General features: G+C 57.2%; 47 protein-coding genes, 3 tRNA genes and 1 pseudogene. 48 read left to right on the plus strand and 3 right to left on the minus strand.

Annotation, left to right across the window (positions count from 1 at the left end):
• Positions 1-912 precede the first annotated feature (912 nt).
• The 35 genes from JMJ95_RS12005 (at position 913) to JMJ95_RS12175 (ending at position 35,643) form a co-directional block, all read left to right on the plus strand.
• Positions 913-988: transfer RNA gene (locus JMJ95_RS12005), tRNA-Lys, on the plus strand.
• A gap of 7 nt (positions 989-995) precedes the next feature.
• Positions 996-1,071 (plus strand) — tRNA-Glu (locus tag JMJ95_RS12010).
• Positions 1,072-1,083: 12 nt separating this feature from the next.
• Positions 1,084-1,159, plus strand: a tRNA-Thr gene (locus tag JMJ95_RS12015).
• A 196-nt stretch (positions 1,160-1,355) separates the two neighbouring features.
• Positions 1,356-2,006, plus strand: a complete 651-nt coding sequence (locus tag JMJ95_RS12020) for a histidine phosphatase family protein (RefSeq protein WP_290685645.1) — start codon at positions 1,356-1,358, stop codon at positions 2,004-2,006.
• A 60-nt stretch (positions 2,007-2,066) separates the two neighbouring features.
• Positions 2,067-2,753 carry a sigma-70 family RNA polymerase sigma factor gene (locus JMJ95_RS12025; RefSeq protein WP_290685648.1) on the plus strand — a complete coding sequence of 229 codons (687 nt, stop codon included), beginning with the start codon at positions 2,067-2,069 and terminating at the stop codon, positions 2,751-2,753.
• Positions 2,754-2,806: 53 nt separating this feature from the next.
• Complete coding sequence (locus JMJ95_RS12030) at positions 2,807-3,412, plus strand: hypothetical protein (RefSeq protein WP_290685650.1); 606 nt, start codon at positions 2,807-2,809, stop codon at positions 3,410-3,412.
• Between the two features lie 38 nt (positions 3,413-3,450).
• On the plus strand, positions 3,451-5,235 hold the full coding sequence (locus tag JMJ95_RS12035; RefSeq protein WP_290685653.1) for an outer membrane protein assembly factor: 1,785 nt from the start codon (positions 3,451-3,453) through the stop codon (positions 5,233-5,235).
• Positions 5,236-5,292: 57 nt separating this feature from the next.
• Entirely contained in the window at positions 5,293-6,531 is a 1,239-nt protein-coding gene (locus JMJ95_RS12040) for a hypothetical protein (RefSeq protein WP_290685656.1), read from the plus strand.
• 31 nt (positions 6,532-6,562) lie between these two features.
• A complete protein-coding gene (gene lpxD / locus JMJ95_RS12045) occupies positions 6,563-7,630 on the plus strand; it encodes a UDP-3-O-(3-hydroxymyristoyl)glucosamine N-acyltransferase (protein WP_290685657.1) in 1,068 nt (355 codons plus the stop codon).
• Positions 7,630-8,499 (plus strand): UDP-3-O-acyl-N-acetylglucosamine deacetylase, encoded by an 870-nt coding sequence (locus JMJ95_RS12050; RefSeq protein WP_290685660.1) that lies wholly within the window; start codon positions 7,630-7,632, stop codon positions 8,497-8,499. The genes lpxD and JMJ95_RS12050 overlap by 1 nt, the downstream gene beginning before the upstream one ends.
• A complete protein-coding gene (gene fabZ / locus JMJ95_RS12055; RefSeq protein WP_290685663.1) occupies positions 8,492-8,956 on the plus strand; it encodes a 3-hydroxyacyl-ACP dehydratase FabZ in 465 nt (154 codons plus the stop codon). The genes JMJ95_RS12050 and fabZ overlap by 8 nt, the downstream gene beginning before the upstream one ends.
• Positions 8,953-9,786, plus strand: a complete 834-nt coding sequence (gene lpxA / locus JMJ95_RS12060) for an acyl-ACP--UDP-N-acetylglucosamine O-acyltransferase (protein ID WP_290685666.1) — start codon at positions 8,953-8,955, stop codon at positions 9,784-9,786. Before fabZ ends, lpxA begins: the two co-directional genes overlap by 4 nt.
• Positions 9,761-10,234, plus strand: a complete 474-nt coding sequence (locus JMJ95_RS12065; RefSeq protein ID WP_290685668.1) for an HAD family hydrolase — start codon at positions 9,761-9,763, stop codon at positions 10,232-10,234. Before lpxA ends, JMJ95_RS12065 begins: the two co-directional genes overlap by 26 nt.
• Position 10,235: 1 nt before the next feature.
• Entirely contained in the window at positions 10,236-11,345 is a 1,110-nt protein-coding gene (locus JMJ95_RS12070) for an LptF/LptG family permease (protein WP_290685671.1), read from the plus strand.
• Positions 11,346-11,367: 22 nt separating this feature from the next.
• Entirely contained in the window at positions 11,368-12,210 is an 843-nt protein-coding gene (locus JMJ95_RS12075; RefSeq protein ID WP_290685673.1) for an LpxI family protein, read from the plus strand.
• Positions 12,207-13,355, plus strand: coding sequence for a lipid-A-disaccharide synthase (locus JMJ95_RS12080; protein WP_290685676.1), 1,149 nt, complete (start codon positions 12,207-12,209; stop codon positions 13,353-13,355). Before JMJ95_RS12075 ends, JMJ95_RS12080 begins: the two co-directional genes overlap by 4 nt.
• Entirely contained in the window at positions 13,352-14,452 is a 1,101-nt protein-coding gene (locus JMJ95_RS12085) for a cdisaccharide synthetase (RefSeq protein ID WP_290685678.1), read from the plus strand. Before JMJ95_RS12080 ends, JMJ95_RS12085 begins: the two co-directional genes overlap by 4 nt.
• A complete protein-coding gene (locus tag JMJ95_RS12090; RefSeq protein ID WP_290685680.1) occupies positions 14,449-16,227 on the plus strand; it encodes an ABC transporter ATP-binding protein in 1,779 nt (592 codons plus the stop codon). The genes JMJ95_RS12085 and JMJ95_RS12090 overlap by 4 nt, the downstream gene beginning before the upstream one ends.
• Positions 16,224-18,506 carry a tetraacyldisaccharide 4'-kinase gene (gene lpxK / locus JMJ95_RS12095; RefSeq protein ID WP_290685682.1) on the plus strand — a complete coding sequence of 761 codons (2,283 nt, stop codon included), beginning with the start codon at positions 16,224-16,226 and terminating at the stop codon, positions 18,504-18,506. The genes JMJ95_RS12090 and lpxK overlap by 4 nt, the downstream gene beginning before the upstream one ends.
• Before the next feature lie 309 nt (positions 18,507-18,815).
• A complete protein-coding gene (locus tag JMJ95_RS12100) occupies positions 18,816-18,986 on the plus strand; it encodes a hypothetical protein (protein WP_290685685.1) in 171 nt (56 codons plus the stop codon).
• A gap of 267 nt (positions 18,987-19,253) precedes the next feature.
• On the plus strand, positions 19,254-20,162 hold the full coding sequence (gene kdsA / locus JMJ95_RS12105; protein ID WP_290685687.1) for a 3-deoxy-8-phosphooctulonate synthase: 909 nt from the start codon (positions 19,254-19,256) through the stop codon (positions 20,160-20,162).
• A gap of 1 nt (position 20,163) precedes the next feature.
• Positions 20,164-21,219 (plus strand): KpsF/GutQ family sugar-phosphate isomerase, encoded by a 1,056-nt coding sequence (locus tag JMJ95_RS12110; RefSeq protein WP_290685690.1) that lies wholly within the window; start codon positions 20,164-20,166, stop codon positions 21,217-21,219.
• 46 nt (positions 21,220-21,265) lie between these two features.
• A complete protein-coding gene (locus JMJ95_RS12115) occupies positions 21,266-22,486 on the plus strand; it encodes a glycosyltransferase N-terminal domain-containing protein (protein WP_290685692.1) in 1,221 nt (406 codons plus the stop codon).
• Entirely contained in the window at positions 22,483-22,707 is a 225-nt protein-coding gene (locus JMJ95_RS12120) for a hypothetical protein (protein WP_290685694.1), read from the plus strand. Before JMJ95_RS12115 ends, JMJ95_RS12120 begins: the two co-directional genes overlap by 4 nt.
• A gap of 4 nt (positions 22,708-22,711) precedes the next feature.
• Positions 22,712-23,887, plus strand: a complete 1,176-nt coding sequence (locus JMJ95_RS12125) for an ELM1/GtrOC1 family putative glycosyltransferase (protein ID WP_290685696.1) — start codon at positions 22,712-22,714, stop codon at positions 23,885-23,887.
• 49 nt (positions 23,888-23,936) lie between these two features.
• The gene (locus tag JMJ95_RS12130) at positions 23,937-25,019 is read left to right on the plus strand and encodes a glycosyltransferase (protein ID WP_290685698.1); all 1,083 of its coding nucleotides are present in this window, start codon (positions 23,937-23,939) and stop codon (positions 25,017-25,019) included.
• Positions 25,020-25,318: 299 nt separating this feature from the next.
• On the plus strand, positions 25,319-26,827 hold the full coding sequence (locus JMJ95_RS12135; RefSeq protein ID WP_290685700.1) for an O-antigen ligase: 1,509 nt from the start codon (positions 25,319-25,321) through the stop codon (positions 26,825-26,827).
• Positions 26,787-27,818 carry a glycosyltransferase family 2 protein gene (locus JMJ95_RS12140; protein WP_290685702.1) on the plus strand — a complete coding sequence of 344 codons (1,032 nt, stop codon included), beginning with the start codon at positions 26,787-26,789 and terminating at the stop codon, positions 27,816-27,818. Before JMJ95_RS12135 ends, JMJ95_RS12140 begins: the two co-directional genes overlap by 41 nt.
• A gap of 218 nt (positions 27,819-28,036) precedes the next feature.
• The gene (locus JMJ95_RS12145) at positions 28,037-28,669 is read left to right on the plus strand and encodes a hypothetical protein (protein ID WP_290685704.1); all 633 of its coding nucleotides are present in this window, start codon (positions 28,037-28,039) and stop codon (positions 28,667-28,669) included.
• Between the two features lie 10 nt (positions 28,670-28,679).
• Positions 28,680-29,705 (plus strand): glycosyltransferase family 4 protein, encoded by a 1,026-nt coding sequence (locus JMJ95_RS12150; protein ID WP_290685705.1) that lies wholly within the window; start codon positions 28,680-28,682, stop codon positions 29,703-29,705.
• Complete coding sequence (locus JMJ95_RS12155) at positions 29,702-30,775, plus strand: glycosyltransferase (protein ID WP_290685706.1); 1,074 nt, start codon at positions 29,702-29,704, stop codon at positions 30,773-30,775. Before JMJ95_RS12150 ends, JMJ95_RS12155 begins: the two co-directional genes overlap by 4 nt.
• Before the next feature lie 470 nt (positions 30,776-31,245).
• On the plus strand, positions 31,246-32,778 hold the full coding sequence (locus JMJ95_RS12160) for a porin (RefSeq protein ID WP_290685707.1): 1,533 nt from the start codon (positions 31,246-31,248) through the stop codon (positions 32,776-32,778).
• 153 nt (positions 32,779-32,931) lie between these two features.
• Complete coding sequence (locus tag JMJ95_RS12165; protein ID WP_290685708.1) at positions 32,932-33,696, plus strand: hypothetical protein; 765 nt, start codon at positions 32,932-32,934, stop codon at positions 33,694-33,696.
• 128 nt (positions 33,697-33,824) lie between these two features.
• Positions 33,825-34,784 carry a 6-phosphofructokinase gene (gene pfkA / locus JMJ95_RS12170; RefSeq protein ID WP_290685737.1) on the plus strand — a complete coding sequence of 320 codons (960 nt, stop codon included), beginning with the start codon at positions 33,825-33,827 and terminating at the stop codon, positions 34,782-34,784.
• Between the two features lies 1 nt (position 34,785).
• Positions 34,786-35,643 carry a DUF4392 domain-containing protein gene (locus JMJ95_RS12175; RefSeq protein WP_290685710.1) on the plus strand — a complete coding sequence of 286 codons (858 nt, stop codon included), beginning with the start codon at positions 34,786-34,788 and terminating at the stop codon, positions 35,641-35,643.
• A 1,516-nt stretch (positions 35,644-37,159) separates the two neighbouring features.
• On the opposite strand, the gene araD is transcribed toward JMJ95_RS12175, so the two are convergent.
• Together araD and JMJ95_RS12185 are read right to left on the minus strand one after the other, a co-directional pair.
• Positions 37,160-37,873, minus strand: a complete 714-nt coding sequence (araD, locus tag JMJ95_RS12180) for an L-ribulose-5-phosphate 4-epimerase AraD (protein ID WP_290685712.1) — start codon at positions 37,871-37,873, stop codon at positions 37,160-37,162.
• Positions 37,874-37,897: 24 nt separating this feature from the next.
• Positions 37,898-39,439, minus strand: coding sequence for an FGGY-family carbohydrate kinase (locus JMJ95_RS12185; RefSeq protein ID WP_290685714.1), 1,542 nt, complete (start codon positions 39,437-39,439; stop codon positions 37,898-37,900).
• 354 nt (positions 39,440-39,793) lie between these two features.
• Between JMJ95_RS12185 and JMJ95_RS12190 the strand changes: the two genes are divergently transcribed.
• From JMJ95_RS12190 to JMJ95_RS12250, 13 genes and pseudogenes are all read left to right on the plus strand, one after another.
• The gene (locus JMJ95_RS12190) at positions 39,794-40,873 is read left to right on the plus strand and encodes a sugar-binding transcriptional regulator (RefSeq protein WP_290685715.1); all 1,080 of its coding nucleotides are present in this window, start codon (positions 39,794-39,796) and stop codon (positions 40,871-40,873) included.
• Positions 40,874-40,929: 56 nt separating this feature from the next.
• Complete coding sequence (locus JMJ95_RS12195; RefSeq protein ID WP_290685716.1) at positions 40,930-41,934, plus strand: dihydroxyacetone kinase subunit DhaK; 1,005 nt, start codon at positions 40,930-40,932, stop codon at positions 41,932-41,934.
• A gap of 3 nt (positions 41,935-41,937) precedes the next feature.
• Positions 41,938-42,594 (plus strand): dihydroxyacetone kinase subunit DhaL, encoded by a 657-nt coding sequence (dhaL, locus tag JMJ95_RS12200; protein WP_290685717.1) that lies wholly within the window; start codon positions 41,938-41,940, stop codon positions 42,592-42,594.
• Positions 42,595-42,619: 25 nt separating this feature from the next.
• Positions 42,620-43,084 (plus strand): ribose 5-phosphate isomerase B, encoded by a 465-nt coding sequence (rpiB, locus tag JMJ95_RS12205; protein ID WP_290685718.1) that lies wholly within the window; start codon positions 42,620-42,622, stop codon positions 43,082-43,084.
• A gap of 135 nt (positions 43,085-43,219) precedes the next feature.
• Positions 43,220-43,519 (plus strand): annotated as a pseudogene (locus JMJ95_RS12210) (hypothetical protein); the annotation flags it as partial.
• 410 nt (positions 43,520-43,929) lie between these two features.
• Positions 43,930-44,571, plus strand: a complete 642-nt coding sequence (locus JMJ95_RS12215; RefSeq protein WP_290685719.1) for a carbohydrate ABC transporter permease — start codon at positions 43,930-43,932, stop codon at positions 44,569-44,571.
• Between the two features lie 11 nt (positions 44,572-44,582).
• Positions 44,583-45,401, plus strand: a complete 819-nt coding sequence (locus tag JMJ95_RS12220; protein ID WP_290685720.1) for a carbohydrate ABC transporter permease — start codon at positions 44,583-44,585, stop codon at positions 45,399-45,401.
• A gap of 13 nt (positions 45,402-45,414) precedes the next feature.
• Positions 45,415-46,557 carry an ABC transporter ATP-binding protein gene (locus JMJ95_RS12225; protein ID WP_290685721.1) on the plus strand — a complete coding sequence of 381 codons (1,143 nt, stop codon included), beginning with the start codon at positions 45,415-45,417 and terminating at the stop codon, positions 46,555-46,557.
• Between the two features lie 2 nt (positions 46,558-46,559).
• A complete protein-coding gene (locus JMJ95_RS12230) occupies positions 46,560-47,669 on the plus strand; it encodes an ABC transporter ATP-binding protein (RefSeq protein ID WP_290685722.1) in 1,110 nt (369 codons plus the stop codon).
• Between the two features lie 53 nt (positions 47,670-47,722).
• Positions 47,723-48,799, plus strand: a complete 1,077-nt coding sequence (locus JMJ95_RS12235) for an alcohol dehydrogenase catalytic domain-containing protein (RefSeq protein ID WP_290685724.1) — start codon at positions 47,723-47,725, stop codon at positions 48,797-48,799.
• Positions 48,800-48,929: 130 nt separating this feature from the next.
• Positions 48,930-50,288 (plus strand): ABC transporter substrate-binding protein, encoded by a 1,359-nt coding sequence (locus JMJ95_RS12240; protein ID WP_290685727.1) that lies wholly within the window; start codon positions 48,930-48,932, stop codon positions 50,286-50,288.
• A 352-nt stretch (positions 50,289-50,640) separates the two neighbouring features.
• Positions 50,641-51,588, plus strand: a complete 948-nt coding sequence (locus JMJ95_RS12245) for a sugar phosphate isomerase/epimerase (protein WP_290685729.1) — start codon at positions 50,641-50,643, stop codon at positions 51,586-51,588.
• Positions 51,589-51,783: 195 nt separating this feature from the next.
• The gene (locus JMJ95_RS12250; RefSeq protein WP_290685732.1) at positions 51,784-52,002 is read left to right on the plus strand and encodes a glutamate cyclase domain-containing protein; all 219 of its coding nucleotides are present in this window, start codon (positions 51,784-51,786) and stop codon (positions 52,000-52,002) included.
• Here the strand turns inward: JMJ95_RS12250 and JMJ95_RS12255 are convergent.
• Positions 51,962-52,453, minus strand: coding sequence for an ECF transporter S component (locus JMJ95_RS12255; RefSeq protein WP_290685734.1), 492 nt, complete (start codon positions 52,451-52,453; stop codon positions 51,962-51,964). The two genes, JMJ95_RS12250 and JMJ95_RS12255, sit on opposite strands and share 41 nt — an antisense overlap.
• Between the last annotated feature and the right edge of the window lie 1,490 nt (positions 52,454-53,943).

The raw sequence follows: 53,943 nt of genomic DNA on the forward strand, positions 1-53,943 counted from the left end.
GGCTTCACGCCCGAAGGATCTCGCTCTTGCCTGCCGTTCTGAGGGGGGCTTCACGCCCGATCGCGCAGCATCCCCGAAGGGGGAGGATCTCCGGTTTGATTTCTTCGTCCCTCAAGACCGAGATTCTTCGGGCTTCGCCCTCAGAATGACAACAAGGGGCAGACCCTTCGGCCAAGAAGGCCGGCCTCAGGATGACAAACAAAAGCCCCCGGCGACGTTTTTTTTGTCGTCCTGACGGCGTACTTTTTGCCGGAAGGACCTCGGGCTTGTCCTTGCCTGTCATCCTGAGGGCGGCGTCACGCCCGATCGCGAAGCATCCCCGAAGGGGGAGGACCTCGGGCTTGATTTCTTCGTCCCTCAAGACCGAGATTCTTCGGGCTTCGCCCTCAGAATGACAACAAGGGCCAGATCCTTCGGCCAAGAAGGCCGCCCTCAGAATGACAAACAAAAGCCTCCGCGACGTTTTTTTTGTCGTCCTGACGGCGTACTTTTTGCCGGAAGGACCTCGGGTTTGATTTCTTCGTCCCTCAAGACCGAGATTCTTCGGGCTTCGCCCTCAGAATGACAACAAGGGGCAGACCCTTCGGCCAAGAAGGCCGGCCTCAGGATGACAAACAAAAGCCTCCGCGACGTTTTTTTTGTCGTCCTGACGGCGTACTTTTTGCCGGAAGGACCTCGGGCTTGATTTCTTCGTCCCTCAAGACCGAGATTCTTCGGGCTTCGCCCTCAGAATGACAGCGAGGGGAAAATCTTGGGGTTGATTTAGGGGGCGCCCGCCCCCGGATTTTTCGCTCTGCCCAGAAAGACAAACTTGATAAGAAAAGAAGACTATTTTTTAGAACAATCGGTTTTCCGGCTTGACGCCCTCTGATTTTTGTGTAAAATAATCACTTGCGCACGCCGGAAAGAGTCGAGCCGTTAGCTCAGCTGGCAGAGCACCGGACTTTTAATCCGGGTGTCGTGGGTTCGACTCCCACACGGCTCACCAGTTTTACGGTCCCATCGTCCAGTGGCCTAGGACACAGCCCTTTCAAGGCTGTGACACGGGTTCGAATCCCGTTGGGACCGCCATTTTTGTTACGCGCCGGTGTAGCTCAGTTGGCAGAGCAGCGCACTCGTAATGCGCAGGTCGGCAGTTCAAGTCTGCCCGCCGGCTCCAGTAATAGCAAGGGTTCCCGAGATGTGCGGGGGCCCTCTTTCTGTATGTCCCGGATTCCTCATAGCTTCCCGTTTCCCCGGTAAATACCCCCCGAATCACCGGCGCCTCCTCCGGCCGATTCCGGAAAGAACGTCTCCGATAAGCCCCTTTTCATGTTATCATCGTCGCATAAAAAATTCGCTCTGCGGAGGCTATTGTGCCCAGAAAAAGAATTCTCCTCGTGCGCCATGGAAAGACGGAATGGAACGGGTTCTCCCGTTTCCAGGGAAAAAGCGACGTCCCCCTCGATGACGAAGGAAAATGCCAGGCAGAGCTGCTGGCGGCAAGACTGGCGGGCTGGGAACCTGCCGCCGTATTTTCGAGTACCCTGTCGAGGGCCCGGGAGACGGCGGAAGTTCTCGTGTCCCGCAATCCCGGAGTTTCTCCCCTTCTCCGGGAGAACCTGGCCGAGAGTGGCTTCGGAACCTGGGAAGGCCGTTCGATCCACGAGATAGAGTCCGCCGACCCCGAGTCCTTCCGCCGGTGGATGGACTCTCCCTTCGAAAATCCCCCTCCAGGAGGCGAATCCTTTGCTTCCGTGGAATTCCGGGTGAGGTCGGCTCTGGACGAAATCCTGTCAACTGATGGGGAAAGGATAGTGGTCGTGAGCCACGGAGGAATCCTCCGGGCCATGCTGGTCCTTCTGCTGGACCTCCCTCTTCGGACGGTCTGGAGAATGAAAATCGCCAACTGCTCGCTCACGGGCATCGACGTGGGAAAGAGAGGTGCTTCCCTCGCCTTTCTGAACGACGACCTGCACACGAGGATGTCCGGGGAGGGGACGGAAATACCGCTTCTTCCCGTTTAGACTTCTCTTCCTGTTGCTGATACAATTGACCGTGTTGCGAAACAAAGGAGGCGCAGGGCCATGCCCGACCGGGAGCAGGATGTGAATACCGGGGAACTCCATGTCTTCCCTGGAAAACAGGAGGTAGAAAGTCGTGTCCTTCCGGGACGAAGGGAGTCCCGGGGTCAGTCCGGCAATGAAAGAAGCCTTTCCCCCGAAAGGGAAGAAGAATTGTGGCGAAGGCTCTCCGCCTTGGGCGACGAGGATGCCAGGGACGAGATCATCATAGCCTACAGACCCCTTGTCTTCTGGCTGGCCCGGAAATTCCGCGTTCGGCCGTCCTCCTACCAGGATCTCATCCAGGAGGGAATGGTGGCGCTGATCCGCGCTGTGGACAAGTTCGAGCCCGAGCGCCATCTCCGGTTCACCACCTACGCCTTCTACCGGATCAAGGGACAGATGGTGAATTTTCTCCAGAGGAGCGAGCTCAAGGCCCCCATTCCTGTGGACGACGACTATCTCATGCCTGAGGATTCCTTCGCCCCGGATTCCTTCGAAACCCTCATCGCCGTTTCAGAGGAAATGCACCGTCTTCCCGCCAGGGAGGAAGACGTGGTGCAGGCGCTCCTCGTGGAAGGCCGGGACGCGAAGGATGTCGCCAGGAAGCGGGGCATCGACATCAGCCATGTCTATCGGCTCAAGCGGAACGGGGTGGCGAAGCTGCGCAAGCGGCTCAGCCCGGAGGGAGACACCACAAACAGGGCCTGAAACGGGATAAAGATAATGCGGCACAGACTCTTATCTCCCGGAGGGACTGCAACATGGAAAAAAAGATCGCCCGAATAGTCCGGTGGCTCGACAGATGTTCCAAGGCTTGTTCTGCAAAGTCATGGCAGAGCGCTCTTCTTGACATGGAATGCGCCAAGGCCGAACTTGACGAAGCCAGGAGCGAGCTTTGGGCCAGGGCGGAGGGAAGTTCCCAGGCATCTCCCGTGATCCGGAAAGTTGGGCGGATCAGCCTTGCAGCCGCGCTGGGCCTCTTTCTTGTCCTCTCGGTTGCCGGCCCCCTCTCGGTCCAGACAGCCCGGGAAACGGTGTCCGTTGCGTCAGGCCCCTCTCTCGAGTGGGTCTCCACCGATGAAAAAGCTCTTCTGTCCGCCCTTCGGCGGAGCCTGAGCGACGCTAATATGGCCCGTCTTTCCACGGAACAGGGGGAAGAACCTCCGGCCCGTGAGTCAGTGGCTTCGCCTGCTGTACGACCGGCTGACAACAGGAGGAATCTGTCCGTCCGCCAGGGAAGGAAAAATGGAAACCTGCAGATTGACTCCTCTTCCGGCAGGGAATTTGATACAATAATAAATCTGGTGCAGATAGGGCAAAAGGCGCTTCGGGAAAGAGAGTCCGCGATTCGTTTCGATGCCCCGTAACGAAGATTTTTCTCAATTTCCGGAAGGAGAGATCGTGTGTGAATGTAGATCTTAAAAAACCGTGGCGGGTCCTGGTGTTCCTCTTTGCGGTGCTCATGTTGCCGAATGCAGCCGGCTTTGCCGCCGAACCCCTTGTTTCTTCCCTCGCCGTGGAGGGAAACAACCACGTGGTGGCGGAGCATATTCTCGGGGTCGTGGCTACCCGGGTCGGGGAACCCCTCAGCAGAGAGCAGCTTCAGTCGGACGTGGAGGCCATTTACAATCTCGGTTTTTTCTCTTTCGTGGACATCAACCTTCAGAACATAGCCGGAGGAGTCGGTGTAACCTATATCGTGAAGGAGAACCCGGTGGTCGAACAGATCACCTTTTCCGGCAACAACATCTATAAGGACGAGGAGCTCATGAAGGTCGTCTTCACCATGCCCGGCACGGTGTTCAACAGAGTCTTCTTCCGGAACGACCTTGACCGGATCCAGGAAAAATACCACAAGGACGGCTACGTCATGGTCAAGATCGCCGACGTTGTTGTGGAAGGCGGCCTTATCGACGTGAAGATTGTGGAGCCGAAAGTAGGCAACATCATAATCCAGGGGAACAAAAAGACGAAGACCAAGGTCATTGCCCGGGAGATCAAGCTGAAGAAGGGCGATCCGTTCAACGCGACCATACTGCGCCATTCTTTGAATAAACTCCAAAACAAGGGGTTTTTCGAGGATGTCAATGTGGGTTTCGAACCGGGAGATGATCCGGAACATGAAACGGATATCATTGTCACCGTCGTGGAGCAGAAGACAGGAAGCATTGGAATTTCGATGGGCCACGGTACTTCCAGCGGCTGGTCCGGAGGCATAACCTACACCGATACCAACTGGCGGGGACTGGGGCATATAGCTGAAACGGGTTTTGAGCTCGGAGACAATGAACAGTACTGGATATCCTACACGGAACCTTATATGGATGCTGATACCTATGGCTGGAAGGTCGGGATTTACAAACGGAAATGGGAAGACAAGTATTACTATTACGATAACGTAAAACGACTGGAATACAATGATGATGTCCAGGGGATCTATTTCGGCGCGGGAAAAAAATTCAGGAGGGACGACCGGTTCAGCTGGTATCTGACGTTTGACTGGCGGGACGCTGATTTCACGAATGTTCAACCGGTTCTTCCGGAATACAAGGACTACGAAAAGAACCTTTTAAAGGGCAGGGTTTTTTCCCTCACCGGGACGCTTACAAGAAACAATTCCGATCCATACCTTAGTTACCCCAAGGGCGACATTATCGATCTCAACGTCGAGCATGCCCTGGAGGCCCTCGGGGGAGATTATGGCTATACGAAGTACTGGCTGCAGGCCAGGTATTATACCCCCTTCAAGGGGTTGGGGGACCTTATTGACACCCAGTTCGGTTCAGAAGACAACCCGGCTATTTTTGCGGCAAGGATGCGGATAGGCTTCTCATCCGGACTCATGCCCACGTCTTCTCTGTATTCCCTGGGGGGCTCCAATACAATCCGAGGGTACGACAGCGGCACTTTTGAAGGAACCGAGATGTTCCTTGGCAATGCTGAATTGCGCATACCGGTCGATAAAGCTTTCGGTGTGGTGGTATTTTATGATACGGGAAATGCCTGGACCGACGAGGAAAACAGACCCTACGGATCTTCCGCCGAGAGCGGGAGCTTCAGCCTCTCCGATCTGCACAGTTCATGGGGATTCGGCGTTCGGGTCAAGACTCCTTTGGGCAACGTTCGAGTCGACTACGCCACTGGGGACTATGAATCCCAAACCCATTTCGGCTTCGGGGATATGTTCTAGTGGAGCGGGGGACGGAGCACGGTGTCCCCGGCGGGGGAATCATTGGGAGGCAGGATAATGATATTGCGGGCTGTGGCGGTGCTGGTCCTCGCCGCAGCCCTCCTTTTCCCGGATCCGGGCGGAGCGGCTGTCGTCATTGAAGGAGCGCCCCTCTGGCTCAGGAAAAGGATGGAGCGGAGTGCCGCCACAGTCTGGGCGGAAATCCGGCAGGACGGTTCTTCCTCGGCAAGTGACGGCCTTCGCCTGCTTTCACTGGTGGCGGAGAGGGTTTTCGCCGGGTATTCGGTGGTGGATTCCTTTTACCGCGGAGAAGATGCCGTCTTGCGGCTCAGGCCCGTGGAAAGAACAGCATCCTGGCGGGTGGAGATCTTCCAGCCCCAGCTCGCTTCACCCGTAGGGGGGTGGTTCCGGGAGGATGTTTCCGGACTCGGAGAAAAGATCAGAACCCACTTGGGTGATCTTCCTGTGGATGCCCTTTCCTGGGCGGACACCCCCCTCAAAGAGCTCATCGATACGCTCTGTTCCCCCCGCCTCCCCGGCTGGAGCGCCTCGCTGCTCGTGAGGCTCGAACAGGAGGGGCCCATCCTCAGGGTATCGTTTATTCCCCGGCCCCCCTTTGTCCTGGCGGTGGTTCCCAGGGTCTCGTCAGACACCCTTCCGGTGATGCTCCGGTCCGACCTGAACGAAAACATCCTGCGGACCCTTTCGCCGGTGGTGGGGCTGCCCATCGAATGGGTCTCCGCCCACAGTGAAAAGGTAGAAGAGATGGCCGCCGAATCGCTCCGGCAGACGAATATCGTGGGGAACACCCGGTCCGTTGTGGACGTGTCCTTCAAGCCCGCCCAGATTGCGACGGCCGACGCCTTTGTGGACAGCCCCAAGTATTCCGTCCGCGCATGGGTGGCCGCCTATGCCGGATCCGATACGAAATACCCGGAAATCGGCCTCCACGCGGGAAGAAAATTTCTTCCCGTATCGGGATGGGACATGGAGTTGTACGGCGAATGGATTCTGACCGCCAATGATTTTACCCTCGAAAGCCGCTGGGGGATTCGCTGGAGTCCCTGGAAAAATGTCCTTGCCGGGGTCGAACAGGCATATCCAGGCAACGTCACCTGGTACCGCCTCTGGATTGAAGGGGGTGTGCGGGCCCCCTACCTCTGGTGGCGGGTCAGCGAGGACGGGGATCACCACGCTGGGGCGGGGTACCGGTTGAACCGGAGGATTTCACTGGAAATTTACTACGACGGCCGCGACGATGACAAGATCAGCATCAGGGCGCTGAGCGACCTCTGAACGCTGCCGGCGCAAAACGGAGAGAGAGAATATGAACAGTGAAAGAAAACAACTGGGTGAAATTGCCCGGATACTCAGAGGAACGGTCGTCGGCGACCCCGCTGCTGAAGTAAACCGGCCGGCCTCGCCGAGCGGAGCTCTCGCCGGGGATATCTGCGCTGTGTGGGATGTCCGGGACCTGGAAAAAATCAAGGCCGGGGTTCACCTCGTTGCTTCCCCTGATGCCTTTGCCTCCCGGCCCGGACTGTCCGGAATTTCGGTGAACGACCCTCGGGCAGCCTTTCCGGCCCTACTTTCCCTTTTCGCGCCCGTCAGAAAGGGCGGGGGAATCCATCCGTCTGCGGTGGTTTCTCATCTGGCCACCGTCTCTCCCGACGCATGGATCGGGCCTCTCTGCGTGGTGGAAGACGGCGCCGTGATCGGGGAAGGAGTCCGGCTCAGGGCCAATGTCTTCGTGGGCGAGGAATGTGTCCTCGGTTCGGGAACGGTGGTCGAACCCGGAGCGGTCCTCCTCGAAAAAGTCCGTACCGGAAAGAATTGCCTCATCCACGGGGGTGCGGTCCTGGGGTGCGACGGTTTCGGTATTGTCCCAGCGGAGGAGGGGAACGGCCCCGTCAAAATTCCCCAACTCGGCGGCGTGGTTCTCGGCGACGAGGTGGAGATCGGAGCCTGCACCACCGTGGACCGGGGAACCCTGGACGACACGATCGTGGGCAGTTTCACCAAAGTGGATGACCATGCCCATATCGCCCACAATGTGGTTATCGGAAAAAACTGCATTATGGTGGCCATGACGGGCATCGCCGGAAGCGCCGTCCTCGAGGACAACGTCATCATGGCGGCCAGAAGCGGTGTGAATGACCATACGCGGATCGGCAGGGGGGCTACCGTGGCCGCAAACGCCGGTGCCGTCAAGGATGTGCCTCCCGGAAAGGTGGTGTCCGGGTTCCCTGCCAGGGACCACTGGGAGAACTTCCGGGTCCAGGCGGCCCAGCAGCGTCTGCCGGAGTTGCTCCTCCGGGTCCGGAAGCTCGAGCAGGCGGTGTTTTCTCAGGAGGAATGCCGCCCGGGAAAAAAACGGAACGGAGACGGGCAGTAATGGAGTACCGTCTGCTCACCAGGGAGATTGTTTTTTCCGGAAAGGGACTCCACACGGGAGAAGACTGCCGCGCGACCTTGTCGCCCGGCCGTTCCGGGGAAGGGGTGACGGTGGGCCGGGGGGGGGAAGCTTTCCCTCTCGCCGGTTGCACTTTCTCCGGTACAGGGCGGGGGACGGAAGTCTTCCTTCCCGGCGGCCAGTCCGTCAAGACCCCGGAGCATCTTTTTGCCGCCCTCTACGGCCTCGGCATCTGGTCTGTCCGCATTTCGGCGGAAGGACCGGAGGTTCCCGCCCTGGACGGCTGTTCCGCCGCCTTCGCGGAGGCCCTCCTGGCAGGATCACGGCCGGTAGCGGAAGGGGAAGAACAGCCGGAACCTTTTGCCCTTTCCACCCCCATCGCCGTCGAAGATTCGGCCCGCAACGCCCTGGTGTTCGCCTTCCCTTCCGGCGAGCTGTCCCTTTCTTACGTCATTACCTACGAAGGCACTCCCATAGGGACCCAGGCGGCAGACTTCCGACTTTCTCCGGGAAGCTTCGGTGCCTTTCTTGCCCCTTCCCGCACCTTCGCCCTCGCATCGGAAGTACAGTCCCTTCTCGACCGGGGGCTGGCGAAAGGGGGAAGCCCGGAAAACGCCGTGGTGGTGGGAGAAACATCCGTTTCCGCCGCCGGAGGGCTTCGGTTCCCCGATGAATTCGTCCGCCACAAGATTCTCGACCTCCTGGGCGATCTCTACCTTCTCGGCTGCCCTCTCCGGGCCCGGGTGGTCGCCCTGCGGGCCGGTCACGCCCTGCACTGCCGCCTCGCAGAGAACCTGTTGTTTCTGTCCTGTTCCAGACATTTCCCAAAAAAGGAGACGAACCATGTTTGACATCCAGAAAATCATGAAGTGTCTTCCCCACAGGTACCCTTTTCTTCTCGTGGACAGGGTGCTTGAAATTGACGAGCAGCACGCCGTGGGCATCAAAAACGTCACCATTAACGAGCCCTTCTTCCAGGGGCATTTCCCCTCCGAGCCGGTCATGCCCGGTGTCCTCGTCCTTGAGGCCATGGGACAGGTGGCGGCCATGATGATATCCACCCTGCCCGGAAGCGAAAACCTCATCACTTTCCTCACCGGGGTGGAGAAGGCAAAGTTCAGGAAGCCGGTGAAACCGGGCGACCAGCTCGTCACCACCGCGGAGATGATAAAACGCAGGGGGAAGATGGGCAAGGTCCGTACCGTGGGCCGCATCGACGGGGCCGTGGCCGCCGAAGCGGAGTTCAGCTTCGTGGCCGCTGAAACCCTGGACGCTCCTGCCGGGAAGGAGGAGACCGAAAAAGCATGATCTCAATCCATCCCACGGCTCTCGTTTCCCCGGGGGCCGAACTCGGACCGGACGTGACGATCGGCCCGTACTGCATCGTCAAGGACCATGTGAAAATCGGGAGCGGCACGGTGCTCTCCTCATTCGTCACCCTCCTCGACTTCGTGGAGATCGGCGACAACTGCCGCATCGCCCAGAACGCCGTTCTCGGCGGCGAACCCCAGGATCACGGCTTCAAGGGAGAGGAATCCTGGGTCAGAATAGGCCGGGATGTCATCATCCGGGAAAACGTCACCATCCACAGGTCCACCGGTGAAGGCACTGTTACCGCTGTAGGCGACGGCTGCTTCATCATGGAGGGCGTCCATCTCGGACACAACGTGGTCATCGGGAAGAACGTCACCATGGCCAACAAGGTCGGCATGGCGGGGTTCTCCTCAGCGGGCGACGGGGCGGTTCTGGGCGGCATGGCCGGAGTCCACCAGTTCGTCCGGGTGGGGAAGCTGTGCATGATCGGCGGCCTGTCCAAGATCGTGAAGGATATCCCCCCCTTTCTCATGGCGGACGGACATCCAGCGGGCATTTTCAGCCTCAACAAGGTGGGGATGCGCCGGGCGGGGTATGACGGTCCGGCGAGGGCGGCGGTAAAATCCTTCTACGACAGACTGTTCCACAGCGGCCTTCCTTTTCGCAAATCTCTGGAACAACTGGCCGCGTCGGAGGAAGGCATGAGCGATACCGCCCGTGAGATAATCGATTTCTGCGCAGGGTCGAAACGGGGAGTTTCCCTGTGGCGCCGGCGTCACAGTGTGAGAGAGGACCGCCATGACGATCAGGCTCCTGGCGCTTGATGTGGACGGAACTCTCACCGACGGCGGCGTCTACATGGACGGCGAAGGGGCCGAGTTCAAGCGGTTCGACATCCGGGACGGCATGGGGATCGCCCGTCTCAGAAAAGCCGGTGTGGAGATCGCCCTGATCAGCGGAAGGCATTCGGAGGCCACGGAGCAGCGGGCCCGGGATCTCGGCATCACCCGGCTCTGCAACGGCGTGGCCGACAAGATGGCCGTCCTGTCGGCCATCGTGGAGGAATTAGGGATCACATTTGCCGAGACGGCCTTTATGGGGGATGACGTGAACGACGTGGAATGCCTCCGGGCGGCCGGTCTGGCTGTGGTTCCGGCGGACGGCGTGCCCGAGGCCAGGGCCGCCGCGGATTACGTGACTTTTTCCCCGGCGGGGAGAGGGGCGGTCCGTGAGGCCGCCGAACTCATCCTCGCCGGAAACGGAGGGCAGTGACGTGGCGGGAAAAGGCAGAACCTTCGGGCTTCTCGACAGGTACATTCTGAAGGAGCTTTCAGGCTCCTTTCTTTTCGGCGTCACGGCCTTCACCATGGTCTTCGTGGCGGGCGACCTGCTCTTCCAGGCGGCGAACCTCATGATCGAACAGGGGGTCTCCCTTTCGCTGGTGACGCGGCTCTTTGTCTACCGTCTCCCCGAGGTCGTGGCCATGACCCTTCCCATGGCGAGCCTCCTGTCGTCCCTGCTCACCTTCAGCCGCCTGTCCACGAACAGCGAGCTGGTGGCCCTGAAAGCGGCGGGCATCCCCTTCCACCGCATTCTCCGTCCCGTCTTCATCGCCTCCATCCTGGTGGGGATCGTGGCCCTCGTGGGCAACGAAACCCTGGTCCCCTTCTCCAACAGGGCCGCTGAAAACCTCATGAAGTTCGAGGTCATGCGGGAGAAGCCCTCCATGCTCAAGGAAAAGGTCTTCCTCCGGGAGGAAAGCGGGGGCGTGCTCCGCCGGGTGATCTACCTTGACCAGCTCAAGGCCAGGGAGGGCACCATGAAGGACGTGATCATCCAGGAGTTCGAGGGGGGACGCCTCAGCCGCATCTCCCTGGCCGACAACGGAATATGGGGCGACGGAGAATGGTGGCTCCGGGACGGACAGGTCTTCGAAGTCACCCCGGAAGGCAGGGTCAACCCCCTTCTCCGGTTCGAGCGGCAGAAGCTCCAGCTGAACCTGACCCCGGCCCAGGTGGAAAAGGCTTCCAGAAAGCCCTCGGAGATGAGCTCCGTGGAACTTCTGGCCCAGATTGCCCTTCTGTCGAAGGAAGGGCGGAACCTGGCTCCCCTCAAGGTGATGTTCCATCTCCGCCTTGCCCTTCCCTGGGCAAGCGTTGTGCTTGCCGTGCTCGGCGCCAGCCTCGGCGTCCGCTCAAGCAGGGCGGGGCCGGGGATCGGATTCGGTCTCAGCGTCCTCATCGTCTTCGCCTATTACGTCACCATGTCCTTCAGCCGTGCCCTGGGCGAGGCGGGATACCTCTTCCCGGCCATAGCCGCCTGGATTCCCAACGTGGTCTTTCTCCTCGTGGGAGGATACTTCGCCCGCCGGGCAAACGGCTGACATGCTGAAAGGGTTGATTTTTATGAAAAACATGTCAGGCTCCGCCGCCCTCATCGCCGGAGAAGGCGTCCTTCCTGAAGAAACCGCCCGGCAGATGGTCGGAGCCGGGATGGACGTCACAGTCTATTCCTTCACGGGCGGAGCGGAGGACCGGTTCCCCTTCCTTCCGAAGGACCGGGTGCTTTCCCTGCTCTCCCTCCCCGGATGTGAAGGGAAGCTGAGTCTTCAGGCCCTCCTCGCCGACCTCAGGACCAGGGGTATACTGTCCGTCTGCATGGCGGGGCTCATCCCCAAGACCATCATGTACGGCGACGGCACGGCGGATTCTTCCCTCCTCGGGATGCTCTCGCCCGGCACAAACGACGATCACAGCCTCCTGGGCCGCATTGTGGCGGCCTTCGAGAGCTTCGGTCTCCAGGTCCTCCCCTACGCGGGGTTTGTAGGTGAGAGCCTGGCGGCGGAAGGATTTCTCGCGGGCCGGGAACCCTCTGACAATGAACGGGAGGATGTGAGCTGCGGAAAGCGGATTCTTTCCGTCACCCTTCCCCTCTCCTTCGGCCAGTCTGTGGTGGTGGCCCGGGGCGCCGTGGTCGCCGTGGAAGCCATGGAAGGCACCGACGAAATGATCCGCCGGGCGGGGAAACTGCTTTCAGGAGCGCCGGGCGTTGTGGTAAAGATGATGCGCCCCGACCAGGACATCCGGTTCGATCTCCCCACGGTGGGGACGGGAACCCTCCGGGCCATGTCGGCTGCGGGGCTGACTTGCCTCGCCGTGGAGGCGGGACGGGCCATCATCCTGGACCGGCCCGGGTTCGCCTCCCTCGCGGAGAGTCTCTCCATCGCCGTGGAGGGCATTACCCCGTGACGCAGGGCGGGAGGGGCATCTTTTTCAGCTGCGGCGAGGTCTCCGGAGACGGGTACGCCGCCGCCGTGCTGGACGCCTTGCGGAGGAGGGGATTTACGGGGTCCCTCTTCGGCATGGGCGGCCCCCTCGCTGCCGGTGCTGGAACGGAGATTGTCTCCGACTCCAGGGCCCTTCATCTCATGGGCGTCGCGGACGTCCTTCCCGCCATTCCCCGTCTTCTGCGGCTGAAGAAAAGCCTCGTCGACCTTGTGATCTCCCGTCGGCCCGGAGCCGTGCTCCTCATCGACAGCCCGGACTTTCACCTTCCCCTCGCCGCCTCGCTCCGCAGGAGCGGATGGCGGGGACCCATCGTCTACGCCGTGCCTCCCACGGTGTGGGCCTGGCGTTCCGGGAGGGTGAAGAACCTCCGCAGGGACACGGACCTCTGCCTTCCCCTGTTCCGGTTCGAGCACGAGTATCTTCTCCGGGCCGGGGTCAATTCGGCATGGATAGGGCACCCCCTCGTGGATGAATTTTCAGGGCCCCTCCCGAAGGAATCCGACCCGAAGCGGATCGCTCTCCTCCCGGGGAGCAGGCGGTCCGAAGTTTTCCGACTCCTGCCGCCCCTGGTGGAATGCGCTTCTTTTTTGAAGGACAGGGGGTACCGTCCGGTGTTCTCCATCGCTCCGGGAATGCCCGAAGATATCAGAAAGCGCCTGCGGGACGAACTGAAGGGCCATGAAACCTGGGAAGGCCCCGGGCGGGAACTCCTGGCGTCGAGCGCTGCCGCGGCGGGGGCGAGCGGCACCGTCGCGGTGGAGGCCATGATGCTCGGCAAATTCATGGCCGTTCTCTACAGGGGAGGCTTTCTCTCCTGGCTCGCCTGGAAGGCCCTGGTGAAGACGCCCCGCATTTCCATCCCCAACCTCCTTGCCGGAGAGGAACTGTACCCGGAGTTCATTCAGGGCAGGGCCACGGGCAGGAATGCCTTCTCGGCTCTCATGGGCTTCCTGGAGGACGAGCGGGTCGCGGAACAAGTCCGGGCGGGCCTCTCGTCGGCCCGAAGCGCCATGGGGCTCCCCGGGGCCGTGGATTTCTGGGCGGAGCGCCTTGAAGCCCTATTTTCGGCTCAAGCAGGAATCCCAGGGAAAGGCGTGGGCGCATGAAGTCCGTCCTTCTCCTCGCCAACGGCCCGGGAGAGCTCTGGGGATGGGTCCGTCCCGTGGCGGCGGAACTGAAGCGCCGTTCCCGGAATGTAACCCTCCTTCTTCTTCCCTGCCAATTTGCCTCCGGCGAGGAGCGAAGAGTGGCGGAAAACCTAGCTCCTGACGAACTCCGGGGACCTTCAGGTCTCGCGGGAACGCTGAGGGACGCCCTTGTTCTGGGGCGCACCGCCGAGGCCGTCCTCCAGCTCGGGGGTGACCCGGCCTGGGGCCGGATCGCCGCCTGGGCTGGACGGGCCCCTCTTTTGTGCTATGCTTACGGCAGAAAAAACGGCCTTTCCTCCTTCGACAGGGTCTTCACAGCCTATCCTCCTATGGCGGAACTCATGGGAGAAGGTGTACAGGTAGTCGGGGACCTGGTCAGGGATTCGCTCGCCCTCGACGGGCAGGATTTCTCCGGGGACGATGCGGCGCCGGCGGTCCTGTTTTTCCCAGGGAGCCGGGCCGCCATCCGGGAGTTTTCCTTCCCCTTTCTCAGGGAAATGCTGCCTTTCCTGAAGAACCGGGCCCCGGGATGGCGTTTCAGCGTCGTCCTCTCTCCGTTTTCCACCCAAGGAGAGGAGGAGGCGTGGCGCTCTGCGGGCTTTTATTCCGCCAGGGGCGCTGAAGCATTCAGGGGAGCGGAGTTTGCCGTCACCCAGCCGGGGACCAATACTCTGGAACTCATGTACCGGAGAATTCCCTTCTGCGTGCTTGTGCCCTTCACCTCTCTGCGGAAAATTCCCCTTCCGGGGCTTCCCGGTCTGTTCGCCTCCCTCCCGGGGATCGGGCCGAGTCTTCGGGAAACGGTTCTCAGGCGCAGGAGGAAAAAAATGGAACTTCTGGCCTGGCCGAACCGACTCGCGGGAAGAATGCTGGCGGAAGAATTTATCGGGGACTATTCCCCCGAAACGGCGGCGGAGTTCGTGATCTCGTGGCTCCGGGACCGGTCCAGGAGGGACGGGCTCCGGGACGCCCTCGGGGAAGTGGCCGCATCGGCTCCTCCCGGCGCCGCCGCTGCCGTCGCCGACGAAATAGAAAGGATGGCTGTCAGGGAATGAGCCTGAAGACTACCCAACAAGGCGGCGAAAGCCGGGGAAAGAAATCGGTCTACCTTCGGCTCCTTGCCTGCGCCCGCCCCTACCGAAAACGGTTTTTCCTCGCGGTAGGGTGCATGTTCCTCGCGTCGGCCTGCAACGTGGTCCCTCCCTGGCTGCTCAAAAACGTGGTGGACGATGTCCTCATCGCCCGGAATACGACCATACTCAACACCCTTCCTTTCCTCCTGGTGGCCCTCTTCGCCGGGAAGGGCATCGCCTCCTACGGCCACCAGTACCTGATGAACTGGGTGGGGCAGAACGTGGTCATGGATCTTCGCCTGCGGCTTTACGACCACATCCAGAGAATGTCCCTCCGGTATCTCTACGGGAACCGCCTCGGTGAGATCATGTCCCGCATCACCAACGACGTGACCATCCTCCAGAACCTGGTCACCTCCGTGCTGATCAATCTTGTCGTCCAGTCGGTCTCCTTCCTCGGCATGGTGGGCTTTCTGCTGTACATCAACTGGAAACTCACCCTCATCACTTTCGCCATACTGCCCCCCACCGTGCTGATCCTCGACCGGGCGTCGAAGAAGCTCCGGGTCGTGGGACACACCATCCAGAGCGAGCTCGCGGGGCTCTCCGCGGTGGTGCAGGAGGCCTTTTCGGCGGTGCGGATCGTCCGCTCCTTCGCCACGGAGGACCTTGAGCTATCCCGCTTCCGCAGGAGCAACCGGGAGAACTTCAGGGCGGTGATGCACGGCGTCCAGGTGCAGGCAGCCCTGGCAGCAACCATCGAGCTGGCCCTCATCACCGCCCTGGCCCTCATCCTCTGGCTCGGCGGAAGGCAAGTCGTCGGGGGCGGCCAGACCCCCGGAGAGCTCATCGCCTTCCTTGGGTACCTTGCGTTCCTGGTTCAGCCCATCCGGGCCTTCACCTCCGTGATCGGCTCCATGCAGCTCGGCCTCGCGGCGGCCGAGCGCATCTTCGGCCTTCTGGACATTCCCGGGGAGGTGGAGTCCCCGGCGAACCCGGTCCCCCTGGGGGTGCTGGAAGGGCGCATTGCCTTCCGGAACGTCACCTTCTCCTACACCGAAGGGCAGCCGGTCCTCAGGGACATTTCCCTTGAAATCGCCCCCGGAGAAAAAGTGGCCCTGGTGGGACCCACTGGTTCGGGCAAGTCTACTCTCGCCGACCTCATCCCCCGGTTCTACGACCCCGACAGCGGAACAGTCCTTGTGGACGGCGCGGACCTCAGGAGGGTGAACCTCCGGGAGCTGAGAAAGCAGATCGGGATCGTTCCCCAGGAGTCCCTCCTGATGAAGGGGACCATCGCCTTCAACATCTCCTACGGCCTGCCGGAACTTTCTCCGGAGCAGATACGGGAAGCCGCGGACATCGCGGGCATCCTTTCCTTCATCGAATCCCTCCCTGAAGGGTTCGAAACGGAGGTTGGGGAGCGGGGCGTCACCCTGAGCGGAGGGCAGAGGCAGCGTATCGCCATCGCCCGGGCGGTGGTGCGCAACCCGAGGATCCTCATCCTCGACGAGGCCACATCCTCCCTGGACCTCGAGGTGGAGCGGCAGGTCCAGGAGGCCATGAACCGGGCCATGAAGGGACGGACCTCCCTCGTCATCGCCCATCGTCTTTCCACAGTACGGAATGCCGACCGGATCGTGGTCCTTGACGGCGGGCGCATTGTAGAGCAGGGGCGGCACGAGGATCTTCTTGCCTTTGGTGGAATGTACAGCAGGCTCCACAACCTCCAGTTCGACCGGGGAACGGGAAAATGAGCCTCCTCAAGAGCTACCTTTCCTTCGCCCGGGGAGAAACGGCCCTCTCCCCCTGGGGAATCACCTACCCCTTCGGGGTTGTGGCCAGGGCCGTGGTATCCCTCCGGAACTTCGGCTACGACCACGGCCTCGTTCCTCCCGTGGAACCTCCCCTTCCTGTGGTCAGCGTGGGGAACATCACCCTGGGCGGGACAAACAAGACTCCCTTCGTGGAAATGCTCTGCCGCATGTTCCTCGAGGCGGGTATCCCCGTGGGGATTGTCAGCAGGGGGTACGGCGGCACAACCAAGGATCCGGTGGTGCTCTCCTCGATCACCCTCCGGGAAAGCGACGGCTTCTGTGCGGAAGACATCGCCGCCCTCCGGGGGCTCGTGGGGGACGAACCGTTGCTGCTGGCCTCCCGGCTGCGGGGCGTCCCCGTGGCGGTGTCCAAGGACCGGCTCCGTGACATTGAAGCCCTCTCGGACAGGAATGTGAAGCTCATAGTCGCCGACGACGCCTTCCAGCACCGGCGGATGGCCAGGGACGTGGATATCGCCCTGGTGGACGCCTGCTGCCCCTTCGGGAACGGGTGGGTGGCCCCCGCCGGCATTCTTCGGGAACCTCCCGCGGAGCTGTCCAGGGCATCCCTGGTGGTGATCACCAAGGCGGACCAGGTACCGGTCGAAAAGCTGCGCACCCTGACGGACGAGATCCGGCGCTTCGTGCCGGAAGAGAAGATTTTCTATTCCCGGCTCTCGGTTCCCACCTGGAGGCGGTGGAACGGGTGCTGGAGTGCGGAGTGCTGCGAAGCCCCCCGCACCGTCCTTGCCTTTTCCGCCATCGGAAGCCCGGAGAGTTTTCGGAGATCCCTGGAGCAGCAGGGAATAACCATCGTCAGGGAACACCGGTTCAAGGACCACCACCGGTACGGCCGGGAAGACATGGAGATGCTCGAAAAAGCCTTCGCCGGGTGCGGGGCGGAAGCCATGACCTGCACCGAGAAGGATATCTACAACCTCCCCACTGACTGGAGACCCTCCCGGGACATCCTCGTCCCCCTCATCTCCACGGAGCTCGACGACGAACCCCGCTTCCGGAAGGCTCTCGCGGGAGCCCTCCGGCCCAGGATCGTGGTGGCGTCCAACGGCTACGGCGAAGACTCCATGGGAGCCCTCCTGGCGAGAAAGTTCAGAGAACGGTTTCCCGTTGCGGCCGTCTCCTCCTTTCCCATCGTGGGCAAGGGGGAGCATTACCTCAGGGAAGGCATTCCAGTGGACTCGGTCCCCGAGGATTCTCCCAGCGGCGGGGTCATCAAGTATCGCCTGTCCGACCTTTGGAGAGACCTCCGGTCGGGCCTTCTCCGCTCCATCGCCAGGCAGATGGGGGCGTGGAAGCGGCTCCGGGGGGCCATCCGCACTCCCGTCTGCGTGGGGGATGTCTACCTCCTGCTCCACGCCCTGTGGGGCCAGGGGCAGCTCCCCGTCCTGGTGGCCACGGCCAAAACGGTTTACCTCAGCGGTCACTGGCGGCTCGAACGGTTCATCATCAAGCACAGAAGCCGCATCGCCTGGACCCGGGACAGGGACACCGCCGAGGAACTTCTCCGGTCCGGCGCCACTGCCCGGTTCGACGGCAATCCCATAATGGACCTGACCTGTGATAATACTATCGAGAAGGTGGCATGGGGCGAAAAGGACGGTTTTCGGGTTCTCCTCCTGCCCGGCAGTCGCAGCAGGGCCTACCAGGACGTCCGGCTCCTTCTCGACGCCGTGGAGCTGCTGAGCGAACGCGTTTCCTGCTCATACCTCATGGTCATCGCCCCCACCCTCGACATGGAGGAACTGCTGGCATCCTGCCGGGGCTGGACCTCCTTCGAAGAGGACGGACGGAAAGGAATACGGAAAGGAAAGGCAACCATCTCCCTCTTCTTCGGTCCCCTTCCCGCCGTCACGGAGGGAGCCCACCTGCTCATCGGCCTGGGCGGCACGGCGAACCAGGTCTGTGCCGGTATGGGTGTACCCGTGGTGTCCATAGAGGAGAAGGGGAAGTTTGTGCAGAAAAAACTGCTCGGAGAATCGGAGCTCCTCGTCCCGCCCACGGCCCGGGACCTTGCCGGCGGCGCGGAGAAAATACTCGCCGATGAGGAACTCCGCCTCCGGATGGCCAGAGAGGGACGGGAGCGCCTCGGCGGTCCCGGCGCCCTCGACATGGTGGTGGAACACACCGCGTCCGCCATGGGATGGGAACTCCGGTGCGAAGTGTATTCGACGCTGTCGGAGCGCTGGGGCAGCGTATGATTTTGTCAACCGGAAGCGTTTTTTTTCTGTCCGCCATGGGATGGGAACTCCGGTGCGAAGTGTATTCGATGCTGTCGGAGTGCTGGGGCAGCGTATGATTTTGTCAACCGGAAGCGTTTTTTTTCTGTCATCCTGAGGAGCGCAGCGACGAAGGATCTGCCCTTGATTCTGACCTGCCTCAAGGGATCTCGATACTGGTCCGCCCTGAATCAAAAAACCAGATCCCTCGTCGCATAAAACCGCTCCTCGGGATGACAAGCAAAGTCGAACAAACAAAGGATGAGTACTAACACTAGGAGATGATTCCAGATGAGCGATAAAGAACAAAAAGCGGCCTTCACCCCGGTCCGGGTGGCAGACCTTTCCGGCGAGGGACGCTGGGATTTTGTCAACCGGAAGCGTTTTTTTCTGTCCGCCATGGGATGGGAACTCCGGTGCGAAGTGTATTCGACGCTGTCGGAGCGCTGGGGCAGCGTATGATTTAGTCAACCGGAAGCGTTTTTTTTCTGTCATCCTGAGGAGCGCAGCGACGAAGGATCTGCCCTTGATTCTGACCTGCCTCAAGGGATCTCGATACTGGTCCGCCCTGAATCAAAAAACCAGATCCCTCGTCGCATAAAACCGCTCCTCGGGATGACAAGCAAAGTCGAACAAGCAAAGTCGAACAAACAAAGTCGAACAAACAAAGTCGAACAAACAAAGTCGAACAAACAAAGGATGAGTACTAACACTAGGAGATGATTCCAGATGAGCGATAAAGAACAAAAAGCGGCCTTCACCCCGGTCCGGGTGGCAGACCTTTCCGGCGAGGGACGCTGGGATTTTGTCATAGGGGAGGGGAGCCTCGCCCTGATCGCAGGCCCCTGCGCCCTGGAAACCCCCGAACTGGGACTGGAGATCGCCGAGACGGTGCGGGACCTCTGCAGGCCCCTGGGAATCAACTACATCTTCAAGGCCTCCTTCGACAAGGCCAACCGCACGTCCCTGAAAGGATTCCGGGGCCCCGGCCTGGAAGAGGGACTCATCCACCTGGCCCGCATCGGCCGGAAGGCCGGCGTTCCGGTGCTCACAGACATTCATGAATCATGGCAGGCCGATTCAGCCGCCCGTTCCGTGGACATCCTCCAGATACCGGCCTTTCTCTGCCGCCAGACGGACCTTCTCCTTGCCGCAGCCCGGACCGGCAGGCCCCTCAACGTGAAGAAGGCCCAGTTTCTCGCCCCCTGGGACATGAAGCATGTCCTGGAGAAATGCCGGGAGGGCGGAGCTCCTTCAGTGATGCTCTGCGAGCGGGGGACCACCATGGGGTACGGCCAGCTGGTGGTGGACATGCGGTCCCTGCCGGTCATGCGCTCCTTCGGTTGCCCCGTGGTCTTCGACGGCACCCACAGCGTCCAGATGCCGGGAGCCGCGGGCAGCGCAAGCGGCGGCGACCGCCGCTTCATCCTTCCCCTTGCCAGGGCCGCCGTCGCCGCCGGGGTGGACGCCCTTTTCCTGGAAACCCACCCCCGCCCGGAAAAAGCCCTCAGCGACGGCCCCAATCTCGTTCCCCTCAGGAAGATGAAGTTCCTCCTGGAGCAGCTTGCCGAGCTCCACTCCCTGGTGAGGGACAGACTCGGCATGCCGTCCCTGGAGTGGGCCGGGGAGGATCGATGACATGATCTGCCTTCCCTGGGAGCGGGAGGGGCGATGCCTCTCCGATGAACAGCTCCTTGAGGCCGGAAAGGGAATCCTTCGGTCCGAGGCGGCCGAGATCCAGCGGGCGGCGGACAGGATGGACATGGAGCTTGTCCGGGCCGCCAGGATCATCCACTCCTGCAGGGGGCGCCTCGTGGTGGCCGGTATGGGCAAGTCGGGGATCATCGGCAGGAAAATCGCCGCGACCCTCGCTTCCCTGGGTACGCCCTCCTTTTTCCTCCACGCGGCTGAAGGTTCCCACGGCGACCTGGGGATGGTCTGCCGGGACGACGCCGCCCTCATCCTGAGCAACAGCGGGACCACGGCGGAGGTGCTCTCCATCCTGCCCCACTTCCGGAGGCTCGGAGCGCCCATCATCGCCATAACGGGAGGGCTGAAATCGCCCCTGGCCCAGAACGCCGACGTGGTCCTCGACTCCTCGGTGGTCTCCGAGGCCGGCATCCCGGCGGAGGTCACCCCTGCTGACGGCACGGGACAGGACGAGGACGCCCTGAACCTGGCCCCCCTCTGCAGCACCACCCTCCAACTCGCCATAGGGGACGCCCTCGCGGGGATGGTGACGGAACTCCGGGGCCTTCGCCCGGAGGATTTCGCCCTTTTCCACCCGGGGGGAGCCCTGGGCCGGCGGTTGCTGACACGGACCCGGGACGTGATGGCCACGGGGGAGAAGCTTCCCATAGTGGGGCTTTCCGTGAAGGTGAGCGACGCCCTCTTCGAGATGACCAGCAAGGGATACGGGGCCACCATCATCGTGGATGACCGGGGGGACCTGGCGGGAATCTTCACCGACGGCGACCTCCGGCGGCTCATCGCCCGGAAGGGCGTGGAATGCCTCTCCGAAGAGGTGTCGGGAGTCATGATCGCCAACCCCCTGGTGATCGCCCCGGACAAGCTTGCCGCGGAAGCGGTCCGGATCATGGAACAGCGGGAGATCTCCGCCATCATCGTGGTGGAGGGGAAGCGACCCGTGGGCATCCTCCACCTCCACGATCTTCTCAAGGCGGGGGTGGCCTGACCTGAATCTCCTGCTGTACCGGGCCCTCGTCTCGGCGGTCTACCCGGTGGTCTACCCCTGGCTGGCGAAGAAATACGCCCCTGGCCTGAACGAGCGGCGGGCCCTTTATCCCGGGGAGAAGGCAGGCGGGTTTCCTGAACGGCCTCTCTGGATCCATGCTGTTTCGGTGGGGGAGGTGCAGTCCGCCTGGCCTCTTCTCGATCTGCTCGCTCGGGAGAATCCGGGAGAGCAGATCCTCCTCTCCACCACTACCGCCACGGGGCGGGAAACGGCCTTCCGCCTTGCTGACGGGCTTTTCGGAGAACACATCTACTACCCCTGGGATGTCCCTCGGATCGTCCGCCGGTCCCTCGACCGGATCCGCCCGAAAGGGTATATTGTGATGGAGACGGAAATCTGGCCCGCCATGCTCATGGAGCTGAAGAACCGCTCCATACCTGCCTTCCTGGCCAACGGACGCTTCTCCGAGAGGACGGCCCGGAATGTCCGGAAGCGTCCCTCTTTCTGGAGGCATGTCTACAATCTCTTTTCCCTGCTGCTGGTGCGCTCCGCCGCCGACCGGGATTTCCTGGCGGATCTGGGGGTTCCGGGAGAAAAGGTCCGGGTCACCGGCGACTGCAAGGTGGATGCCCTGCTGCTCCGGAAACGGGCGGCGGATCTTACCCGGATCCGGAAAATTGTGGCGGGACAAGGCCCCGTCTTCGTGGCGGGAAGCACACACCAGGGAGAGGAATCGATCGTCCTCGCCGCCTTCCGGCACGTACGGGCGCGGATCCCTGAAGCCCGGCTGGTCATTGCCCCCCGCCATCCGGAGAGAAGCGGGGACGTGCTGGAGGCGGCCTCACGGACGGCGGAAGCCGCCCTTCTGTCAGAAGCCGAACGGCCCGGCGGGGCATCATGGGACATCCTCGTGATCGACCGGATCGGCGTGCTCTTCGACCTCTACGGTGTGTCCGACGGCGCCTTCATCGGCGGCAGCCTGGTGGACAAGGGCGGGCAGAACATCATGGAACCCGCCGTTTTCGGGATACCCTTTTCCCACGGCCCCTACATGCGGGATTTCGTGGAAGCGGCAGGGGAGCTGGAAAAACTGGGGGCGGCAACCCTCGTCAGGACAGAGGCGGAAATGGCCGCCCACTGGGAGCGGTGCCTGGACCGCAATGAACGGGAAAAGGCGCGCCTCGCCTCCGGTGCCTACTTTCAGGCTGCGGGGGGAGCCGCGAGGGTCACTCTCGAAGAAATCCGCAGGGAGATGACAAAGAAATGACCATCAATGAACAACTTCTGAATGAATACTACGGGTCCTTCGGTGAACGCTCCAGAGCGGCCCTGGACGAAAGGGCGGAATCCCCTGAGCGGCTCCCGATCCTGGAGCCCGGCTGCCCCATGACGGCGGCGGTCGCCCGGGTGAAGGGCGGACAGAGCGTGGACACGCCCGATGACCTGGAGAACGTGCGGGCAATCTTCCGGGAGATGGAAAAGGAGTGATACCGTGACGGCCTGTCCCTCCCTGGTCTTTCTTCTGAGCGATGGCATCCGGGGTCACCTCTTCCAGGGAAGGGGCGTCGCCGGGTGGCTCTCCCGCTTCACCGGGGCCGACGTGGTTGAAATGGACGTTCCCCGTCCCACAGGGTGGGAGCGGATCAGCCTCTTTCAATGGAAGGCCCGGTTTCTTCCCTCCATGGACGGCGCCGGGGCTGCCCGCTGGATTGAAGAAGCCGGCGCGGGGCACCTGCTTGACAGTGCGAAGCACGAGCTGACCGCAAAGAAATGCGGCGGAAACACAGCCCTCTTTCTCTCCGCGGGGAGCGGCGCCGCCCCCTTCACCCTCGCCCTCGCCAGGGCGACAGGGCAGAAATGCTGCACCATCATGACCCCGTCGGTGCTGGGGACGGCTCCCTTCGATTTTGCCGTTGTTCCCGAGCACGACCATCCGGAAAAAAGGAACAACGTTCTTTCCACCCTCGGGGCGCCGAACGCCATATTCCCCGACGAACTCGAGCTGAAAGGGTGGGAGCTTGCCCAGAAATACCCCCCCGGAGAAACGGACGGGCAGGAGAACCGGTGGGGTGTGCTCGTGGGGGGCGATGACGCAAACTACCGGGTTTCGCCTGAATGGGTGCGCCGGACTATAGGGCCGATTCTCGAAGTTGGCAGAACAGCGGGCGCCGACATCTACATCACCACCTCCAGGCGGACCAGCCCGGAGGCCGAGGAGGAACTGCTCAGACTGACGGAAGGCCATCCCTCGGTAAGGATGGTCCTTCTCGCGTCAAAGGACCCCTTCAATCCCGTTCCCGGCATGCTCGGACTCTGCCCCCGCATATTCGTCACCGAGGACTCCGTTTCCATGGTCTCCGAGGCAGTTACCGCAGGCAGGGAGGTTTTCCTCCTCAGGACCGGACGGCAGAGCCGTGCCGGGACGGCCCTTCAGGAGGCGACGGCCTTCCTGGTAAGAAAAAGACTCCTTCCGGGAAGCTGCCTCTGGGGAATACCCCGGTTCGACGCCCTTTTCTCCGGTCTTGCCTCCAGGGGATTTCTGAAAGAAGCCCCCTATGATAAACTGTATACGTCAACGGGGACATCCGTGTCCCTCCACCCGGATGGTCCGGTCCTCAACGAGGCGAAGCGTGCTGCGGAGTGGATTGTGGAGAAATGGGGAGTTTAGCGGCAAAAGGAATTGCGTTTTCGAATTCCAGCCGAAGGGGATGTGCTGTGTGAAGGTTCTTTTTTGCTCTGATTCCATGATAGTCGATGGTGTGACGTCCTTTGTATTTCACCTTTCCACTGCATTGAAAGAAGCCGGACACGATGTTGCCGTGCTGGGCCGATGGGCAGGAAAAGGCTACCAGCCCCGACTCCGCGAAAGAGGCGTTACAGTTATTCAGTGTCTTTCTCCTACTGTCGGTAACTTTTGGTTTGATAGGAAAGCAAAAGAATTTTCACCTGACGTTATAGTGACCGATTCAAGACGTTCCTTTCCCTTGGCTGCAAGACTGAAACAAATCACCGGCGCGAAGGTGTTGACGTTTTTTCTTGATAGGCTCCAGAAGACTGACCGCAAGGGAAGGGATCTTGATTCACTGATCCGCTTCAGTGACGCGTGGTTGTGTGCGGAACCGCCGTTACTCGAAGAACTGAACCGGATAAAGACGCCGTTTCCCAAATTTCTTTTTCAGAGACCTCTCAAGGGGCTCATCACGCCAACCCCCCTTCCGGGAAAGGACCCTTTCCGGGTGCTGTGTTTCGGCCGGATCAGCGGATACAAATCAGCAGGGGCCTGGTCTATTCTGAAAGAGGCGACCCGACTCAAAAAAAACATTCCTTCCCTCGAAATAGCATTTGTCGGCGGGGGATGGAGAACGGTCAAGTTCAGGCTTGCCGCCTTGAGAGCAAACCTCGCGATGAAGGAATCGTTTATCAGAGTACTGGGAACTCAGACAAATCCCGATAAGTGGTTCAATTGGGCGTCCCTCGTCTGTGCGGGTTCGACATCGGCCATAGAAGCGGTGCTGGCTCACAGGCCTGTGGTGGCCTTATCGGCATTCTGGATCGGAGAGATTACCCCGGATACATTGGACAAGGCATTTGACTTCTATTTCGCCGAACGCGGCGGAGCTTTTTTGGTGAGGGATCACCCTGAGGTAGTTGTTCAGGAAATATTGAACATATATGAAAAATGGGACCAGGAAAATGTTGAAAAATCTGTAACATCGGTCAGAAAAAAGGTCGAGCCCCGTTTCGAAAGGAAGACGGCGGCAGGAGAGTTTCAACGAATCGTGGACGTACTTTCCGGATAGGCCTAAGTGACCTGTCCGGAAAAAAATATATGAAAATTTTGCGCGTAATGCCGGAAATGCATGAAGGCGGAGCAGAGAGGCATGTCCTTTGGTTATCGAATGAACTGTCGGCCATGGGGCAGGATGGGGTTGCCGTTTCTGCAGGAGGAAAACTTGAAGCTGATGTGCACGATGTTCAAACTGTCAATCCGCCGGTACACACCTAAATCCTCATTCCGCTTTGGTTTTAGCTGTACAGGTCGCTCGTATCGCAAAAAACAAAGAATCGAAACGATTCATGCTCGCTCGAAGGTTTCCCCATGGATTGGCTGGTGGACCTCACTTTTCCCGGAGATTCCCCGGGTTGCGACATACCGCGGATTGTACGGCAGGAAAGCAGGGTCCCATCCTTACTCGAAGGCGCATCCGCTTATAGTGTACGCCAAGAGTGCGGGATTATTTCTCTCCTATTCAGAGAGTCTTGTGTGGTCGTGGTTCTTGACGGGTTGTCCGAAACGCCTTTATCCTGGCAGACTTCTGGTTCGGAGGATTGCATGGTAATGTATTTAAATCCACTGTGTAAATGGGGATGGAGATCCATTTCCCTTGTCGAATTCGGTTTTCTCTGGTCCGTTTTCTTTGCATTCTGGGGACCTGTCCCCAGGTATTTCGGCTGGCTGATAGCGATCATCGGCCTGTTGGCGGAATTTATCAGGAAGAAAAAAGCTGTGTCTTCGCTCGATAGAAAGGTGCAAATTCTGCTTTTGTTTATACTCGTGTGGGGTTTTTTCCCGAGTTTTTTCAGGCTCCCTGATCTGTATTCATTTATAAAAGGGTACTCGTTGGTTTTGGAATTTGCATTTTCTTTATGGATCGCCGCAAGGCTCTATTCCGAAGAAATGATCAAAAGATTTTGGAGTGTATTCTTGCTGACGGCTGTTATATCGTCTATTTATTCTCTTTTTCTTTTTTTCTCTAAAAATCATTTTGCCGGAATTTACAGCAATATCTTAAGTCTGGGACTGCACGGAGTAGTCATACTCCCCTTTGTGCTCTCCCGGGCTTTTAGCAATGGGACGAATTGTTTTTTTTGGATATTGTCTGCCGGAGTTTTCGTGTTAATAGCCATTAGTTCCAGTTCAGGAGCGTGGACGACAAGCGTTTTTTGTCTGTTTTTTCTCTGCGTTCTGGGCGGAAAAAGCTACCTGAAGAAAATTTTGCTTCTGCTTTTTCTGTTTATTGCCTTGTTTGGCGGAATGGTGGGGATTCTTGAGAAAACAAATCCCGCGTTAAAAAAACAACTTGTTACATACATGACGCGAGAATACAGCCAGCTAACGTCTTTTCATGATTTTGGAAAGTTCACTACAAATAGAGCGTTTATTTGGAAAGGTTCTCTGAATCTTATAAAAAAATACCCGATTTCAGGGTGGGGATGGGGAGCTTTTTCCGAGCCATTTGCGCAGGTGAACAAAAGTTGGTGGAACGAAAAACAAACAGGAATGAAAGTTGATCGCATTTACGACTCCCACAATATGTATCTTAATCTTGCAACTTACGCGGGAATTCCGTCGCTGGTAGCGGTGGTATTAATTTTTATTTTTGCGGCATACAAATCTTTTCTGTATTCAAGAATGTGCTTCGAAAACCGCTGGTTCTGGATTGCGGTATGTGTTTCTGTTCCTTCGATCCTTTTTTTGGGTTTTGGGGGAGATATTTTTTCAATCCGTTATAAATTTGCCTGTGTTTTCTGGTATTTATTGGGATTTGCCTGTAAAGCGGCTGGAAATGAGACAACACAAGGAATATGCTCTGAAACTGAAACATGAAGAGACGGCAAAACCTGCCGGGCTTTGGGGGCCTCCGAGGCCCAATCATGATAAAAACGGGACATGGATACACAAAGCTACCTTCTGTCCTTGCGGGTATTTTCAGAGAATCAAGCCGCCCATCATCGAATTTGTGGCATCAGCATGCTTTTGGGAAAGCACACCGGAAAGTGAAGGTGATTCTATGATTCCCCTGTCGGTATATTTCGTTACCTTAAATGAAGAGAAACGGCTGTCCCTTGCCCTCGAGAAGGCCGCTCTTGTCGCTGATGAGATTGTGGTCGTGGACTCGGGCAGTGTTGATGGAACGGAATCAGTGGCAAGAAAATATGGAGCTGTTTTTATTTTTCATCCGTGGGAATCCATAGGTCACCAGGTAAGTTTTGCTGAAAAGTGTTGCTCGAACCGGTGGGTGCTGCGCCTTGACGCGGATGAAGTGCTCTCCGATGAACTTGTCGAGGAGATCAAAAGGGTAAAGGAGGAGCCTCGATACCACGGCTACAAAGTGAGGATTGGAAACATGTTTCCCGGCAGGAGCGCTCCGATTCGCTGGGTGAAGCATTACCGGTGGGTCCGGCTCTACAATCGTGACGCCATGGAAATGAGCGGTAGGTTAGGCCATGATGACGTTGTCTTCAAGATCAAAAACCCCAGAATAAAAACTCTTCACGGCTTTGTGCACCATTTCTCCTATTTTGGCCTGAACAACCTTTTCCGGAAACGCCTCCGGGCATCGGACATGCAGCTCAAGAGAGCGATAGAGGAGCGGAAAAGTTATTCTCCATGGAGGATGGTCGGAGCCTTGCCTCTCAATGTTCTTAAAGTTTTTATTCTCGACCGCTTCTTTCTTTACGGGTTTTGGGGGTTTATCTTCGCGGTAAGCGTCGGACATCATCGTTTCCTGAAATTTGCCAAGTTCTATGAGTATGATTGCCTGTCAAAACATGGATATCTTGGACTTGAAGATACCCTGACTGACTGGGAAAAATGATCTTTGCCCGGTCAAGCTGATGAAATGAAAAATGTATAATACAGCAATAGTACGTATTTCCAATTGCGGAAGGAATGTACTGAAAGCAAAATTCTCTTCGCCTTGTGCTTATTGGCTGAAAAGCAGAGTGGATTGTGGAACGGCGGAGCGGTGCATGAACCGGAATTTCCCTTTCCCGGCCTTCGATTTGATAACCTGAAGGAAAAGAGCTGATGCCGATGAACGTTCTTTTTTGTTCCGACGCCCTCATTGCGGATGGGGCGGCATCCTTTGTTTTTCATCTCTCTGCGGCTCTTGCCCGGTCGGGGACGGATGCTGCCGTCCTGGGCGGATGGGCCGGAAAGGGACTCCAGTCGCGGCTGCGGAAGGATGGCGTCAGGGTCAATCAGCGCCTTTTCCCCACGGTCGGGAACGTTTGGTATGACCGTAAGGCCGGGGAGTTTGCCCCTGACGCCATCCTCACCGGTTCGCGGCGTTCTTTCCCTCCCGCCGCCCGATCGAAGGCTGTCGCAGGAGCGAAGGTCCTCACCTTTCTTCCTGACAGCCTGGAAAAAACCGACCGCGGGGGACCGGACGCGGATTCTCCGATCCGCTGCAGCGATGCGTGGCGTGCCGCGGAACCTCCGCTGCCGGAGGGAAGTGGGACGGTTGTGGTGAGAGAACATCCTGAATTGATTCCAAGGGAAACCCTGAACGTCTGTGAAAACCGGGACCATGCGAAAATGGAAGAGTCGGGGGCTTTTCTCAGGTGGGGAATCGAACCCCGTTTCGAACGGGAGAATGCCCCGGACGAATTTCGCAGCATCGTAAACGAGCTCGGTGTACAGCCTTTCCGGGGATCCGGGGCGTGAAACTGACCCCATGAATATTATCCACATTCTTCCGGAAATGGACGAGGGCGGTGTTGAACGGCATGTCCTGTGGCTGGCGAACGAACTGGCGGCCCTGGGGCATAATGTCACCGTCGTTTCTGCGGGAGGAAAGCTGGAAGCCCAGTTGAAAGGCGTTAAAATCGTCCATCTGCCGGTGCACCGGAAAAACCCCCTGACGGCACTGTATTCTTCGGTCAGAGTCGCCCGGATCGCGAAAAGTGAAAAGGCGGAGGTCATTCATGCCCATTCAAGAGTGCCGGCATGGATAGCTTACTGGGCTGCGAGGATGGCCGGAATTCCTTTTGTAGTCACTGCTCACGGCGTATTCAGCAACAAGACGGCATGGATTTATCGTCCCTACAGGAAGGCCGGCAGGGTGATCTGTGTCAGTTCAGCCGTGAAAAAAACCATGGAGTCATTTTTCGGCAATAATACGACAGTTATCCTCAACGGAATGCCGGAAACGAATTTTTCCTGGAAGGGGCCTGCGGACGGAATAACCCGTTTTCTCTTTATCGGTCGCCTTACGTCTTTGAAGGGGATTCAGGACTTGGTGGAAGTTCTTCCCGGACTTGACGGTGACTGGATTTTTGACGTAGTGGGAGACGGTCCGCTTTTTAGTTCACTGTCGGCAAGAATTAAAGAACTTGGGCTGAGTGAACGGGTTTTCCTCCATGGTTTCCGGGATGATACGGATCGCCGGCTTTCGGAGTGCTCTTGCCTCCTGTTTCCCTCCTACACCGAAGGGATGCCCCTGACACTGGCCAGGGCGGTCCAGATGGGAGTGCCGGTACTTGCCTCATCCATCCCCCCCGTCATCGAGATGGCTGAAACCGAAGAAGGACTATTGCCGCCGGGAGAAAAAGATGTTTGGAGGCGGACGTTGCAGGGATTTATGGAAGGAAATTCTGTCCTTTCCCGTTTCTCCCCGGAGAAAATCCCGACGGTAAAAAAAATGACTGACGGAGTTGAGGCAGTATATGCGGAAGTCTGCGCGGAGGGAGAGAAAAAATGAGAATCCTCCATTATGTGAATGAAGCCAATCTTGCGTGGGGGCGTCCGTGGGTCCAGCTTCTTCTTAGCCTGGAGGAAATGGGATTGAGGAATGTCGTACTCTGTCCTCCCGGGGGGACTCTCGCCCGGCTGCTCGAAGAGTACTCGGTTCCCCATATCTATTCAGGAGCTTTGGTTCCGTGGTTTCCTCCCTTCTGCAAAGGAGTGGGGAATGCCATTGAAAAAATCCGTCCCGATGTGCTCCACACCCGGCTTTCTTCCGCAGCCTTCATTGGCGGTTATTGGGGAAGCCGGCTCGGAATCCCTGTTGTTTCCACAATCGATAAGTATCCCCGGAAAAAATACTACTATATGAATTCTGGTGTTATTGTCGGATGTTCCGCTGCCGTATCAGCGCACATGGAAAAAATTGGTTTCCCCGCGGACCGGATTGTCACAATCCGCAATCCGGTGGATAGCGACTTCTACCAGCGCTCCTCGGAAGAAAGAAGCAGGATCCGAAACACTGCAGGCGTTTCGGAAGACGACGTTGTGTTTTTGGGGCTTGGGCGATTCGTGGACTGGAAGGCTTTTGACATCCTCATCCAGGCGTGCGCAAGGATTCCGAAAACTGCAAAGTGGCGGTTATGGCTTGTGGGAGACGGGCCGGAACACAAAAAATTGAAACGGCTTGTAGATGAGTACGCTTTGGAGGACCGAACCTTATTCTGGGGGTATGTCTCTGATGTTCGCCCGTTTCTCTGGGGTGCCGATTTTTTTGTACAACCTTCGAACAAACCGGAGGGATTCAGTCTCGCCCTCCTCGAAGCCATGGCCGCAGGGCTCCCCGCAGCCGCGACGAAAATTGGCGGTACTCTGGATATTTTAGATGGAGGCGGAGTGTTTCCTTGTGAGCCGGATGATGTTGAAGAGCTGCGCGCTATTCTCGAAACCTTTCTCTCGCTTTCAAAAGAAGAACGGGATGCTCTGGGGCGCGATTCCTTGAAATCATCATCCCGTTTTTCCGTGCAGGTAATTGCAAAACAGTATTCGGAGTTGTACCGTGCGTGCTTTGCCCTGCCCCCGATTTGATGGACAGTATAAAGAGACGATATACTGGAGATCGGAGAGGTAGTGTCATGAGCTTTTCAGTGCGTCCTTCCCCCGGGGCAGGCTGTTCACGCGTCACCTCCCCTCCCCTCGGTCGAGGACGCGTCGGGCGCTCAGTAATTATACGTAAAAATAGTTCTTAGGTCCTATTTGCAGAAAGGCGGTCCTCGTCTACAATGCATCAAGAAACGGTGTATTGGCGTACTTTGACAATATAACCTTGGATTCATCAGCTTCTATGCTTCCGTGCAGAAATCCCGACGGCGTGAAAGGAGGTGCAAACCCCCAGGCCAACAAGGACGAGCGGAAGCTGAAGGCGGAAAACTGTTTTACGAAGCGAAAGGGGAATGGGAAAAGGAAACGAGGAAACTTCGTCCCGAACCCCCCCGAAGCGGAGAAAAACGGAAATCCGCGAAAATAAAAAACACACAAACCAAGGGGGTTAACACACAATGAAAAAGATTCTTGCGCTTGTTGCAGTAATCGCGCTTGTGGCCTTCGCCGCTCCTGCGTTCGCCGCCGCCAACCCGTTCATGGATGTTCCCATGAACCACTGGGCCTACGACGCAATCGGCCAGCTTGCCGCCCGGGGCGTGCTTTCCGGCTATCCCGACGGCACCTACAAGGGCAACCAGCCCATGACCCGCTACGAAGTCGCTTCCGCGGTCGCCCGCGCTCTGGCAGTCGTCGACATGACCAAGGCCAGCAAGCAGGATGTCGAAATGCTGAAGAAGCTCGTCGTCGAATTCAAGGACGAACTTGACGCTCTCGGCGTGAAGGTCGACAAGCTTGACAGCAGGGTTGCCGTTCTTGAGGAAGGCGTCGGCGGCTGGAAGCTGACCGGAGAATTCCGCTTCGACTCCAGGACCACTGACAATGACAACAGTACTCTCTATGGTGTCAATAACAAGTGGGACCAGAATACTACCCGTGTCCGGCTTCACTTCTATAAGCAGATTTCCGACGGTGTGAGCTTCTACGGGCGGTTCCATGGCGCAGGCGGTGATTCTCCGAAATGGACCAGGGCTTATGTCGACGTCGACCTTCCCTGGGAGATGCACCTTCGTGCAGGCCGCCAGTCCATCGACTGGGAAGATGCGCTCTACTGGGTTCCTTTCGGAACCTGGCAGACCGACGGTCTCCTCACGGACCGCGATGGTCTTGAGGCGTTCTACCTGACGAAGAATTTCTCCATGGGGCAGTTCGGGCTGTATGCTTCCAGGAAAGACAGTGCTGAAGAGGTAACTAATCCTGCTGATAAGGATTATACGGGTATTAAGGAGCACTGGGAGTACGCCGCCCGCTTTGTCTTCAACTTCAACGAACAGTTCAGCCTGATGGCCGGGTACCAGATGATCGATTTCGAAAACGAGGAACCTGGTAATACTAAAGATAATGATTTTGCAACCTGGTATGTGGAGCCGCAGGTCAAGTTCAGCGAAAACTTCATACTGAAGGGTGCGTATTACTCTCAGGATACCGAGCATTTCGGGGATAAGGTAGTTGGTGCCTCTGACGATCCGAGCGCCTGGAGGGCGATTTTCGAGGTGAAGCAGGAAGCTCTTAAATTCACCTCTCTCTGGCTGGAGTACAACCAAGTTGATGCCGGTTTCGTGACGCCGAACAAGGAAACGTATAAGTTCATAGCAAACGTTTATGATTATGCTCCTCTGTATAGGAACTACGGTTACGGCGATTTCATGCAGATTCAGAACGATGCCGATATCTGGAGGATCGGCGCTTTTCAGAAGTGGAGCGACAAGTGGGATACCTTCCTTCACTATGCCAAGTTCGACATCGACGGAATGTCACCGCGTACTAATGGGGGCAGCCTTGTGGACAACGATGCGGACAACTATTCCATCGGTTTCAACTACCACTACACTCCCGCGGTCACCTTCTCGCTTGCCTATGACAAGTTCGACAGCGATATCGAGAAGTATGACGACGATATGATCCATTTCCGGACCAGAGTGGTGTTCTAGGAAATACCCGAAATACAAAAAGCGGACCTCAGGGTCCGCTTTTTTTGTCCCTGAAAATAGGCAGGATCACCGATTGGGAAGGCATCTTTTTCTGGTATACTTCTCTCGGTGAGATGTACCATTTGACGCGATTGTGCGGGGGGTATCGATGATATGAAGAAAATGATCCTTTGTATTCTTTTCGTATTTCTGCTGTCGGGCGCGGCAGAGTGGGCTGAGGCCGCCGCAGACAAGCGGCTGGAATCCGTAATGTCGCGGTGGACGAGGAAAGAGTTCTACGCTGAAAAGGATACTCAGGGCGGTCTGGAGATCGAGATCACCCTGTATTCCGCCGAATACGTGGAAGCGCTCATTGAGGCGGAGGCGGAAAAGAATCTCTGGACAGCCGACGAAAAAGAGCAGTACAAATACCAGCTTTTGAAAACGCTGAACCTCGAGGAGTATGTTCCGTTCCATTTTTCCTTCAACAACAACGGACCGTCCATGCATATGGCGCCCTTTGACAAGATGGTGAACCTCTGGTTGGGAAAAAACAAGTATGCTCCGGCGGACTACGACAAACGGTTCAATTTCAAGCTCCAGGGCCGCCGGGACGGTATGGTCTGGTTCCCCCGGTACGATGAAAAGACGGGTAAGTCCCTCCTTGATGGAGTGAGGACGATAAAGTTGGATGTCAGCGGCGCGATAAGCCCTTTCCTGTCCAATAAGCTTTCTGTGTCCTTCCTTTGGGATATCGACAAAGACAACCCCGGAAAGCTCTATGCGGGCCGGGCAGCATCACGGCTGGAGCTTGACCGTCTCATAAAGAGAATCGAGAAACTCACTGCCGAGAAGAAGGACCTTGAAGACAAGCTCAATGAAGTAAATAACGAACTGTTGACCGTAAACAAACGCGTGGAAGAACTCCAGAAGCAGTAGGTGTTCGCTCGAAGGGAAAGAGGGTCCGGTTTTTTCGGGCCCTCTTTTTTTCGTGACCTCTCGTGACCTCTGTGGTAGGATAAATCCTGTCTTTATTCAGAGAATCCGGGAGGGAAGAAGACATCATGATGAAACGCATTGCGGTGTTGACGAGCGGAGGCGACGCGCCGGGGATGAACGCGGCTGTCAGGGCGGTGGTCCGGACGGCCCTGTACCACGGCATGGAGACCATCGGGGTGATGCGGGGCTTTGAAGGGCTCATGGACGGCGACTGCATGACCCTGGACCGGGCGGCCGTGGGCGGGATTATCCACCGGGGGGGCACCATCCTCCGGACGGCCCGGAGCGAGCGGTTCAAGACCGAGGCCGGACAGCGGGCGGCCCTTGTGCAGATGGAAAACCGGAAGGTGGACGCCCTCGTGGTTATCGGGGGCGACGGATCCTTCCGGGGCGCGGCGGAACTGGAAAGGCTGGGCCTTCCCGTCATCGGCGTTCCCGGCACCATAGACAACGACATCGCGGGGACGGACGTGACCATAGGCTTCGATACGGCGGTGAACACGGCCCTCTCGGCGGTGCAGAAACTCCGGGACACGGCGAGCAGCCACGACCGGCTCTTCATCGTGGAGGTCATGGGACGGGACACGGGCTTTCTCGCTCTCGAGGTGGCCGTCTCATCGGGCTCGGAGTACGTGGTGCTGCCGGAGATTCAGCTTGACATCGCGAAGTTGTGCGACCATCTCCACTACTCCAGGAAGCGGGGAAAGACCCATTCCCTCATTATCCTGGCCGAAGGGGTCATGTCGGCCCTCGCGCTGAGGGACCGCCTCCAGGACACGGGCGGGTATGACGCCCGGGTGACGGTGCTCGGATATATCCAGCGGGGCGGCAGCCCGTCCTCTTTCGACACCGTTCTGGCGTCCCGGATGGGGGCCTTCGCGGTGGAATCTCTCCTGGAGGGGAAATCGGGATCCATGGTCTGTTCCATCTGCGGCCGGATGACCCTCTGTCCCCTGGAGGAGGCATGGAAGGCGCCGAAGCACCTCAATCCGGAACTTCTGGACCTGGTGGAGAAACTGAGCGTGTAGCATGGATATCTGCGGTTCCGTCGGCCGGCTCATTGCCTCCGACAGGGGGGGGAGAAAGGTGTCTTCCCTCTTTCGCTCCGGGTTTCTTGACGAAGCCGGTAAATTGCTGGAGGGAGCGTCCAGAGTTGCCGTGGTGACGGGTTTTTTTGTCCCGGCCTGCGGCTCCCCGGAGACGGACGGGCCCGGCGGTGCCGTGGCGCTTGGCAGGTCGGTGGAGAAGAGCGGACGGGAAGCGGCGCTGTTCACGGACAGGCTGTGCCTGGAGGCCGTGAAGGCCTGTTCCGCTTCGGTCGGCGGTCCTGCCGTTCTGGAGGCAGCGGGTGCGGAGGAGATTCTCGCCTTCGGCCCCGATCTGATTGTTTTTATCGAGCGCCTGGGAAGGGCAGAGGACGGCCGGTATTACAATATGCGGGCCGAAGACGTCACGGCGACCACCGCTCCCCTGGACGAGGCGGCCTTGTCCGGGAACGGGCTGAAGGTTCTGGCTGTGGGCGACGGAGGGAACGAGGCCGGCATGGGCCTGTTTCGCAGGGAGCTGGCGGAGCTGCTTCCCGGCTATGCTTCCTGCCTTTCCGTTGTGGAAGCGGATGCGGCTCTTCCGGTGGATGTCTCCGACTGGGGAGGGTATGCCCTCGCCTCCCTGCTGTCGGTGGGGTGCGGAGAATGGATCGGCCCGGAGGAAGATGAGACCGGATGTATGCTGGACGCCCTCATTTCAGCCGGTGCGGTGGACGGGGTGACCCGGCGCCGTGAACCCACCGTGGACGGCTTCCCGGAAGGGGAGCACAAGCATGTCATCCGGGAGCTGAAGGAGCTTGTTACATCCCGCCTCCGGAACTTCGGGAAAGAGCTTGCCTGACCTGATTCTTGTCATCCTGAGCGATAGCGATCGCAGAAGGACTTGATTCTTGTCATCCTGAGCGATAGCGATCGCAGAAGGCCCTGATTCTTGTCATCCTGAGCGAAGCGATCGCGCAGCATCCCGAGCCCAGCGAGGGGAGGATCTCGGTCCTGGTCTTTCGTCCCGAGCCCAGCGAGGGGAGGATCTCGGTCCTGGTCTTTCGTCCCGAGCCCAGCGAAGGAAGCATTTCGCTTTTGTCATCCTGAGGAGCATAGCGACGATCGCGCAGCATCCCGAGCCCAGCGAGGGGAGGATCTCGGGGTTGGTCCTCAGAATGACAACAAGGGCGAGATCCTTCGGCCATAAACCCGGCCTCAGGATGACAAACCGCTTTTGTCCTCCTGAGCGATAGCGATCGCGGAAGGACCTGATTCTTGTCATCCTGAGCGAAGCGATCGCAGAAGGCCCTGATTCTTGTCATCCTGAGCGAAGCGATCGCAGAAGGCCCTGGTTCTTGTCATCCTGAGCGAAGCGAAGGATCTCGGTCCTGGTCTTTCGTCCCGAGCCCAGCGAGGGGAGGATCTCGGTCCTGGTCTTTCGTCCCGAGCCCAGCGAAGGAAGCATTTCGCTTTTGTCATCCTGAGGAGCATAGCGACGAAGGATCTCGGGGTTGGTCCTCAGAATGACAACAAAGGCGAGATTCTTCGGGCTTCGCCCTCAGAATGACAACAAAGGCGAGATCCTTCGGCCAAAAAGCCGGCCTCAGGATGACAGAACAGACGTCCTCCTGAGCGCAGCGATCGCGGAAGGACCTGATTCTTGTCATCCTGAGCGATAGCGATCGCAGAAGGACCTGGTTCTTGTCATCCTGAGCGAAGCGATCGCAGAAGGCCCTGGTTCTTGTCATCCTGAGCGAAGCGATCGCGTAGCATCCCGAGCCCAGCGAGGGGAGGATCTCGGTCCTGGTCTTTCGTCCCGAGCCCAGCGAGGGGAGGATCTCGGTCCTGGTCTTTCGTCCCGAGCCCAGCGAAGGAAGCATTTCGCTTTTGTCATCCTGAGGAGCATAGCGACGAAGGATCTCGGGGTTGGTCCTCAGAATGACAACAAAGGCGGGATTCTTCGGGCTTCGCCCTCAGAATGACAACAAAGGCGAGATCCTTCGGCCATAAACCCGGCCTCAGGATGACAAACCGCTTTTGTCGTCCTGAGCGAAGCGATCGCGGAAGGACCTGATTCTTGTCATCCTGAGGAGCATAGCGACGATCGCGCAGCATCCCGAGCCCAGCGAGGGGAGGATCTCGGGGTTGGTCCTTCGCCCCTCAAGACCGGGATTCTTCGGGCTTCGCCCTCAGAATGACAAACCGCTTTTGTCATCCTGAGGAGCCCAGCGACGATCGCGCAGCATCCCGAGCCCAGCGAGGGGAGGATCTCGGGCTTCGCCCTCAGAATGACAACAAGGGCAAGGGCAGATAGGAAAAGGAAGGAATCCGAAGCATCGTTACGAAACGGAAAGATATTCGCATGATTTGACTGTCTATTTCTTGGGGGACCCCGCATCGCTCTTTTGGCCATAGGTCGCTCCTGGGCCGTGTTTGCGAAAATAATGCCGGTCAAGAAGCTCTTGCTGCATATACGGAGCCGCTGGATCCAGAGTGAGCGTATTCAACGCTATTTTAGCCACTTCTTCGAGAATTACTGAGTTCTCCACGGCCTGAGCAGCGTTTTTCCCCCATGTGAAGGGGCCGTGTCCCGCTACAAGTACCGCCGGAATGTCGAGAGGGCGAATCCCGGCGAACGTTTTTACAATAAGATACCCGGTGTTTTTCGTGTATTCCCCCTCGATCTCTTCTCTGCTCAAGAGAGGGGTGCACGGAACGGATCCGTAAAAAGAGTCTGCGTGCGTTGTCCCGAGGGGGGGGATGGAACGTCTCGCTTGAGCCCAAGCGGTCGCCGCGGCAGAATGGGTATGGGCCACCCCGCCTATTTCGGAAAATGCTCTGTAGAGCACAAGATGGGTCGCCGTATCCGAGGATGGACGACGGCTCCCTTCCACCACTTTCCCGTCGAGATCAAGGAGCACCAGATCCTCCGGGGACATCTCTTCATACGGAATGCCGCTCGCTTTAATGGCGACGATGCCGGCACTCCGATCGATTCCGCTCGCGTTGCCCCAGGTGAGCGGCGCCAGACCATACGCTGCAAGCTTCATATTTGCTTCGAAAACATCCTGCCTGAGCTGTTCGAACATAGAGGCTCTCCCGACTGCCTTGCTCTATACACCGCTCGCCTGCATTTTCGCGAGTTCGGTCATGATCTCCTTCGACTGCGTATAGAGTTTCTTGTACAGTTCAAAGTAACGGGAATAGATTTCGTGATTCTTCTGGTCAGGAATCGTCTGTTCCCGGAAACCAAGCCAGGATTTGATCTCCCCGGGATTTTTGAAGACTCCTGTTCCAAGCCCCGCGAGGAACGCGTCGCCGAAGGGAGCTTCCACATCCTGATCGAGACGTTTCATCGTAAAACCTGTTACATCGGCGAAAATCTGTGTCCACAGGTCGCTTTTGGAAGGGCCTCCCACCATGTAGCATACATCGTCGAGCGAGATTCCCGCTTTGACGGCTTCCTCCATATTGTGTCGAAGAGAGTGGGCCACGCCCTCCATACAGGCGCGGTAGATATGTTCTCTGGTGTGGAGGAGAGAGAGGCCGAGGATAGAGCCTCGCGCGTCCGGGTTCCATATCGGGGAGCGTTCCCCCATGAAATAGGGGAGCACCAGGAGGCCTCCGCTTCCCGGCTTCACATTCCGAGCCTTCTGTTCCAGGAGCGAATATGCTGAAATACCGGTTTTCCTCTCCTCTTCTTTCTCCTTTGCGCCGAATTCGTCCCGGAACCATCTGATCACGGCACCGGAGGTCGCTCCTCCTCCGAACGTGTAGATACTCGTGTCGTCGTTCACCACATAGGGAAAGCTGATGAGTCCGGGAGAGAGGTATTTCCCGTTGTGAACCGTCCCCCAGCAGATGGATGTTCCCGTCATGGCGACGTGCTCTCCCTCGTTTATAACTCCGCAACTGAACTGCGCCACGGGAGCGTCGATTCCTCCTGCGACCACAGGAGTGCCTTTCAGCAGACCTGTCGCCTCGGCGTAGTGCTTGTTCAGGCGACCGACTATATCGAACGAGCTGGTGATTCGTTCCGGAAAGAGGGAGAGAGGGATTCCGAGTATATCGCACATCTCCGGTGACCATGTTTTTTTGTGGATGTCGAAGATCCCGCCGATGTTACCCGCAGATGAAAAATCCGTAGCGAGGACGTCAGTGAACTTATAAATGACGTAGTCCTTCGGGGTGACGAACTGATATGTGCGCTTCCAGAGTTCCGGCTCGTTGTCCCGCATCCACATGATTTTTGTGAAGCCGTAGTAGCTGTCCACGTAGTTGCCGGTGATTCCGAAGATTTTATCGAGCGGAACGTTGTCCTTCACCCATTGCGTCTCATTACGGGCACGGCGATCCATCCAGATCATACAGGGCCGAAGAGGTTTTTTATCTCTATCTACAGGGATGCCCGAGCCCCCGTAAAGCCCGCTGATGGCGACTCCGGCGATATCTCCCGGCTTCAGCCCGGAGCGCTCGAAGGCCTCCTTCAGCGTGACCTGAACGGCGTCGAGCCACACGTCGGGCCACTGTTCCGCCCACGAAGGGGCGGGAGTAAGAACACTGTATTCGCGAAAACTTTGGCTTATGATTTTCCCCTTAATATCCAGTACAACCGCCTTTGTCCCGCCTGTCCCGATGTCGATGCCTATCAGCACGATGAAAGCCCCCTTCTCTTGTCCGAATGTAGCCGTGCGAGAACTATTTTCTTTACTCAACTTCCGTTGGACCTTGACAACCTAAAAACCGGTGCGACGCCTGAGAAAAGTGACAAGAAGACCTCTGTTTCGTAAAATTGTAAATGCGATAAAAAAACACCCCGCACAACAGAAGACCTTCCCATGAATTCCATTCTACAGCAAGCCGCATTTTCCGACGAGCCCCTTTCTTTAGCCTAAATCCGCACCTCAGCGGGGAGTGCCAACGGGGAACGCTCCCCGTTGAGGTGCGGATTTAGGCGATCAACGAGTTATTGACAAAAAATAAGAAGTGCTATATAAGAAGTCTATTGAGTGAATGTTCACGCCATGAGCATTTGCTCACTTTTAAGGCTTTTTCAGGTAAACCCGACCAATCCTGTTTCTCAAGGGAGTGCGGAAATGGTTTTAAACGCCGATGACCAACGCCTCATGGTCAAGGTAGCCCGAAAATATTATGAGGAAGAGATGACTCAGGCTGCGATAGCCGAGTTTTACGGTGTTTCTCGTCAGAAAGTCCAGCGGCTCCTTGATCAGGGAAAGAAGGACGGAATCGTTCGGATCTCTATTCGCCCCCCCCTTCATCTTCATGAAAAACTTGAAAGCGACTTGGAAAGTCTTTATGGCCTGCGCGAAGCCGTAGTCGTCGACACGGAACTCTGCGGTATCCCCGGTATGGTTCGGACAAGCATAGGTATTGGCGCTGCGGAATATCTCCTGAAGATCCTCAAGGACAACCTGAAAATCACCATAAGCTGGGGCGAGACGCTTCTCTGCATGGCGAAAGCGCTCGTACGCTGCTCTGTGGCGAAAAAAACAAAGAATATCACTGTTATTCAGGGGCTTGGTTTTGTCTCCGAGCCGAGTATCGACTCTCATTCGTGTGAGATCGTCAATCTTATCGCAGGTGTGCTCGACGCGAAAAAATACCTTCTTTCCGCGCCCGGAATCGCGGCGACACACGAAGCCCGTGAAGTCTTCCTGAGCGATCCGAACGTCTCCGAGGTGCTTCAGATAGCGCGATGCGCCGATGTTGCCTTCCTCGGTATTGGAACGCTGACCCCGGACACCATGATTATAAAAAAGAACGACAGTATTTCGTGGAGCGAAATGAAAGCCCTCAAAGATCGGGGAGCTGTCGGCGATATCGCCCTACGTTATTATGATAAAGATGGAAGGCTCGTCCCTTCTGTCGTTGATAAGAGAGTGGTTGGGCTTGCTCTCGACGAATTACGGAACATCAAAACTGTCGTAGGCGTTGCGGGCGGCCTGGAAAAAGTGGAGGCTATACGCGGAGCCCTTACGGGAAAGCTTATCGACGTTCTTGTGACAGACTGCTTCACGGCCAGAGAACTGCTGCTTCTTCAGAGCGGAGAAACGGTCTGTCATGATTGACGGATGAGCTGATTCACAGTACGAACTATCTTCGAAAAAGAAAGAGAGGGTTCCATATGCAGCGTTTCGTGAATGATCCGTCCAGAGTTGTTGATGATATGCTCATCGGTTTCGTGAAAAGTCATGGAAATCTTGTGGAGACGACGGAGAATTCCAGGGTACTTAAAACCCGCTCCGCCCCTGTGAAAGGACGAGTGGGTATTGTGACGGGCGGCGGCTCGGGACACAAACCCGCTTTCATAGGGTATCTCGGCCGCAACATGGTAGATGCTGTGGCTGTTGGCGAAATCTTCTCGTCCCCCCCCGCAAAAGCTTTCTACGACGCTTTTGTGGCTGCCGATGGAGGGGTTGGAGTCGCCTGTCTTTACGGAAATTATGCCGGAGACAACATGAATGTGAAGATGGCGAAGGAATCGGCTGAGGAAGACGGCATAAAGATCATGACGGTGGTCGCGAACGACGATGTGCCTTCTGCCCCCAAGGGACAGGAAAATAAACGCCGCGGCGGTGCGGGCGAAATTTTCATGTGGAAAGTGGGGGGCGCGAAGGCTGCCCGGGGAGGGTCTTTGGAAGAAGTGATCGCCGCCGCGCAGAAGGCCATAGACAATACACGGAGCGTGGGCGTGGGGCTTACACCGTGCACTATACCGGCTGTGGGAAAACCGAATTTCAAAATAGAACCGGGAAAGATGGAGATAGGTATCGGTCACCACGGCGAGCCGGGAATTGAAGTTGCCGATCTTGCCCCCGCTGACGAAATTGCGGAATCCATGGTCAACATCATTCTCCCCGACCTGCCTTTCGTGAAGGGCGACGAAGTGACGGTGCTTGTTTCCGGTTTGGGGGCCACGCCGGTAATGGAGCTCTACATTCTCTTCGGAAAAATGGCGGAGTGTATCGAAGCGAAAGGCATCACAATTCACTCGTCCTACGTCGGGAACTATTTCACCTCCCTTGAGATGATGGGTGCGACTCTTACGGTGATGAAGCTTGACGAAGAGTTGAAAGAGCTTATGGACTTCGAGGCCGAGAGTATGGGCCTCACCCAATTTCAGAGGTAGACGATGACGAGGGCGGCGTTTTCGAACAGAGAAGGAGCCTGTATCATCAAGGATCTTATTCGGGTGATCCGGGAGAACAAGGCCTACCTCAGTGAAATCGACGGAGCAATAGGCGACGGCGACCACGGGGTCAACATGGAGAAGGGGTTCTCAATGTGTCTCTCTCGGGTGGACTGGGAGACGAGCGATTTCTCCGGCGCGGCGAAGACGCTCGGCCGAATCCTCCTGATGGAGATCGGAGGCTCGATGGGGCCTATCTACGGAACTTTCTTCAGTAAGCTGGCAAAGGAGACGCAAGGCAAAGAAAAAATCGGCGGGGAAGAATTCAGTGCCATGATGAACAGTGCAATGGCGGGAATAGTAGAGCTTGGAGGTGCGAAGCAGGGCGACAAGACGCTGCTGGATACGCTCATCCCCGCGGTGAATGCCTTTGACAGGGCGTTCGCTGAAAAAAAAGATTTTAATGCAGCCTTGCTCTCCATGCAAGAAGCGGCAAAAATAGGTTGGGAGTCCACAAGAGATATGGTTGCGAAAGTAGGTCGCGCAAGCCGACTTGGAGAACGTTCCCGAGGGGTTCTCGATGCGGGTGCCACCTCCTGTTATCTATTGCTCGACGCTATGGCGGAATCGATCCGGCGTATTTTGATGGAGGTTCCATGAAAAGTTCGGGAAGGAGCGTGCTCGAATGGTACGCATAATCTTGGGGTGTGACAATGCCGCCGTCTCTCTTAAAAATGAAATTACGGCGTTTCTGAAGTCCAAAGGAGTCGATGTAGAGGATATGGGGGTCATGGACGCTTCCGATGAGACACCCTACCCCGAGGTGGCGGCCCGAGTGGCGAAGAGGATTATCAAAAGCGGCTACGCCGATAAGGGCATCCTCATTTGCGGCACGGGGATAGGAATGGCGATAGCGGCGAATAAGTTCCCGGGAATTTACGCCGCACAGGTCCATGACGTCTATTCCGCAGAGCGGGCATGTCTCAGCAATAATGCCAATGTTATCACCATGGGGGCCAGGGTCATAGGCCCGGAGCTTGCGAAAAAGCTTGTGGAAGAGTGGCTTCCCCTGGAGTTCATCCCGGGAAGATCGAGTTCGAAGCTGGATGCTATCAGGAAAATCGAGAAAGAAAATTTTCGGAATGTATAGATACTGCTCTATACCCGTTCTCAAAAATGACAATCCTCCGCTGGAGGCGGAGGACCCCGGAGTTTGACAGTTCCGGAAATATGAGCGGCTCTCCCTCTGTAAACCGATCAAAGTTCTCTTGGGAGGAGAAGCTCCATGAACGACATGACCTTTTTATGTCATGGTGGATGGGGTTGCAAGTATCATTCGGTGTGGATACCGACATGCCGGCGGACACCTCCCAAATATGCGGCGGAGCGGTTCGTGGCTTTCGAGAAGGGCAAGAGTGCGATACATTTCGCGAGGACGTATGAAGGCGAAGCGCGGAATTTCACTGGTGAGCGTTTCCGGGTGCGGGAATCTTTCGTATCGGCTGCGGGTCGTGACGAACAGGTGATGCGGGAGTGTATTCGGGGGCAGGAGCAAGAGGATAAGCACTTGGATCAGTTGAGGCTGCTGGATTGGCCGTCTTTATGCGGTTTTTTGATGTACCCGCCGCCGTGGGTGGTTCATGATTTTCACCCGCTTTGAGCGGTTCATAAAACCAGGCCCCCACCTTCGGCGGGGGGCGGTGACAGAAAGAGGGGGCGTGTCTATTGGTGGGACGAAACGAGCTGTACTCTAAACAACCTTTTTCAGTCCGCGTCAGGCCGTATCTTATTATTGCGCCGGCGCTCCTGCTCACAATCGGAATCCTGTATCCTTTTTTCACGGCGATCTATTACTCCTTAACGAACCTCTCGTTCCGGCGGCCTACGGTACGATTCGTAGGGCTTGAAAACTGGATATTCATGTTCAAGGATCCCGCTTTCTGGCATGCCGCATGGGTTACATGCAAATATGCTTTTGTTACCACGGGTTCGGAAATGCTTCTCGGTCTGGGAATCGCCCTGCTCATCTGCAAAAGGGACAACTGGTTCAGCCGGACGCTGAAGGTCATACTTGTCTTCCCCCTCATGATCGCTCCTGTTATCGCTACCATTATATGGCAGCTCATGACCAATACCTCTGTAGGGATTCTTGAAAAGTTTTTGAACTACTTTGGGGTTTACGGTTTTCCGTGGGCATCATCGCCTCAAACGGCTCTTTTTACGGCCGCGCTTATTGACATATGGGTGTACACGCCCTTTGTCATCGTCCTCATAGTGGCGGGGATCAACTCTCTCCCCAAGTCTCCTTTCGAATCCGCGCTTATCGACGGAGGTTCGGCGTGGTTTACATTCAAAAATCTGACCCTCCCCATGTTGAAACCCTTTCTCTATATCGCTCTCATATTTCGTCTGATGGCTTCCATGCAGGAGTACGGCATTATTTTTGCCCTGACAAAAGGAGGGCCGGGAGATACTCTCATGAATTTGTCTCTTACCGCGTACAACAAGGGGTTCGCTTTTCTTAAGTTCGGCGAAGCTATGCCCTATATCCTGTTCCTTTGGGTCGTTATTTACATAATAAGCAAGAAGCTCGTGAGCAACTGGCTTATCGTGCAGCGGAAGGCATCCGGAAGGTAGGAGGGAAAATGATGAAGAACAGTCCGATGGAATTTCTCGCCCGTAATGCAATGCTCTTTCTATGGACGATTTTCGCTATCTTTCCTCTTTTCTGGATGATCGTCATCTCTTTCAAGAGCGATGCCCAGATGTTCAATACCACGTTTCTCTTCGATCCCACTCTCGAAAACTATAATGCTGTACTGTTGAAAACAGATTATTTCAAGTATTTTATGGACAATCTTATTGTCAGCGGCGGCGCGGTGCTCGTCTCGATACTGGTAGGAGTCCCGGCGGCCTACTCTCTGGCCCGCTTCGATTTCCGAGGAAAAGAGGACCTTGCCTTCACCATTCTTTCCTTCAAGTTCGCGCCGGAAATTCTCGTGGTGCTTCCTCTTTTCCTTGTCTACCAGAAGATAGGACTTTACGATACATACATCGGCCTGATCTGGGTCTATCAGCTTATTACCTTGCCTCTTCTGGTATGGGTGCTCCGCGGCTATTTCGAGGATATATCCGTGGAGATAGAACAGGCGGCGCAGCTCGACGGCTACAAATGGTATCAGATCTTCATCCGTATCCTGCTGCCGCTCATCAAGCCGGGGCTTGTCGCATCCGCCCTTTTGGCGTTCATCTTCGCCTGGAACAGCTTTACATTCCCGCTGTTGCTCAGTGGATTCAATATTATGCCGGTTACCGTCGCCTCCTTGAGATATATAGCTTCGGATACCGTCCATTACGGCCAAATGGCTGTGGCGGCGGTCGTGACGGCCACTCCGGAAGTGATACTGGCCCTGGTCATTCAAAAACACCTTGTCCGCGGACTAAGTTTCGGCGCGGTCAAAGGATAGGAGTTGTTTCCCCGTGGCACATATTACGCTTGATGGAATATCGAAATCCTTCGGTAAAATCCAGGCATTGAAGAATATCGACCTTGAAGTGCGGGACAGGGAGTTTTTCGTCCTCTTCGGGCCCTCGGGAGCGGGAAAGACGACGGTTCTCAAAACAGTGGCGGGCATCGAATTTCCGGACGGAGGGCTGCTGCGCTTCGACGATGAGATCATGAACCTCGTCGAGCCGGCGCTCCGTAACGTCTCAATGGTATTCGAGAATTATGCCCTCTACCCGCACATGACTGTGTACGACAATATTGCGTCCCCGATGAGAAGTCCTCTGCACAGGAAAGACGAACAGTTTATAAAACAGAGTGTGCAGAAAGTAGCCGACATGCTGGGTATCGGCCATTTACTGGAGAGGCTGCCCTCTCAACTCAGCAACGGACAGCGTCAGAGAACGGCGATAGGGCGCTGCCTTGTCCGTTCGCCCCGCGTCTTTCTCATGGACGAACCTCTGGCTCATCTCGATGCGAAACTGCGGCATCTCATGCGTACGGAGCTGAAAGCAATGCAGACGGAGTTCGACACGACAACTATATACGTAACGCACGATTATACCGAAGCCATGAGCCTCAGCGACCGTGTCGGCATTATTGATAAAGGCGAAATCGTTCAGATTGGAAGCAGCGATGAAATTTATTATACTCCGGTCAACGAATTCGTGGCGAAGCTTGTCGGCGAACCCGAGATCAATATGGTCGACATCGATCTTGTCCGTCGGGGCGATCTGCTCTACGCCGTATCTTGCGACAGCGGTCATTTTTTCCCGGTGGAAGAGGATGTTGCACGGGTTCTGGAAAACGCTCCCTATGACGGGGTCGGGAGATGGCGCATGGGAATTCGCGGGATCAACGTGGGGTATTCCTTCGAGAAATCGGATGACTGTGTAGAAGGTACCGTCTATAATCTTGAACCCATAGGCAATAAATCCATCCTTACCATCAAGGTGAAGGATTTATTCTTCCAGGCTGTGGCACAAAATGACCTCCAGGCGGAACTGGATTCGCGCATTTTTATGACGCTCGATATGCAAAACGCCCTGTTTTTCAACGGCGAGACAGGAGCTTTCGTCACACGTCATAATCAGGCTGAACTGGTAGGGAGGCATTAGGAATGGCTCGGCTTGTGTTGAAAAACGTGTTTAAGCGGTATGAAACCAAAAAAAAGGTCGCGAACGAATATGCCGTCAACGATTTTTCCCTTTCGTGCGAGGACGGCGAGTTCGTGGGCATTCTCGGCCCTTCGGGCTGCGGCAAGACGACGACGCTTCGTATGATCGCCGGGCTGGAGACGATTACGAAGGGAGATATCTTCATAGGGGATTCCCGAATCAACGACCTTCACCCCAAAGACAGGAACATCGGTCTCGCCTTCGAAGACTACGCCCTTTACCCACCGCTGAATGTTTACGACAACATCGCGTTCAATCTTTTGGCGAAGAACATCTCGAAGGATGAAATTCATCGGCGGGTGATGGAGATCGCTCCCCTTATGAAGGTGGAGGATCTGCTTGAGATGAAGCCCGCCGGACTTTCCGGAGGGCAGAAGCAGCGGGTGAACATTGCCCGGGCTCTCATACGGAGGCCGATGGTGCTGCTTCTCGACGAACCTCTTTCTCATCTTGACGGAAAAATGAGGCAGGTTCTCCGGACGGAGATCAAGCGGATACACAATCGGATAAAGTGTACCACTGTGCTCGTCACCCATGATCAGATGGAAGCGATGTCGCTGGCGGACCGCATCGCCATCATGGACGAAGGCAAGCTCCAGCAGTTCGGGACGCCTCTTGAAGTCTACGACAGTCCCGCCAACTTGTTTGTCGCGGGGTTTATCGGCGAACCTCCCATGAATCTCATGAAGGTGAGCATCGTGGAGGAGGATGGAAAGATTTACTTCCTTTTCCCCCGCAAAGGAATTCGCGTGGCGGTACCCCGCAAGTACAGAGGGATGGTAAAGTCCGGAATGAACGTAGTCCTTGGAGTTCGTCCGACTGATATCATCATCAATAACGAAGCCGAAGCGGTCTCTGAGGCTGTAGTCGACGTGTTCGAGAATCTCGGAGACGAAAAACGAATCAGCATCGACGTCGGAGAGGAAGAATTTCTGACCATTACAACGGAAGATGAACGACGGTATCAAAAAGGAGATAGAATTCATCTTCAATTTCATGAAGCTAAAACGCACATATTCGATATTGAGACAGGCAATAGGATTCAGGCGTGACGGGAAAAAATTATGGGTCGCAAAAACTGTATAGCGAAGGGAGCGGTGTGTTCATGACTGATCTGCCGAAAAAAATGAAGGCTCTTGTTGCATATGCGCCGAAGGATTACCGTTACGAGGAGGTTGATGTTCCCGTAGCCGGAGAGGGAGAGATCATCATCAAGGTCGAAGCGTGCGGAATCTGCGCCGGAGACACGAAGTCCTACCTCGGAGCCCCCCGCTTCTGGGGCGAAGAGGGAAGGCCTTCCTACATCAAGGCCCCCGTCATTCCTGGACATGAGTTTATCGGTCATATAGTGGAGATGGGTCCCAACGTGAAGGGCGACTTCCAAATCGGCGATAGAGTGACTTCCGATCAGATCGTCCCCTGCTGGGAATGCAAGTTCTGCAAAAGCGGGCGCTACTGGATGTGCCAGAAACACGATGTATACGGTTTTCAGTACAACGTGAACGGCGGCATGGCCGAGTATATGCGTCTTCCCAAAGAGGCGCTGGTGTACAAGATTCCCAAGGACATTCCCATGGAGGCGGCAGTCCTGGTGGAACCCTTTGCGTGCTCGAAACACTGTATCGATCGGGCGCAGATCGGCAATGAGGATATTGTGGTGATCGGCGGCGTCGGATGTCTTGGCCTCGGTATGATCGGCGCGGCGAAGCTTCGCAATCCCAAAACACTCGTTGTTCTTGATGTCAACGATCATCGCCTCGAATTGGCAAAGAAGTTTGGAGCCGATATCGTCATGAACCCGACAAAAGAGGACGTAGTGAAGAAAGTGCTTGACATGACCGGCGGCTACGGATGCGACATCTACATCGAAGCGTCGGGGCACCCTTCCGCGGTGCAGCAGGGGCTGGATATGATCCGCAAGCTTGGACGTTTTGTGGAGTTCAGTGTTTTCGGCCATCCTGTGACGGTTGATTGGAGCATCATTAGCGACGAAAAGGAACTTGACCTTCTGGGGGTTCATCTCAGCCCGTACTGTTTCGAACCTGTCATTGAGTGGATAGCGGAAGGAAGAATTCCCACGGAGGGCGTGGTCTCTCACAAGCTGCCTCTTGAAAAGTGGAAAGAGGGGTTTGAACTGGCTCTCAAGGGCGAGGGCGCTGTTCGGGTTGTTCTCGTCCCCTGATGGACGGCTTCATGCGCGCGAGGGGAGGTGACGCGTCGCCGGGGGTGAAGAACTGAGAAGAAGAGGATCGTGTGGTGTTACTCCGTTACCGGAAGAGATGTGCTGGCATTTTTAAGGAGGGACGACTGATTTGAAGAAAATAGTGCTTCTGCTCGTCGTTACTATGTTCCTGATCAGCGCAGGCACGGCTGTTGCCGCTGAATTCAACTGGAAACAGTGTGAAGGTAGGACTATCAAGGTTCTGTTCAACCAGCACCCCTATGCTGAAGGAATCATCAAGAAATTGCCGGAATTCGAAGCTAAAACGGGCATCAAGGTTGTACACACCATGATCCCCGAGGAGAATTACTTCGATAAGCTCACCACATCTCTCAGCAGCAGATCGGGAGACCCCGACGTCTACATGACGGGCGCCTACCAGTGCTGGGACTATGCCACATCCGGGTACATGGTCGATCTCAACACGTTCTTGAACGATCCCGCAAAGACAGCCCCCGACTACGACTATGCCGACTTCTTCCCCGGTATCGTCGGCGCTCTTCGCTGGGATCTCGTCCCCGGCCACAAGGTCGGAACGGGCGGGCAGTGGGCGCTCCCCATCGGCTTTGAAGACAACGTTCTTATGTACAACATCGAGGTCTTCGACAAGTTCGGTGTAAAGCCTCCGAAGACCATCGACGAACTTCTCGAACTGACGAAGAAGCTCAACGAATTCGAAGGCAAGGGAACATATGCGCTCGCAGTCCGCGGCACCCGCAACTGGGCCACAATCCATCCGGGCTACATGACCACGTTCGCCAACTACGGCGCGACCGACCTTGTTATTGAAGACGGCAAGCTGGTCTCCAAGGTGAACTCTCCCGAAGCCGTAGCGATGACCGACATGTGGGTCCAGCTTATAAAAGCCGGAGGCTCCCCCACCTGGTCGTCGTACACATGGTACCAGTGCGGAGCGGATCTTGGTGCCCGGAAGGCCGCAATGCTCTTCGACGCCGACTGCAACGGCTACTTCCAATCCGTGCCGGGCGCTTCCAGCCAGTCTGGGAAGATCGCCTTCGCGCCTCCTCCTCTGCCCAAGGGCAAGACGGAGATCAAGTCCAACCTCTGGGTGTGGTCTCTCGCCATGAACGCAACATCTAAACAGCAGGACGCAGCGTGGCTCTTTCTGCAGTACTTCACAGGCAAGGAGTTCCAGTCTTGGTCCGTGACGGAGTGGAAATCGGTGGATCCCCCCCGCAAATCCGTCTTCGACAACCCCGCATTCCAGAAGATTATCGAAGCCACTCCGGGGTTCAAGGAGACCTTCGAGGCCACCGTGCCCGGAACGACCATCTACTTCACGCCGAACCCCTACTTCTTCGAGCTTACGACGGAATGGGCCGCCACGCTTCAGGATCTCGTGGCAGGCAATTACAAGTCCACCCAGGAAGCCATGGACCAACTGAAGGTGAAGATGGACAGAGCTCTTGCGGACGTCGAGGTAAAATAGAAATTTTTTTCAGCAGGGAGACGGAGGGGGATCCCCCCTCCGTTTTGTATTGTGCGACCGGCATAGGCGTTACCTATAAGGAAAATGGAACGGATTTCTCGGCCTGTCTCACGACGACGCCATGAAGATAGCCTCCTACCGGAAAAACCGCCGGCGGCTTGTAGGCCCCAGCTCCGTATGGCCACGGAGAACCGATACATCAGACCCATCGGTCTGTTCGGTCCGGCGTCCGGGTAACGCTTCGGTCAATCTTCGTGAACCGCCGTTACCGAACGGTACCTATGTGTCAGAGGACGGGGGCCGGGTGCCCCCTCCTATACGATCGGCGCGTGCCGCCGAAGGAGGAGCGAAATTGAAGAAACAGCGTTTTGAAGAGAAGAACGCCGCCATTCTCGATGCTTTCGATGCTTTACGGAAACAGCATCCCGAGAAGTTGAAGGAGCGTCTAAAACTCTCATGGAGCAACTGGGGGTTTGGTATGGAGACTCTGGATGATTCGTGCGCCCGTCTCGCTGCAGCGGGCGTGGAATATATAGAGCTCCATGGGAATATGTACGGCCCCGATCTGGGCTATAAGACGGAGGAGACTCTTGCCGTACTGAAAAAGTACGATATGAAGGTCTCGGGAGTGTGCGGTATGTTCTCCGTCCACAACGACCTCTCCTCCAATATTCCCCACCAGCGGCAAGCCGCGGTGGACTACATTCGCAGGGTGGTTCCGTTTACAAGCTCCGTGGGCGGTTCATACATGCTGGTGGTCCCCGGCGCCGTGGGGCGTCCGGATGCCTACGACGACGGCGAGTTTCACCGTAGCGTGGAGACGTTGAAAATTGCGGCGGATCTTTTTGTTCAGTATAATGTGAAAGCCGCAGTGGAGCCTATTCGCGCCGATGAAGTGAGTCTCGTCCATACAATAGCCGAAGCCGGAGAGTATATCGCGGCAGTGGGCCATCCGGGAGTTCGTCATATCAACGGCGACCTGTATCATATGCAAAGCGCCGAAGCCCACCTTGGAACGGCGATTCTCGAGGCAGGGGAACGGCTGGTCAATCTTCATCTTGCAGACAGCAACCGCCTTGCTCTCGGCGACGGTTCTCTTGATATCGATACGGTGATTCGGGCGCTGTACCTCATCGGCTACAACAGCGGCAATCGTTTCATTACCGCCGAACCGTTGGGTCCCGGAGGGAATCCGTACGCCGCGATGAATGGCCTTCCGGACAAAGGAGCTCTTGACGATTTGGTAAAGAAAACAGTCTCGTATTTCCGCGAAAGAGAAGAAGCGGTGCTTCGGGGCTGAACGAGTGCGTGCCGATGGGGGGGGGGAAGCGATTCTCTTATCTCCCGGAGTGGTTTTAGTATCTAAGGAAGCTCCGAGAAAAAGAATATTTTGTCCTCACGAGACCCGATAGAATCTGTTTTTTTAACACATTAATCGGCATTGTTCAGAGGTTCCCTAAAACTGATCGCTTTTTGATGGAACGACAGCCGAAATTTGACCGCATGGGGGTGCGGAGAATGGATCGGCCCGGAGGAAGATGAGACCGGATGTATCCTGGACGCCCTCATTTCAGCCGGTGCGGTGGACGGGGTGACCCGGCGCCGTGAACCCACCGTGGACGGCTTCCCGGAAGGGGAGCACAAGCATGTCATCCGGGAGCTGAAGGAGCTTGTTACATCCCGCCTCCGGAACTTCGGGAAAGAGCTTGCCTGAGGGGCTTCAACGCCGCCAGGGCAAGGGCGGCCCCCATGCCGCACTGCAGCAGGTCCGTGACCAGTTCAACCGGCGCGGCGGCCCGACCGTAGAGCACTGCGGCCATGGTTGAGTAGCCTGCGGTCATGACGGCGGCTCCCGAGGTGATGCCGAGAAGGGGCGACCGTATTCCGAGTTTTCCCGTGACGTAGCCTTCGGTTCCCTTGATGAAGAGAGTGAAGGGAGCCCAGAGAGGGTACCCGAGGAGGAGATCCGCCAGGGATGCGCCTATGCCGCCGGCGGCCGCACCCCACGCGGGGCCGAGGAGCAGGGCAGCCGTGTAGATGATTCCCTCCCCGAAGTTGAAGTAGAGCCGGAAGCCGGGCACCGGAATGCTGAGCATGGTGGCCCCGGTGACGGCGGCGATGAGGAGCCCCCTGAGGGCGACTTTTTTCGCGAGAGTGGCGTTCATGAGACGATGCCTCCTTTTTAGATTATTCGGGGTGTTGCAGTCATCCTGAGCGATAGCGATCGCAGAAGGACCTGGTTCTTGTCATCCTGAGCGAAGCGATCGCGGAAGGACCTGATTCTTGTCATCCTGAGCGAAGCGAAGGATCTCGGGCTTCGCCCTCAGAATGACAACAAAGGCAAGATCCTTCGGCCAAAAAGCCGGCCTCAGGATGACAAACCGCTTTTGTCGTCCTGAGCGAAGTGATCGCGGAAGGACCTGATTCTTGTCATCCTGAGCGAAGCGAAGGATCTCGGGCTTCGCCCTCAGAATGACAACAAAGGTGAGATCCTTCGGCCATAAACCCGGCCTCAGGATGACAAACCGCTTTTGTCGTCCTGAGCGATAGCGATCGCAAAAGGCCCTGGTTCTTGTCATCCTGAGCGAAGCGATCGCAGAAGGACCTGGTTCTTGTCATCCTGAGCGAAGCGATCGCGGAAGGACCTGATTCTTGTCATCCTGAGCGAAGCGAAGGATCTCGGGCTTCGCCCTCAGAATGACAACAAAGGCGAGATTCTTCGGGCTTCGCCCTCAGAATGACAACAAAGGCAAGATCCTTCGGCCAAGAAAGCCGGCCTCAGGATGACAAACCGCTTTTGTCATCCTGAGCGATAGCGATCGCAGAAGGCCCTGGTTCTTGTCATCCTGAGCGAAGCGAAGGATCTCGGTCCTGGTCTTTCGTCCCGAGCCCAGCGAGGGGAGGATCTCGGGGTTGGCCCTCAGAATGACAACAAAGGCGAGATCCTTCGGCCAAAAAGCCGGCCTCAGGATGACAGAACAGACGTCCTCCTGAGCGAAGCGATCGCGGAAGGACCTGATTCTTGTCATCCTGAGCGATAGCGATCGCAGAAGGCCCTGATTCTTGTCATCCTGAGCGAAGCGATCGCGTAGCATCCCGAGCCCAGCGAGGGGAGGATCTCGGTCCTGGTCTTTCGTCCCGAGCCCAGCGAGGGGAGCATTTCGCTTTTGTCATCCTGAGGAGCATAGCGACGAAGGATCTCGGGGTTGGTCCTCAGAATGACAACAAGGGCGAGATCCTTCGGGCTTCGCCCTCAGAATGACAACAAAGGTGAGATCCTTCGGCCATAAACCCGGCCTCAGGATGACAGAACAGACATCATCCTGAGCGATAGCGATCGCGTAGCATCCCGAGCCCAGCGAGGGGAGGATCTCGGGCTTCGCCCTCAGAATGACAACAAAGGCGAGATCCTTCGGCCAAAAAGCCGGCCTCAGGATGACAAACCGCTTTTGTCCTCCTGAGCGATAGCGATCGCGGAAGGACCTGATTCTTGTCATCCTGAGCGAAGCGATCGCGCAGCATCCCGAGCCCAGCGAAGGGAGGATCTCGGGGTTGGTCCTCAGAATGACAACAAAGGCGAGATTCTTCGGGCTTCGCCCTCAGAATGACAACAAAGGCGAGATCCTTCGGCCAAAAAGCCGGCCTCAGGATGACA

This window comes from Aminivibrio sp., from assembly GCF_016756745.1.
GTDB lineage: Bacteria > Synergistota > Synergistia > Synergistales > Aminobacteriaceae > Aminivibrio.

Excerpts from the sequence above, each read along its gene's own strand:
- JMJ95_RS12025 (WP_290685648.1), top strand. The coding sequence starts at position 2,067 with ATGCCCGACCGGGAGCAGGATGTGAATACCGGGGAACTCCATGTCTTC.
- JMJ95_RS12030 (WP_290685650.1), top strand. The coding sequence starts at position 2,807 with ATGGAAAAAAAGATCGCCCGAATAGTCCGGTGGCTCGACAGATGTTCC.
- JMJ95_RS12040 (WP_290685656.1), top strand. The coding sequence starts at position 5,293 with ATGATATTGCGGGCTGTGGCGGTGCTGGTCCTCGCCGCAGCCCTCCTT.
- lpxD (WP_290685657.1), top strand. The coding sequence starts at position 6,563 with ATGAACAGTGAAAGAAAACAACTGGGTGAAATTGCCCGGATACTCAGA.
- JMJ95_RS12050 (WP_290685660.1), top strand. The coding sequence starts at position 7,630 with ATGGAGTACCGTCTGCTCACCAGGGAGATTGTTTTTTCCGGAAAGGGA.
- fabZ (WP_290685663.1), top strand. The coding sequence starts at position 8,492 with ATGTTTGACATCCAGAAAATCATGAAGTGTCTTCCCCACAGGTACCCT.
- lpxA (WP_290685666.1), top strand. The coding sequence starts at position 8,953 with ATGATCTCAATCCATCCCACGGCTCTCGTTTCCCCGGGGGCCGAACTC.
- JMJ95_RS12065 (WP_290685668.1), top strand. The coding sequence starts at position 9,761 with ATGACGATCAGGCTCCTGGCGCTTGATGTGGACGGAACTCTCACCGAC.
- JMJ95_RS12075 (WP_290685673.1), top strand. The coding sequence starts at position 11,368 with ATGAAAAACATGTCAGGCTCCGCCGCCCTCATCGCCGGAGAAGGCGTC.
- JMJ95_RS12085 (WP_290685678.1), top strand. The coding sequence starts at position 13,352 with ATGAAGTCCGTCCTTCTCCTCGCCAACGGCCCGGGAGAGCTCTGGGGA.
- JMJ95_RS12090 (WP_290685680.1), top strand. The coding sequence starts at position 14,449 with ATGAGCCTGAAGACTACCCAACAAGGCGGCGAAAGCCGGGGAAAGAAA.
- lpxK (WP_290685682.1), top strand. The coding sequence starts at position 16,224 with ATGAGCCTCCTCAAGAGCTACCTTTCCTTCGCCCGGGGAGAAACGGCC.
- JMJ95_RS12100 (WP_290685685.1), top strand. The coding sequence starts at position 18,816 with ATGAGCGATAAAGAACAAAAAGCGGCCTTCACCCCGGTCCGGGTGGCA.
- kdsA (WP_290685687.1), top strand. The coding sequence starts at position 19,254 with ATGAGCGATAAAGAACAAAAAGCGGCCTTCACCCCGGTCCGGGTGGCA.
- JMJ95_RS12110 (WP_290685690.1), top strand. The coding sequence starts at position 20,164 with ATGATCTGCCTTCCCTGGGAGCGGGAGGGGCGATGCCTCTCCGATGAA.
- JMJ95_RS12120 (WP_290685694.1), top strand. The coding sequence starts at position 22,483 with ATGACCATCAATGAACAACTTCTGAATGAATACTACGGGTCCTTCGGT.
- JMJ95_RS12135 (WP_290685700.1), top strand. The coding sequence starts at position 25,319 with ATGGATTGGCTGGTGGACCTCACTTTTCCCGGAGATTCCCCGGGTTGC.
- JMJ95_RS12140 (WP_290685702.1), top strand. The coding sequence starts at position 26,787 with ATGAGACAACACAAGGAATATGCTCTGAAACTGAAACATGAAGAGACG.
- JMJ95_RS12145 (WP_290685704.1), top strand. The coding sequence starts at position 28,037 with ATGAACGTTCTTTTTTGTTCCGACGCCCTCATTGCGGATGGGGCGGCA.
- JMJ95_RS12150 (WP_290685705.1), top strand. The coding sequence starts at position 28,680 with ATGAATATTATCCACATTCTTCCGGAAATGGACGAGGGCGGTGTTGAA.
- JMJ95_RS12155 (WP_290685706.1), top strand. The coding sequence starts at position 29,702 with ATGAGAATCCTCCATTATGTGAATGAAGCCAATCTTGCGTGGGGGCGT.
- JMJ95_RS12160 (WP_290685707.1), top strand. The coding sequence starts at position 31,246 with ATGAAAAAGATTCTTGCGCTTGTTGCAGTAATCGCGCTTGTGGCCTTC.
- JMJ95_RS12165 (WP_290685708.1), top strand. The coding sequence starts at position 32,932 with ATGAAGAAAATGATCCTTTGTATTCTTTTCGTATTTCTGCTGTCGGGC.
- pfkA (WP_290685737.1), top strand. The coding sequence starts at position 33,825 with ATGAAACGCATTGCGGTGTTGACGAGCGGAGGCGACGCGCCGGGGATG.
- JMJ95_RS12175 (WP_290685710.1), top strand. The coding sequence starts at position 34,786 with ATGGATATCTGCGGTTCCGTCGGCCGGCTCATTGCCTCCGACAGGGGG.
- araD (WP_290685712.1), bottom strand. The coding sequence starts at position 37,873 with ATGTTCGAACAGCTCAGGCAGGATGTTTTCGAAGCAAATATGAAGCTT.
- JMJ95_RS12195 (WP_290685716.1), top strand. The coding sequence starts at position 40,930 with ATGCAGCGTTTCGTGAATGATCCGTCCAGAGTTGTTGATGATATGCTC.
- dhaL (WP_290685717.1), top strand. The coding sequence starts at position 41,938 with ATGACGAGGGCGGCGTTTTCGAACAGAGAAGGAGCCTGTATCATCAAG.
- rpiB (WP_290685718.1), top strand. The coding sequence starts at position 42,620 with ATGGTACGCATAATCTTGGGGTGTGACAATGCCGCCGTCTCTCTTAAA.
- JMJ95_RS12215 (WP_290685719.1), top strand. The coding sequence starts at position 43,930 with ATGCTTCTCGGTCTGGGAATCGCCCTGCTCATCTGCAAAAGGGACAAC.
- JMJ95_RS12220 (WP_290685720.1), top strand. The coding sequence starts at position 44,583 with ATGAAGAACAGTCCGATGGAATTTCTCGCCCGTAATGCAATGCTCTTT.
- JMJ95_RS12230 (WP_290685722.1), top strand. The coding sequence starts at position 46,560 with ATGGCTCGGCTTGTGTTGAAAAACGTGTTTAAGCGGTATGAAACCAAA.
- JMJ95_RS12235 (WP_290685724.1), top strand. The coding sequence starts at position 47,723 with ATGACTGATCTGCCGAAAAAAATGAAGGCTCTTGTTGCATATGCGCCG.
- JMJ95_RS12255 (WP_290685734.1), bottom strand. The coding sequence starts at position 52,453 with ATGAACGCCACTCTCGCGAAAAAAGTCGCCCTCAGGGGGCTCCTCATC.